Genomic DNA, 56,736 nt, shown 5'->3' with positions numbered 1-56,736 from the left:
GGCCGGTGCGCGGACCTCCTTGACGGCGACGTCGCGGGCCAGGACCTCGTCCCTGGCCCGCCAGACGGTGCCCATGCCCCCCTGGCCCAGGACGTCGAGGAGTCGGTACCGCCCCGCGATCACGGTCATGGCGTGTCCCCGTCCGTCGTCCACCGGTGGAACATTCCTGCCCCCGCCCCGGCCACTTCGAACACCGCGCCGCGAGCCCGGGGTGATCTTGGTGGTGGAGATCACACACCGTCAGATACCGAAGGCCGGCGGGCTTGCGTGCAGGATGGTTCGTGACGGTTCGGCAGGTGTTCGAGTGCTGTCCAACTCGCCCTGGAATCAGATGGATTCGGACAGTAACCGTCAACCCCCGTACGAGTGCGGTGAATCCTGCCGCCGGGATACACGAGTGTCACAGCGGGGCGATAGGGTTAACCTGCCCGGGCTGGGTGCCCTCGTTAGGGTGGGGAGTGACATGGAACAGATAGCAATGCGCAGCAGGCCGCGAGTGCCTGCCATCACATGCGGGAGCAGTGCGACCAGTTCGCGACTCGACCGTCATCTCGCGGTGCTCGGCGGCCCCGTCGTGCCACAGCGTGACGCGGCCGAGGCGACGCTGCTGATGCGGGAGCTGACGTCGCGTGACGTCTCGCACAGCCGTCGCAGCAAGAGCGCGCGCGTCTCGCTCTTCGCCCCGCTGCGCCGCCTGCGGCGCTCCCTCTTCGGCAGCCGCGGCTAGCCGGCGTTCCTCCGGGGTCGTGGGCATCTGATCCGCAGGGCCGGGATCCCCCTGGGGGCACCTCCCGGGCGAAGCTCCGGGGGAGAAGCCCCGGGGGCAGGTGGGCACACCCCCGACGGCGCCGGCTGCCCCACCCCGCTCACCCCCGCGGCCCCGTCACGCCACGACACCGTCCCCTCGTAGCGTCTCCAGCTCCGCCGGCCCCACCCCGAGCTCACTGAGCACCGCATCCGTGTCCTCCCCCAACGTCGGGATGCGACCCATCCGGGCTTCGGGTCCGTCCGGGAACGTGACCGGCGGCAGCAGGGTCCGCAGCGGCCCGGCCGCCGAGTCCGTGAACCGCCACCGGTCGCGCGCCGCCAGCTGCGGATGCGCCGCCAGATCCGCGACCGTGTTCAGCCGCGCACACGCGACCCCCGCGGCGTCCAGCCGTGCCAGCGCCTCCGCGGCCGTCAGCGGTGCCAGTGCGTCGGCCACCACCGCGTCCGTCTTCGCCCGGCCGGCCACCCGGGCCGTGTTCGTCGCGAAGGCCGGATCGTCCGCCAGATCCGGCCGCTCCAGGACCTGTTCGGCCAGCCGCCGCCACTCACGGTCGTTCTGGACCGACAGCAGGACCATGCCCCCGTCGGCCGTGGGATAGGCGTCGTACGGCGCGATGACGGCGTGCGCCAGGCCCGTGCGCGCCGGTGCCGTGCCCCCGTGCATCCCGTGGTGCAGCGGATGCCCCATCCACTCGGCCAGCGAGTCGAGCAGCGACACCTCCACAGGGCCGCCCCGCCCGGTCGTCCCCCGTCGCACCAGCGCCGCGAGGACACCCGTGCAGGCGTACATCCCCGCCGCGATGTCGGCTGCCGGAATCCCCGACTTGACCGGCTGTTCCTCGGTCCCGGTCACCGAGACCAGACCCGCCTCGCACTGCACGAGCATGTCGTAGGCCCGCTTGTGCGCGTACGGTCCGCCCGGCCCGTACCCCGAGACGTCCACCGCGATCAGCCGCGGATGCGCGGCGCAGAGCGTGGCCGCGTCCAGGCCGAGCCGGGCCGCCGCGCCCTGCGCGAGGTTCTGTACGAAGACGTCGGCGCCGGCCACCAGCCGGCGGACCAGGTCGAGCCCCCGGGCGTCCTTGAGGTCGACGGCCACCGACTCCTTGCCGCGGTTGCACCACACGAAGTGCGAGGCCAGGCCCCGCGCCGCCGTGTCGTAGCCCCGGGCGAAGTCCCCGCCGTCCGGACGCTCGATCTTGACGACGCGGGCGCCCAGGTCCGCGAGCTGGCGGGTGGCGAAGGGGGCGGCGACGGCCTGCTCGACCGCGACGACCGTGATCCCCTCCAGGGGGAGTGGCTGAGTGCTCATGACAGCCCTGCCTACCCTGCGGGCGGCGCCTTGTCACCGTCGCCCTCGTCACCGTGGTCCCCGGGTGGTGTCACCCGCGGGCGTAGCGCCGCACCGCGAGCGGGGCGAAGACCGCGATCAGCGCCAGCGACCAGAGCAGCGCCCCGGCCACCGGGTGCGCCACCGGCCAGGCGGCGTCCACCGGTACGGTCGCGTTGCCGAAGAGCTCCCGTACGGCCGTCGTCACCGCCGAGATCGGGTTCCACTCGGCGATCGTCCGGAGCCAGCCGGCCATGTTCTCCGTGGGGATGTACGCGTTCGAGAGCAGCGGCAGCATGAACGTGGCGCTGCCCAACTGGCCGGCCGCCTCCTCGCTCTTCGAGGCGAGGCCCAGCAGGATGCCCACCCAGGTCGTCGCGAGGCGGAAGAGCAGCAGCAGACCGAAGGCGCCCAGCGCCTCCAGGGCGGTGCCCTCGATCCGCCAGCCCATGGCGAGCCCGACCAGGATCATCGGGACCATGCCGACCGCGCTCGTCACCAGGTCGGCGAGCGCCTGCCCCAGCGGGACGGCGCCCCGGCTCATGGGCATGGTCCGGAAGCGGTCCGTCACGCCCCGGTGCGCGTCCTGGGCGGCCTGGAACATCCCCGTCATGAGCCCGCCCGCCGCCGTCGCGACGAGCAGGCCGGGTACCAGATACGCCCGGTACTCGGTGCCCGGCATCGCGAGCGCGCTGCCGAAGACGTACCCGAAGAACAGCAGGAAGACGATCGGCATCGTCTGTGTCATCACGACGATCGCAGGCGCCCGGCGGACCTTCTGCAGATGGCGGCCCAGTACCGCGGTTCCGTCATGGACCAGCGCGCTCATGCCGCGAGCTCCTTCCGGTCGGTGAGGCGCAGGAACACCTCGTCGAGGGTGGGCGGACGCAGGGAGGCGTCGACGATGTGGACCCCGGCCGCGTCGATCTCGCGGACGATCCGGGGGAGGGTGAGCGTGCTGTCCGTGGTCACGGCGCCGACCGTGCGCCGCTCGGCGTCCAGCGCCGGGGCGGAGCCGGTCAGCTGGTCCAGGACGGCGGCCGCCGCGCCGAGCAGCGCCGGATCGGCGACGACGACCTCCGCCCAACTGCCGATCATCGCCTTGAGCTCGGCCGGGGTGCCGCGGTGCGCGGCCCGGCCCTCGTCGATCAGCACGATGTCGTCGGCGAGCTGATCCGCCTCCTCCAGGTACTGCGTGGTCAACAGCACGGTCGTGCCCTGCGACGCCAACCCCCGTACGGCGTCCCAGATCCCGTTCCGGCTGTGCGGGTCGAGCCCGGTCGTCGGCTCGTCGAGGAAGAGGATCCGCGGCGGGACGAGCAGGCTCGCCGCGAGATCCAGCCGGCGGCGCATCCCGCCCGAGTACGTCCGGGCGGGCCTGTCGGCCGCCTCCGTCAGGCCGAACTGCTCCAGGAGTTCGTCGGCTCGGGCGCGCGGGGCGCGCAGCAGCCGGGCGAAGAGCCGCAGGTTCTCGGCGCCGGAGAGGTCGCCGTCGACCGAGGCGTACTGGCCGGTGACCGCGATCCGCTTCCGCACCCCCGCCGGGTCGCGCACCACGTCGTGCCCGGCGACCCGGGCGCTGCCCGCGTCCGGGGCGACCAGCGTGGTCAGGACCCGGACGGCGGTCGTCTTGCCCGCGCCGTTGGGGCCGAGGACACCGCAGACCGTGCCCTCGGGGACGGCCAGATCGAGCCCGCGCAGCGCGTGGACGTCGCCGTAGCGCTTCCTCAGACCCTCACTAAGTACAGCGTACGTAGTAGTCATGGCTCGACCATACCCCACTACGTACGCTGTACGTAACTACGATGGTGGGGAGGTGATGATCGATGGCGGGCCGAGCGGCCGAACCGGAAGTGATCTGGGCGCGCCCCGAGCGCACGGGCCGCGGCCCGAAACCGGCGTACAGCAGGGCCGACATCGTGGCCGCCGCGGTCCGTATCGCCGACGCCGACGGGATCGACGCGCTCTCGATGCGCCGGATCGCGGCGGACATCGGCTGCGGCACGATGTCGCTCTACAACTACGTCCCGCGCAAGGAGGATCTGTACGAGCTGATGGTCGACGCCGTCAGCGGCGAGTACGACCTCCCCGATCCTCCCCGTCGCCCCGGCGGTGACTGGCGCGCGGACATGCTCCATGTGGCGCGCGAGGCCCGGGGCATCCTGCGCCGTCACCCGTGGGTGATCAGGCTGATGACGACCGGGTACGCCTACGGTCCCAACGCGCTGCGCTTCCTCGAAGGGTGTCTGGCCTGCCTGGACGGTCTCGACCTGCCCGGCGGCACCAAGATGGAGCTGATCGCGACGGTCAACGGCACCGTGATGACGATCGTCGCCAATGAACTCGCCATCGCCGAGCGCGCCCGCGGACTGCCCTGGTCGGAGGAGCAGGAGCAGGCGGTGCGCGGGGCCTATCTGAGGGAGCGGCTCGCGGACGGCGCCTACCCCCGACTGGCCGCGGTGTTCGCTGCGTCCGGGGTCGGACCCCTCGATCCCGACGAGATCTTCGACCGGACGCTGGAGCGGGTCCTCGACTCCTTCGTCCCGGGCTAGAGCAGCGCGAACTGGCCCTCCGGGCCCTCCTCTTGATGATCCAGTACGGAGGCGGGGCGGCGGGCCGCGTCCGGCACCGGCAGCACTCCGGCCTCCCGCAGCGCGTCCCGGGTCAGCGGCGTGCCTTGCGTGAGCGCCTCCCGCTCCGGCTCCTGCTGGGAGAGGAGGGCGAGGACGGTGATCAGCTCCAGGAGCTCCGAGGTCCACTCCTGCGGCCAGGCCGCCGGGCCGATCGCCTCGAGACCGCCGGGCTCGGCGGGCACGGTCCGATGCGAGAACCACTGTTCGAGCATCCGTACGCCGCCGACACGGAACTCCCACGCCTCGGCCGGGACGGGCGAGATCCGGCCGTCGTCGAGGGTCAGCGTCTCCTCCTCCGGCTCGTACGCAAGCACGGTCGGCCGGGCGGGGATCGGCGCCCGCACATAGGGCCGGCGGCCGCCGGGCAGCCGGGGCCGCTCGCCGCCACGGCCGCCCCGCAGCTGGATGTCGGTGAGCCGCCTGCCCAGCGCCACGCCCGCGGCCCAGAGGTCCGGGTCCGCCGGGAGCGGGACGCGACAGCCGGCGGCGGAGGGGCGGGTGGCCGCTAGGGCCCAGGCCAGGACGGACCGCGGGTCGACCGGCCGTCCGTACCGCTCGCTCAGCAGCGGGAGCAGACCGGGCGCGAGGTTCGGTTCCTCGCCCCCGGGGCGGCGGAAGAGCGGCCGGATCCGCCCCGGTCGCCCCGCGGGGGAGCGCCCGTCGGGCAGCGCCGAGGTCACCAGCAGCGCGGGACCGGCCGCCCCCGGCACGTGTCCCTGCTCCACCGCGAACAGCTGGTGGTCGTCGGCGACGCGCCACAGCTCCGGGCGCGCGGTGTCGATGAGCCGGTGATCGGGGAGCAGCCACTGCTCGTCGAACGGGCCGTGGGCCAGCCGTACCGGCTCCGGGCACGGCCCCGACTCACGAGCGAACCGGACGGTGCCGGTCCGCTGCCCGGGCAGCGCGGCCACCGAACTCGACGGGGTACGCGCCCGGCTGGGCCGGAACAGCTCCTCGCGCTCGGTCCCCTCCGCCCCGACGAGACGGTCCCAGCGTGCCCGCAGGGTACGGACGTCGGGCGCCACGATCCAGGAACGGCCGAGCCGCAACGGCGCGACGGACCACGGCATCAGCTCGTCCAGGAGGGGCGCGTCGTCCAGCGGTACGTCTTCGGTCACGCCCCGGATGCTAGCGAGCGGGCTCAGTGCGCCTCCACCGTCACGGTGAACGAGAACCGGTCGCCCCGGTAGCGGATCCGGGCCACGTCGACCACCCGGCCGTCGTCGTCGTAGGTCACGCCGGTGTAGTGGAGGATCGGCGAGAGCAGCGGCACTTCGAGGAGCGCGGCCGTCTCCGGGTCGGCGAGGCGGGCCTCCACGGTGTCCGTGATCCGGCTGATCCGGACCCCCATCACGTCCCGCAGCACCTTCGTCATCGGCCAGCGCTCCAGATCGGCCGGGTCGAGATCGGCCGCGATCTCCGGCCGTACCGCGTTCTGCGCCCAGTTGGTCGGCTCGCCGGTCTCCCCGTCGCGCCGCAGCCGCCGGTACGCGACGACCTCCGTCACATCGGGGAAGTACTCGGCCAGCTCGCCCGGCACCGGCTCGCTGCCGTGACCGAGGACGGTGGTCCGCTCGCCGGACTGCTGGGCCACGATCGCGTCGATCGAGCCGAGCAGCCGGCGCGGGCTGGAGCGCCGGGCGCCCGGTTCGATGAAGGTGCCGCGCCGCCGGTGCCTGCTGATCAGGCCCTCCTCCTCCAGCTCCTTGAGGGCCTGGCGCATGGTCAGCACGCTCACGCCGTAGTGCGCGGCGAGCTGCTCCTCGGTGGGCAGCCGCAGCGAGGCGTCGGGCGTGCGGCCCAGTATGGAGGCGCGCAACGACTGCGAGACCTGATACCACAGCGGCAGCTTGCGGTTCAGGACCAGCGAGTCGGGAGCGAAGGCGGTCACGGCGTTCTCCGTACGACGACTACGACTACGACGAGACTCGACGGCTACGAGACTCTACGGCCGGAAGTGGCGCTCCAGACCCTGCCACACGTCGTCGTACCCCTTCTGCAGATGGTCGGCGTTCGCGGCCTGGCCGGTGGCGGTGACGGGCCAGCGGGTCTCGAACATGAAGGCAAGACCGTCGTCGATCCGCTGCGGCTTCAGCTCGGCCGCGCTGGCCTTGTCGAAGGTCTCCCGGTCCGGGCCGTGCGCGGACATCATGTTGTGCAGCGAGCCGCCGCCGGGAACGAAGCCCTCGGCCTTGGCGTCGTAGGCGCCCTCGATCAGGCCCATGTACTCGCTCATCACATTGCGGTGGAAGTACGGCGGGCGGAAGGTGTCCTCGCCGACCAGCCAGCGCGGCGCGAAGACCACGAAGTCGACGCCCGCGAGGCCCGGGGTGTCCGACGGCGAGGTGAGGACCGTGAAGATCGACGGGTCCGGGTGGTCGTACGAGATCGTCCCGATGACGTTGAAGCGGTGCAGGTCGTAGACGTACGGGGTGTGGTTGCCGTGCCAGGCGACGACATCGAGCGGGGAGTGGCCGTACGTCGCCGACCAGAGGTTTCCGCAGTACTTGTTGACGACCTCGACGGGGCCCTCGACGTCCTCGTAGGCGGCGACGGGCGCGCGGAAGTCGCGGGCGTTGGCGAGGCCGTTGGCGCCGATCGGGCCGAGATCGGGGAGCTGGAAGGGCGCCCCGTAGTTCTCGCAGACGTACCCGCGGGCGCTCTCGTCCAGGAGCTCGACGCGGAAGCGGACGCCGCGCGGGATCAGCGCGACCTCGCCGGGGCGGGCGGCGAGCAGACCCAGCTCGGTGCGGAGCAGCAGCCCGCCGCGCTCGGGGACGATCAGCAGCTCGCCGTCGGCGTCGCTGAAGACCCGGTCCATGGAGTCGTTCGCGTGGTACAGGTGCACGGCCATGCCGGCGCGCTGGGTGGCGTCGCCGTTGCCGCCGAGCGTCCACAGGCCGGCGAGCCAGTCCGTGCCCGGCGCCGGGTCGGGCAGCGGGTTCCAGCGCAGCCGGTTGGGGTCGGGGACGGTCTCGGTGAAGGGCGCGGAACGCAACGCGCCGTTGTCGATCCGGGCGAACGGCGGGTGCGCGGCCGACGGCCGGATGCGGTAGAGCCACGAGCGGCGGTTGTGCGCGCGGGGCTCGGTGAAGGCGCTGCCGCTGAGCTGCTCGGCGTACAGGCCGAGGGGAGCGCGCTGCGGCGAGTTGCGGCCGTGCGGCAGCGCGCCGGGCACCGCCTCAGAGCTGTGCTCGTTGCCGAAGCCGGTGCTGTAGTCCAGCGCCTCGGCCACCTTCCTGGCCTGCTCCGTCGGCTGTTCCGTGGTCATCGCCCGCTCCTGTCCTGAGCCCGCAAGGGAATCCTATGGATGACCGTAGGATTCCGCGACCGCTCGCGTCAACGGGTCACGGTTCGACGTGATGCGTGCAGAAGGGGTTCCAAAAGGTGAACATTGCTCTACTCTCACGCGCATGTCGTGGACCCGTAGGCTCCTTGTCGCGCTCTCGGTCGTTCTCGCGGCGCTCGCCGCCGCCCTTGTCACCGCTCCCGTGGCCCAGGCACACGAGGAGCGGCCCGTCACCTTCCCCGACGGCTCGGGCAGTGTGCCGACGCTGCGCACCGGGGAACCCGATCTGCTCGTCTGCAAGACCGACCGGGCCGACTTCACCCGTCGCGTCTCCGGCTTCCCGGCCGAGGTGAAGGCCCGGAACCTGGCCCTGTTCGAGCGCTGTACGCGGACCGGCTACCGCCATCTCCAACAGGCCGTCGACGCCGTCGACCGACCCGGCATGACCATCGCCGTCCTGCCCGGCCTGTACGAGGAGGAGCCCTCGCAGCCCGCGCCGACCGGCGCCTGCGCCTCGCTCAAGGCGCCGAACTCCGCGCTCGGCTACCAGATCCTGTCGTACGAGCAGCAGCGGCAGTGCCCCCACAACCAGAACCTGGTCGCGATCCTCGGCAAGAAGAACCTCCAGATCGAGGGCACCGGCGCCTCGCGCCTCGACGTCGTCATCGACGCCAAGTACACCAAGCTCAACGCGATACGGGCCGACGAGTCCGACGGGATCTACTTCCGCAACTTCACTGCCCAGCGCACCACCTTCAACTCGCTGTACGTGCTCGCCGGCGACGGCTTCGTCATCGACGACGTACTGACCCGGTGGAACGACGAGTACGGCTTCCTGACCTTCGCCTCCGACCACGGCCTGTACAAGAACTGCGAGTCGTACGGCAACGGGGACTCCGGCATCTACCCCGGCTCGGCCTCCGACATCAACAACGGCCGGGGCTACGACGTCCCGCGCTACTCCATCGAGATCACCGGCTGCCGCAGCCACCACAACATGGTCGGCTACTCGGGCACGGCGGGGGACTCGGTCTACGTCCACGACAACGAGTTCGACCACAACATGGGCGGCGCGTCGATGGACTCCGCCTTCCCCGGCCACCCCGGACTCCCGCAGAACCACGCCCGCTTCGAGCGGAACCTGATCCACGACAACAACCAGAACTACTACCGCCACGTCGCCGACGGCACCTGCGCCAAGCCGCCCGTCGAGCGCGGCTACGAGCAGGGGGTCGTCTGCCCGCAGATCTCCATGCCGCCCGGCACCGGCATCATCACGGCGGGCGGCAACTGGAACCTGTACGAGAACAACTGGGTGTACGGGCATCAGCGCGCCGCCTTCTTCCTGAGCGCCGTCCCCGCCTTCATCCGCGGCGAGTCCGACTGGGGCAAGCAGACCGACACCTCCCACCACAACCGCTACGCCGGCAACCACCTGGGCGTCGACCGCTCCGGCGCCTCCCGCCCCAACCGCGCGGACGTGTGGTGGGACGGCCAGGGCGGCGGCAACTGCTGGCAGGCCGACGCCGGGGCTTCCAGCCCGGGCTCCCTGCCCGAGTGCGGGGCGCGGCGGGGCGACGTCTCGGGGAACACCGACCGGCTCGTCGGCGAACCGGCCAAGCTGGCCCACCTCCTCGTCTGCGCCGACTACAACGTCCAGGCGCGACGGCTGCCGGCCGGCTGCGACTGGTACGGGGCGCGGGGCGTCCAGCGCGTCGAGACCCAGCTCGCCCTGGCGGTCGCGGTCGTCCTCGCCCTGGTCGGCGGCGTCCTGTGGTGGCGCAGGCTCCGCGGCAGCCGGCTCGCGGGCGCGGCGACCCTCGTGGGCCTCGCGGGCCTGGCGCTGGACGTGGCCGGTTCGACCCTCGGTCTGTCCTCGGGCCCCGTTCCCGCCCTGGCGCTGCTCCTGATCGGCGCCTGGTGGACGGCGCTCGGCCTGGCCCTGCGGCCGTCCCGCCCCGCCTTCGCCTGGACCACCCTCGCCCTGGGCGCCCTCACTCTCCTCGACGCCTTCGACAAGGCCGTCCTGATGATCCCCTGGATCCCCCTGAGCCCGGCCTGGCTGCGCGGGCTGCTCGCGGTGGTGTGGGTGCTGTGGGCGGTGGTCGCGGCCGGCCGCCGCACCCCACCGACCCCTGCCGCCCCACCCGCACCGCAGGACGAGCCCGCCGACACGGCTGGAGGCCGGGCATGAGCGTCGAGCCCAAGACCGGCGCCCCCACGACACCCCAACCACCCGCCCCGCGCGGGGCGGCCCGGGGTGAGGCCGGCGGGGGTGGGGCCGCCCTGCCTGGCCCGGGCGGGCGGGGGACCGGCCCGCAGGGGAACGGGCGGGGAGCGACTGGCCGTGGAGAGGACAGCCAGGCAGGGGCCGCCTTGCGCGGCACGGGCCGGCGTGGGACCCGTCGGGATGGGGCTGGCCGGGGAGGAGGCGGCCTGCGCGGCACCGGCCCGTGGGGGAACGGGCGGCGGCGGGTCGGCGTCCTCGCCGGGGTCGTCCTCGTTGTCGTCCTGGCCGTCGCCGGGTGTGGAGGTCGGGCCAGCACCCATCACAAGCCCGGCACGAGCCACGAGGAGGCGACCGCGGGCAGCGGCACGCTGCTCGCGGCGAAGGACGAGGCCGGGCACCGGTTGCGGGAGGTGCCCGCCGCGGGCGCCCCCGCCGTACGGGCCGAGCAGCGGCCCGACACCGAGGGCGGCTGGAACGTCCACCTGACCGTGGAGAGGTTCCGCTTCACCCCCGAGAGCATCGGCGGCGCCGCGATCCCGGGCCGCGGACACGCCCGGCTCCTCGTCGACGGCAAGGAGACCGGCCGCGCCTACGGCCCCTGGCACCACATCCCGCCCGGCGCGCGCACCGTGACCGTCCGCCTCCACGCGGACGACCACACCGTCTGGGCCGTCGCGGGCAAGCCGATCGAGGTCACCGTCCCCCTGTCCGGCGCCCCCGTGGCCGGGACACCGACCGCCACCGCCCCCGGCCGGACCGTCGAGATCACCGTCACCGGCACCTCCGTGCAACCACCCCCCTCCCGCATCGAGTTGAAGAAGGGCGAGCGCGTCACCCTTCGCGTCACCAGCGACCGCTCGGACACCCTCCACGTCCACGGCTACGACCGCGAGCTGCCCCTCGCCCCCGGCAAGCCCACCTCCCTCACCCTGACCGCCGACCGCACCGGACTCTTCGAGGTCGAGACCCACGAGTCCGGACTCCTCCTGACCCAACTCGCCGTCCGGTGACGGCTCCCGCGCACCTCCTCGCCCACGGAGTCGGCTCCCAGCACGACCTCCCCCTCTCGCCCTTCTACGCCTACGCCGGCGCGTTCGCCGCGCTCTTCGTCTCCTTCCTCGCCCTCGGCCTGCTCTGGTCCTCGTCCCGCTTCCGCGGCGACGCGGCGGGCCGCCCCCTCCCCGCCGCCCTCCAGCGCCTCGCCGACGCCCCGGCCACCCGCACCGCGCTCCGCCTCATCGGCGCGGCCGCCGGCCTCGCCGTCCTGCTCCATCTCCTCCTCGGGCCCGACGACCCCGACCGGAACCCAGCCCCCGGCGCCGTCTACGTCCTGCTGTGGGTCGGGCTCGTCCCCGCCTCCCTCCTCCTCGGGCCCGTCTGGCGCCTCCTCAACCCCCTGCGCACGCTCCACGCCCTGCTCCCCGCGCCCCGGGCCCCTCGCCCCGTGCCCGCCGGTCTCGGCATCCGCCCGGCCGCCGCGGGACTCCTCCTCTTCGCCTGGCTCGAACTCGCCGCCCCCGACCCCGCGTCCACCACCACGCTCCTGAGCTTCCTCGCCGTCCTCACGGCCATCGGCCTCCTCGGCGCCGCCCGCCACGGCCCCGACTGGTTCGCCCACGCCGACCCCTTCGAGGTCTACTCCTCCCTCCTCGCCCGGCTCTCCCCGCTCGGCCGCCGCGCCGACGGCCGACTCGTGCTGCGCTCACCCTTCGACGGCCTCGACTCCACGCCCCAGACCCCCGGCCTCGTCGCCACCGTCTGCGTCCTCCTCGGCTCCACCGCCTACGACGGCATCTCCGACAACCCCCGCTGGATCACCACCCTCCAGACCTCCGCGCTCGGCCCGACCCTCACCGCCACCCTCGGCCTGCTCGCCGCCGTCGCGCTCGTCGCCGCCCTCTACGCCGTGTGCGCCGGCACCCTGCGCCTGATGTCCCGCACGCTCACCCACCCCCTCGCGTCCTTCGCCCACTCCCTCCTGCCGATCGCCCTCGGCTATCTCGTCGCCCACTACTTCACACTTTTCGTCACCGAAGGGCCACGTACAGTCATGATGGCAGCGGGCACTGACAATGCCCCCGCGCCCGCCCCGCCGCTGAGCCCGGGCGGCCTCGCCGCCCTCCAGGTCGCCGCGATCGTCACCGGTCACGTCCTCGGCGTCGTCGCCGCCCACGACCGCTCCGTGCGCCTCTTCCCGCCCGCCCGGGCGGTGGCCGGCCAACTCCCGCTGTTCGCGCTGATGATCGCGTACACCCTCGGCGGAATCGGCCTGCTCATCGCCTGACCCTGCCCGTCGCCGGACCCGCGCCTCTCCCGCGCCGCCCATCGCCAGGGCCCGCGCCTCTCCCGCCCCGCCCGTCGCCGGACCCGCGCGCGGCCCAGCCCGCATCGCGCCGCCGGCCCGGAAAGCGGCATCCGGCCGCCGGCCCGCGCAGCCTCCGGCCCCCGCATCTCCTGACCCGACCAGGAGCGGAGCGGCATCATGGACCCCGTGCCCCCGCCCTCACTCCGCCGCACCCCCGTCCAGCAGCGCAGCGCCGAGCGCCTCGCGCGGATCCTCGACGCCTGTGCGGAACTCCTCGACGAGACCGGTTACGAGCAGCTGAGCACCCGCGCCGTCGCCGTCCGCGCGGGCGTCCCCATCGGCTCCGTGTACCGCTTCTTCGGCAACAAGCGCGCCATGGCCGCGGCCCTCGCCCAGCGCAACCTCGACCGCTACGCCGAGCGGATCTCCGCCCGGCTCGCCGCGGCCGGCCATGTCGACGCGTACGGCGCGATCGACGGCGTCCTGGACGAGTACATCGCCATGAAGCGCACCGTCCCCGGCTTCGCCCTCGTCGACTTCGGCGTCCCGGCTCCGCCCACCGACGAAGGATCGGGCGAGGACCCCAACCTTCTCGTCGCCGACCGCCTCTGCGGGCTGCTCGTCGCCCATCTCGGCCGTACCACCGACGACGTCCTGCGCCGCAAGGTGCTGGTCGGCGTCGAGGCCGCCGACGCGCTGCTCCAGCTCGCCTTCCGTACGGACCCGTCAGGGGACCCCGAGCTCGTCGCCGAGACGCGTGAGCTTCTCTACGCCTATCTCGCGCCCTCACTGACATGACCCTCCCCACCGTGCGTACCGGTCGGTATGTTCGCTGGTGCCCGCGCGTCACAGCCGCCGCCCCAGGGAGCCCGCCATGTCCACCGCCCTGCGCATCTGCCCGCTCTGCGAAGCCACCTGCGGACTGACCCTCACCCTGGACGGCTCCCGTGTCACCGGCGCCCGCGGGGACCGAGACGACGTCTTCAGCCAGGGCTTCATCTGCCCCAAGGGCGCCTCCTTCGGCGAGGTCGACGCCGATCCCGACCGGCTCACCGGGCCCCTCGTCCGCAAGGACGGCGCCCTCCAGGAGGCCACCTGGGCCGAGGCGTTCGACACCATCGCGGCCCGCGTCCGGCCCCTGATCGAGGAGCACGGCCCGAACGCGGTGGGTGTCGTCCTCGGCAACCCGAACGTCCACACCATGGCCGGCGCGCTCTATCCGCCCCTGCTGCTCGGCGCCCTGCGCACGCGGAACCTCTTCACCGCCTCCACGCTCGACCAGATGCCCAAGCACGTCTCCAGCGGACTGCTCTTCGGCGACCCCTTCGCCATCCCCGTACCGGACCTGGACCGCACCGACCATCTGCTGATGCTCGGCGCCAACCCCCTGGACTCCAACGGGAGTCTCTGCACCGCCCCCGACTTCCCCGGCAAGCTCAAGGCGCTGCGCAGGCGCGGCGGCACCCTCACCGTCGTCGACCCGCGCCGCACGCGCACGGCCCGGCTCGCCGACCGCCATGTCGCCATCCGCCCCGGCGCCGACGCCCTCTTCCTCGCCGCGCTGGTCCACACCCTCTTCGCCGAGGACCTCACGGACCTCGGTGCGCTCGCCGAGCACGTCGAGGGAGTGGAGCAGGTACGGGAAGCGGTACGGGACTTCACGCCCGAGGCCGTCGCCTCCGCCTGCGACCTGGACGCCGCCACCATCCGTACCGTCGCCCGTGAACTGGCCGCCGCGCCCACGGCCGCCGTCTACGGCCGCATGGGCAGCTCCACCGTCGCGTACGGCACGCTCGCCAACTGGCTCGTCGACGTCCTCAACGTCCTCACCGGCAACCTCGACCGCCCCGGCGGCGCGCTCTTCCCGCTGGCCGCCACCGCCCCCGCGCCCCGCCCCGCGGGACCCGGCAAGGGCTTCGCCCTGGGCCGCTGGAGCAGCCGCGTCTCCGGTCACCCGGAGGCCAAGGGCGAGATCCCGATGGCCGCCCTCGCCGAGGAGATCGAGACGGAGGGGGAGGGGCGCATCCGCGTCGTGATCACCGTCGCCGCCAACCCCGTCCTGTCCGCACCCGACGGGACGCGCCTCGACGCCGCCCTCGGCACCGTGGACTTCATGGTCGCCGTCGACCCGTACCTCAACGAGACCACGCGGCACGCCGATGTCGTTCTGCCTCCGCCGCCGCCCTCGCAGAGCGCCCACTTCGACTTCGCCTTCAACAACTTCGCCGTCCGCAACCAGGCCCGCTTCACACCCGCCGCCGTCCCTCTGGAAGAGGGACGCATGGACGAGTGCGAGATCCACGCCCGGCTGATCCTCGCCGTCTCCGGGATGCACGGCGCACCGCCCTCGGCCGTCGACGACCTCGCCATCGACACCACCCTCGCCAAGGCCGTCGCACAGGAGCACTCGCCCGTCCACGGCGCCGACCCCAAGGCCGTCGCGGCACGGCTGAGCGGCGCGACCGGGCCCGAGCGGCGCCTCGACATGATGCTGCGCCTCGGCCCGTACGACCTGGTCCTCGAAGACCTCCGCCGGGCGCCCCACGGCATCGACCTCGGCCCGCTGCAGCCCCGCCTCCCCGGGCTCCTCAAGACCCGCAGCGGACGCGTCGAGCTGCTGCCCGCGCCGATCGTCGCCGATCTGCCCCGGCTGCGCGCCGCCCTCGACGCCGAACCGGGCGGCCTCGTCCTCGTCGGCCGGCGTCATCTGCGCTCCAACAACAGCTGGCTGCACAACGCGCCGTCCCTCAACAGTGGCTCGAACCGGTGCACCCTCCAGGTCCACCCGGACGACGCCGACCGGCTCGGCCTCGCCGACGGCAAGCCCGCCCGGATCGCGGCCGAGGGCGGCGCGCTGGAGGTCGAGGTGGAGATCACCGACGCCGTACGGAACGGGGTGGTGAGCCTCCCGCACGGCTGGGGCCACGACCGTCCGGGCACCCGGCTCGCGGTCGCCGCAGCCCGTCCCGGCGTGAACGTGAACCAGCTCCTCGACGGCACCCGGCTGGACCCGCTGTCCGGCACCGCGGTGCTCAACGGCTTCCCCGTGGAGCTGGCACCCCTGCCGTGACCTGGGGTTTTGCTCGTATTGCTCACGCGTCAACATCTTGTTAACCGCGGAAGGGGGCACCTAACGTCATCCGAACGCCGCACCGGTGGGAGCCGCCCCGGTGGGAGTTCAAGGGTGAACGTGAGGTGTCCTCCATGCTGACCGTCCTCGGCTTCGCCATGATCGCGACCTTCCTGGTCCTGATCATGATGAAGAAGATGTCGCCGATCGCGGCGCTCGTGCTGATCCCCGCGTTGTTCTGCGTCTTCGTCGGACAAGGAGCACAGCTCGGGGACTACGTCCTCGAAGGCGTGGGCAAGCTGGCGCCCACCGCGGCGATGCTGATGTTCGCCATCGTCTACTTCGGCGTGATGATCGACGTCGGTCTCTTCGACCCGATCGTCCGGGGCATCCTGCGCTTCTGCAAGGCCGACCCGGTCCGTGTCGTGGTCGGTACGGCGGCGCTGGCCGCGATCGTCTCGCTCGACGGCGACGGCTCCACCACCTTCATGATCACCGTCTCGGCGATGTATCCGCTCTACAAGCGGCTCGGGATGAGCCTGGTCGTCATGACCGGTGTCGCCGCCACCGCCAACGGCGTCATGAACACCCTGCCCTGGGGCGGCCCCACCGCCCGCGCCGCGACCGCGCTGAAGCTGGACGCGGCCGACATCTTCGTTCCGATGATCCCGGCGCTCGGCATGGGCCTGCTCTTCGTCTTCCTCCTCGCGTACGTCCTCGGCCGCCGCGAGCGCAGGCGCATCGGCTACCTCACCCTCGACGAGGTCCTCGAGCCGACGCAGACCGAGACCGTCCTCGTGAAGGCCGGGGGCGGTACGGACACCACGAGGACGTCCGGCGGCTCCGGCGGTGCCGGTGACGCCCTCGGCCGGCCCGGCGCCGCACCCGGGCAGCCCGAGGGGGCTTCCGAGGAGGGTTTCCCGGGCCTCGATCCCAACCGCCCGACCCTGCGGCCCAGGCTCTACTGGTTCAACGCCGGACTCACCGTCGCGCTGCTCACCGCGATGATCCTCGAACTGCTGCCGATCCCGGTCCTCTTCCTCCTCGGCGCCGCCCTCGCGCTCACCGTCAACTACCCGAACATGGCCGAGCAGAAGGCCCGGATCGCCGCCCACGCCGACAACGTCCTCAATGTCGCCGGCATGGTCTTCGCGGCCGCCGTCTTCACCGGGGTCCTCACCGGCACGGGCATGGTCAAGCACATGGCCGACTGGCTCGTGGGCGCGATCCCCGAGGGCATGGGCCCGCACATGGCCCTGGTCACGGGTGTGCTCAGCCTTCCGCTCACGTACTTCATGTCGAACGACGGCTTCTACTTCGGTGTCCTGCCGGTGCTCGCCGAGGCGGGCGCCGCCCACGGCGTGTCCCCGCTGGAGATCGCCCGCGCCTCGATCGCCGGCCAGGCCCTGCACATGTCGAGCCCGCTGGTTCCGGCCGTCTACGTCCTCGTCGGCATGGCGAAGGTGGAGTTCGGCGACCACACTCGGTTCACGGTGAAGTGGGCGGCGCTCACCTCGCTGGTGGTCCTCGCGGCCGGGATCCTCTTCGGCGTCATCTAGCGCGGTTGGCGGCGGGCGGGCTGGTTCCTCCGCCGGGGGAGTGAAAGTCGGAGGGTGGGCGGCGTTGCTGCCACCCTCCGTATTCATGTCATGACAGAAAGTCAGATTATCGGTTGATCATCTGATGTCTTCATGACTGGAGGAACCCAAGCATGACCGCTCTGGCTGTCCGTCCGCTTCTGTCCGCCGCGCTGGTCACCCTGGCTTTCGGCGGCGCCACCCTGGCCGGCGCGCCTGCGGCCGTCGCCGCCCCCGGCGACAGCGGCGACATCAAGGTCCACCATGCCGGGCGCTCGGGCCAGGAGGCCCGCACGGGCGAGAACAATCCGGTCAACAATCCCTCGGTCTGCACCTTCTACTTCGCCGCCTTCAACTTCGACGGGCTCCAGAGCGTCAACTGGGCCGTCACGCCGCAGCCGCCGGTGGACAGCGTGACGACGAGCGGCTCGATCACCATCGACGCCGCGGGGCACGGGATCAGCCCGGATCTGACGCTCGCCGACGGCAGGTACAAGGTCGAGTGGACCTGGGAGGGCCAGCAGGGCGCGGAGAAGAGCAAGATCTTCAGAGTCGACTGTGACGACAGCGCCGGCCCGCCGCCGACGAACGGGAACGGCGGCGCCGCGGCCAACAGTGGCAATGGTGGTACCGGGAACGGCAGCACCGCGGACAGCGGCAGTGGGAACGGCGGGACGACCAACGGCAGCAGCAGCTGGAACGGTGGGACCGGCAACGCCACCAGCGGGACCAGCAGCTGGAATGGCGGGACCGGTAACCCCACCAGCGGGACCGGCAACGCCACCAGCGGGACCGGCAGCTGGAACGGCGGCACCGGCAACGCCACCAGCGGGACCGGCAATGCCACCAGCGGGACCAGCAGCTGGAACGGCGGCACCGGCAACGGCGCGAGCCCGTCCAGCACCAGCAGCCCGAACGGCTGGAGCGGTGGCAATGGCGCCACCAAGCCCCCGCAAGGCCCGGTCGGAGCGGGTGGTGGCGGCAGCGCCGACAGCACCGGGACGGACAGCTCCGTCTTCGGGGTCGGATCGGCCGTCGCCGCCGCCCTCGCGGGTACGGTCGCCCTGATCCTCGTCCGTCGGTCGCGCCGCCGCACCGATGGCGCCGCGTAGGTCCCGCTTCACGCGCAGGCAGCGGCGCCTCCTCCGGCTCACCCGGACGGTGGTGGTGACCCTGTCGCTGGTCGGCGGCGGCATCTGGTGGGCACAGGGCGAGGAACCGTCCGACCCGCCGATCGCCGCCCCGGCCGCGCACGGGGCGGGCGCGGAATCCCCTGCCGCCCCGGCCGGATCGGGGCGGCCCCCCGACCAGAAGCCCAAGGCCCAGCCGCAGCCCACGGCTTCGACCCCGCGCAAGGCGCAGCCCCGGCCCGGGCCTCCGGCCGCGCCCAAGGCCCGGCCCGCGCTCGATCCGCCGCCCGCGCCCCTGGCACGCTCGCGCCCCACCGGCATCGCCGTCCCGGCGATCACCATCGAGGCCCCGGTGCTCGGTCTGGGACTCGATTCCTCCGGACGGCTCGGCACACCGCCGGCCGACGACCCCCGGATCGTCGGCTGGTACAAGGACGGCCCGACCCCGGGTGAACGCGGCACGGCGATCGTCGTCGGCCACCGCGACACCCGTACCGGGCCGGCCATCTTCCTCGACCTCGACTCGCTCACCCCCGGGAACACCGTCCGTGTCGCCCGCGCCGACGGCCGGGTCGCCGTCTTCACGGTCGACAAGGTCCGCACCTACACGAAGGAGCAATTCCCCGACCGAGAGGTGTACGGCTCCACGGGTCGCCCCGAACTGAGGCTGCTCACCTGCGGCGGCGCGTTCGACCCGAAGAGGGGTTACGAGTCGAACATCGTCGTCTACGCCCACCTCACCGACATTGCCCGGGAGATCTGACCCGGGTAACCGGTCCGTTCCTGGGGAGTCATGAGCCACAGGAACCCCGGGCCGCCGGCCCCCGAGCCACCAAGGACGCGCACATGCCCCTCGGTCCGCTGACCACCCGTACCCGTGTCGCCGTCGCCACCGCCGGGCTGCTGATCGCGGCCGGCGCCCCCGCCGCGTACGCCACCCTCGGCGAGGGCGCGGCCTCCCCCGCCGCCGTCACGGCACAGGCACGCGGCAAGGCCTACGTCGAGACGCGGCTGTTCTTCGGGACGGAGCGCCCCGACGGCGGCCCGGACGTCACCGATCGGCAGTTCATGGCCTTCGTCGACAAGGAAGTCACGCCGGGGTTTCCGGCCGGCCTGACGGTCCAGGACGGGCGTGGACAGTGGCGTGACGCGAACGGCACCATCGAGCGGGAGCGTTCGTACGAAATGATCCTGTTCTACCCGGCGGCCGAGGCGCGGCTCCACGACCCGCGGATCGAGCGGGTCAGGGAGGCGTACAAGAAGACCTTCGGGCAGGAGTCCGTGGCCCGGCTCGACGAGCCGACCCGCGCCGACTTCTGAGCCGGCGCGGGCGGAGGGCACCGTACCAAGGGCGGCCCTGGCGCCAGAAAACTATCAGCGCTAGTTTGGGTCGCGGACGACGAACCGGCCGGTAGGCGCGGAACAGGTGCAGAGGAGACAGCGGATGAAGAGCCACGACGCGATGTACATCGGCGGGGAGTGGCGTCCCGCCGCCTCCACCGACACCATTCCGGTCGTCAACCCGGCGGACGAGCAGGTCATCGGCCATGTCCCCGCCGGTACCGCCGAGGACGTCGACGCCGCCGTCCACGCCGCGCGCGCCGCCTTCCCCGGCTGGGCCGCCATCCCGCCTGCGGAGCGCGCCAAGCTGATCGGCGCGCTCCGCGACGCCCTCGCGGCCCGCGCCGAGGAGATCGCCGCCACGGTCACCGCCGAGCTCGGCGCTCCGCCGCAGTTCGCCGCCGCGGTCCACGCCGGCCTGCCGATCGCCGTCGCCGGTACGTACGCCGAGCTCGCCGCCGCCCACCCCTTCGAGGAGAAGGTCGGCAACTCCACCGTCTACTCCGAGCCCGTCGGCGTCGTCGGCGCGATCACCCCGTGGAACTACCCGCTCCACCAGATCGTCGCCAAGGTCGCCCCCGCGCTGGCGGCCGGCTGCACCGTCGTCCTCAAGCCCGCCGAGGACACCCCGCTGACCGCCCAGCTCTTCGCCGAGGCGGTCCACGCGTCGGGCATCCCCGCCGGCGTCTTCAACCTCGTCACCGGCCTCGGCCCGGTCGCGGGCCAGGCGCTCGCCGAGCACGAGGGCGTCGACCTCGTCTCCTTCACCGGCTCGACCGCCGTCGGCAAGCGGATCGGGGCCCTCGCGGGCGGCGCCGTGAAGCGGGTCGCGCTGGAGCTGGGCGGCAAGTCCGCCAACGTCATCCTGCCGAGCGCCGACCTCGGCAAGGCCGTCGCCGTCGGCATCGCCAACGTCATGGCCAACTCCGGCCAGACGTGCAGCGCCTGGACCCGGATGCTCGTCCCCGCCGACCGTTACGACGAGGCGGTGGCACTGGCCGCCGAGGCCGTGAAGAAGTACGTCCCCGGCGACCGCGTCGGCCCGCTCGTCAACGCCAAGCAGCAGCAGCGGGTGCGCGGCTACATCGAGAAGGGCGTCGAGGAGGGCGCCCGGCTCGTCGCGGGCGGACCCGAGGCGCCGCGCGAGACCGGCTACTACGTCTCCCCGACCGTCTTCGCCGACGTCACCCCGGACATGACCATCGCCCAGGAGGAGATCTTCGGCCCGGTCGTCTCGATCCTGCGATACGAGGCCGAGGAGGACGCCCTCGCCATCGCCAACGGGACCGTGTACGGGCTCGCCGGCGCCGTCTGGGGCGAGCCGGAGGAGGCCGTCGCCTTCGCCCGCCGGATGGACACGGGGCAGGTCGACATCAACGGCGGCCGCTTCAACCCGCTGGCCCCCTTCGGCGGTTACAAGCAGTCGGGCGTGGGCCGCGAACTCGGCGCCCACGGCCTGTCCGAGTACCTCCAGACCAAGTCCCTCCAGTTCTGAGCCCGTTCCGAGCCTTCCGAGCCTGTTCCGAGTCCCTGAGGAGCAAGACGCGTCATGAGCGTGGTCCGCGCCGCCTTCCTGCCCGCCGTCGGCTCTCCGCTGGAGATAGCCGGCATCCGACTGCCCGAGCCCGGCCCCGGCCAGGTCAGGGTCCGCCTCGCCGCCGCCGGGGTCTGCCACTCCGATCTGTCCCTCTCCAACGGGACCATGCGGGTGCCCGTCCCCGCCGTCCTCGGGCACGAGGGCGCCGGCACGGTCGTCTCCGTCGGCGAGGGCGTCACCCACGTTGCCCCGGGCGACGGTGTCGTCCTCAACTGGGCGCCGTCCTGCGGCTCCTGCCACCCCTGCTCGCTCGGCGAGGTCTGGCTCTGCGCCGACGCGCTGACCGGCGCAGGGAGGGTGTACGCCGCGACCGAGGACGGCACCGACCTCCATCCCGGTCTCAACGTGGCCGCCTTCGCCGAGGAGACCGTGGTCGCGGCGAACTGCGTCCTGCCCGTACCGGACGGGGTCCCGCTCACGGACGCGGCCCTGCTCGGCTGCGCCGTCCTCACCGGCTGGGGCGCGATCCACCACTCGGCGCGGGTACGGCAGGGGGAGTCGGTCGTCGTCTTCGGCGTCGGGGGCGTGGGCCTCGCCACCCTCCAGGCCGCCCGGATCGCCGGTGCCTCGCCGATCATCGCGGTCGACGTGTCGCCCGAGAAAGAGGCCCTGGCACGGGCCGCCGGAGCGACGGAGTACGTCGTCGCCTCCGAGACCACCGCGAAGGAGATCCGCCGGCTGACGGGCGGCCATGGCGCCGACGTGGCCGTCGAGTGCGTCGGCCGCGCCGCCACGATCCGTACCGCCTGGGACTCCACCCGGCGCGGCGGCCGCACCACCGTCGTCGGCATCGGCGGCAAGGACCAGCAGGTCACCTTCAACGCCCTGGAGCTCTTCCACTGGGGCCGGACGCTGTCCGGGTGTGTGTACGGGAACTCCGACCCGGCCGCGGACCTGCCCGTCCTCGCCGGACACATCCGGGCCGGCCGCCTCGACCTGAGCGCCCTGGTAACCGAGCGGATCACCCTGGACGGCATCCCGGGCGCCTTCGACAACATGCTCGCGGGCAAGGGCGGCCGGGCGCTGGTCGTCTTCTAGGGAGCCTTGCCGGTCCCGACGCTGTCGGCCGGAGTCCTGGACGGGGGCTTCGGCCGGGAGCGGGAGACCGCCACGCCCGCCAGACACAGCGCCCCGCCCGCCAGCGTGAGCAGCCCCGGGAGCTCGCCGAGGAGCACCCACGCCATGGCGACGACGAGTGCGGGCACGGCGTACGTCGTCGCGCCCATCCGGCCCGCGGTCGTACGGGCCAGGGCGTAGGCCCAGGTGGTGAAGGCGAGGGCGGTCGGGAACACCCCGAGGTACACCATGTTCAGCGTCGCGGAGAGCGGCGCCCGGCTCGCCTCGTCGACGAGCTGCCGGCCGAAGGGAAGACAGGCCACCGCCCCGACCAGGCACCCGAAGGTCGTGATCTGCAGCGCGCTGCCGTGGGCCAGGGCGGGCTTCTGCGCCACGACACCGCCCGCGTACGCGACCGCCGCCAGCAGGCAGAGCACGACGCCGAGGACGGACGCGTGTCCCTCGCCGGACATCGAGAACCCGACGGCGATCGCGCCGGCGAAGGAGACCGCCATGCCCGCGATCAGCCGGGGCGGCAGCTTCTCGCCGAGGAACCGGGCGCCGAGCAGGGCGATCAGGATGGGCCCGATGTTCACGACCATCGCGGCCGTGCCGGCGTCGACCTCCTGTTCGCCCCAGTTGAGGGCCACCATGTACGCGCCGAACCAGAGGATTCCGGATACCGCGATCCCCGGCCAGGCGGCCCGCGGCGGAAGCCCCTCCCGCCGTATCAGCAGGACCGCTCCGAGGACGAGAGCGCCGGCGAGGAGCCGGCCGAGGGCGAGCGCGCCGGGGGAGTAGGCGGCCCCGGCGCTGCGGATCGAGACGAAGGCGGAGGCCCACAGGACGACGGTGACACCGGCGGCGGCGAGCGCCAGGCGGGAGGTGGCGGGGGAGGCGGGTGAGTCGGTCATGGGGCGACCGTAGGCCCTGGACCCTTCGGCGCTCACCGAATTGTTCCCGGCTCGATGCCCAGGGCCAGCCGAAGGGCCTGCTCGCCCCGCGGAGTCACCTTCACCGCCCGCTCGGACCCGATCCGTACGCACCAGCCCGCGTCGAGCGCATGCCGGCAGAGCGCCGCGCCCGCCACCCCCGCCAGATGGGGCTTCCGCTCGGTCCAGTCGAGGCAGCCGCGGGCGACAGGCCGCCGCCCCTGGGCCGAGAGGGCGATCCCCAGCTCCCCGAACCACTCCACACCCGCGTCCGTGAGCGCGAACCCGGTGTCCTGGCGCAGCAGTCCGCGCACGGTCATCGCCTCGGTGATCGTGATCCCGAGCCGCCCGGCGAGATGGTCGTAACAGGTCCGCCCCCGCGCCATCGCCTGCCCGGCGCTCGCGGCCCGCAGCGAGCCCGGCGGGGGCCTGCGCGCCGGCTCGGAACGGGCGGCCAGATCCTCGACGAGGTGGGCGATCCCGGGGTCGGCGAGGCGCACGTACCGGTGCCGCCCCTGGCGCTCCTCGACGAGCACCCCGCCCGCGACGAGCTTCCCGAGGTGCTCACTGGTGGTGGAGGGCGCCACGCGCGCGTGGCGCGCCAACTCCCCTGCGGTCCAGGCCCGCCCGTCGAGGAGGGCGAGGAGGAAGGCGGCGCGGGTCTCGTCGGCGAGGAGCGCCGCGAGGGCGGCGAGGTCTTTTGCGGCCATGGCGCCAGGGTGCCGCACTCACGGTTCGGCGTCCGCCGAACCGTCCCGGTGGCGCGACCGGTAGGCGTCGAGAGCGAGCAGGCGGTGGTCCTCGGCGAGCCAGTGCGCCTCCCATGGGAGCCGTCCTACCCGCTCGTACGCGTCCTCGGTGCGCGGATCGTCGCGCAGGGCGAGCCCGTACGCGGCTTCCAGGCGCACCAGTTGCTCGTCCTCGTCGAGCAGCCGCCACAGCATGTCGGCGACGGCGGGGGAGCGGTCCGGGCCCGTGGCGAATGTCGCCGCGGTGCCGCCCCGGACGCCGGGATCGGGATCCCGGGCCAGGGCGAGCAGTGCTTCCGCGAACTCGGCGGCCTCGGCCGGCTCCCCGGCTTCGGTGAGCAGCTGCTGCCAGTGGCTCAGGGTCTGGGAGGTGGACGCGCGCACGGTTGGATGCGGATCCCGTGTGAGCGCGAACAGCGTGCGGCGGGCCTCCGCGCCCAGGGGTGCGCCCTCGTCACCGCCGAGGGTGAGGTGGACCGACGCGCGGATGTAGGGGTCGGCATGGCCGGCGAGCCGGAGGCCGATCGCCTCCTCCTCGGGGTGGCCGAGGCCGATGTAGGCGTCGAGGATCTCCCACAGAACCTTCGGGTCGCTCTCGTCGGCCGTCCAGGAGGCGAGGAGGGCGGCCGGCTCCTTGCGGTCGAAGCGGCGCTCGCCCAGGAGACCGAGCACGTCGGCGTACCGGAGTACCTGGAGCGCGAACAGCCTGCGGTCGCGCTCCGAGGGGTGGCGGGCGGAGAGGACCGCCGACCAGGACTCCCGGTCGAGCCGCAGGCCCAGCGGGTGGAGGACGGCCGACCGGTCCGCGTGCTCCGGGTCCGGGTCCGCGAGCGCCCGCTCCATCAGCACCTCCGCCGGTGTCAGGACGCCGAAATACCGCTCGAGCGAGGTCAGGATCGCTCCGTGCCCGGCACGGACGGTCAGCCCGCCGAGCGACACCTGGTCGACGGTGCCGGACTCGCCGTCCCGGATCCGGACCGTCTGCGCCGGCCCCGAGGCGCCTGTCCTGCGCCGCAGTTCGGCCTCCGCGCCGGTCTCGTACCAGGAGCGGGCGATTCCGAGCAGCCGTTCCTGCTGAGCCTTCGGCAGCCGTGTCCCGGGGTCGCGCTCCAGGACGGCGTCGAAGACGGCGGGGGAGCCGCCCTCGACCGCCCGCGACAGAGGGGTCGTGCCGTCCGGCAGCACCCGGTCCGGGTCCGCCCGGCCCTCCACCAGGACCTCGGCGACGCCCGCGTCGTACGCGGCGACCGCCAGACACAGCACCGGCAGCCCGTCCTCCGCCACCGTGTCCGGGTCGGCGCCCGCGCCGAGAAGACGCTCGACCTCCTCCGCGTCCCCCGCCCGCACCGCCGCTACGAGCCGCTCGTCGTCTCCTGCTTGGCCCACGCCCCCCGTACCCCCGTCTCGTACTGCATCGCCAGCCCGTCGAGAAGCGCCCGCAGCCCCGTCTCAAAAGCGCCCTCGTCCACCTTCTGGCGGTGTTCCGCCAGGAGGTGCGCCTGGCCCAGGTGAGGGTAGTCCGCCGGGTCGTAGGCCGTCTCGTCGTCGACGAAGCCGCGGGCGAAGGAGCCCAGCGCCGAGCCGGTGACGAAGTACCGCATCAGCGCGCCGATGTACGTCGCCTGGGCGGGCGGCCAGCCCGCGCGGACCATCGCGCCGAAGACCGCGTCGGCGACCTTCAGGCCCGCCGGCCGGCGGCCGGGGCCCTGTGCCAGGACCGGGACGATGTTCGGGTGGTCGGCGAGGGCCGCGCGGTAGGAGGCCGCCCAGTCGTGCAGGGCCGTGCGCCAGTCGCGGGCGTCGTCCTCCTCGAACATCGACAGATCGACCTTCGCGCTGACGGCGTCGGCGACCGCGTCGAGGATCTCGTCCTTCGTGCGGAAGTGGTTGTAGAGCGACGGCCCGCTGACCCCCAGCTCCGCGGCGAGCCGCCGGGTGGAGACGGCGGCGAGGCCCTCCGCGTCCACGAGCGCGCTCGCCGTGTCGACGATCCGGTCTCGGCTGAGGAGGGGCTTGCGCGGTCGGGCCATGGCGCACATAGTAGGCCTGCCCGAAGGAAACTAGCAGTGCTAATTAAAGTCTTCATGAAGGTCGGTGGCGCAGTGAACCTGGAGCTCAGCGAGGAACAGGAAGCCGTACGGCAGCTCGCCCGGGACTTCGTCGCTCGCGAGGTCACCCCGCACGTCGTCGAGTGGGACCGCGCGGAGGACGTCGACCGGTCGATCGTCAAGAAGCTCGGCCCCGTCGGCTTCCTCGGCCTCACGATCCCCGAGGAGTACGGCGGCTCGGGCGGCGACCACCTCGCCTACTGCCTCGTCACCGAGGAGCTCGGGCGCGGCGACTCCTCCGTGCGCGGCATCGTCTCCGTCTCGCTCGGTCTCGTCGCCAAGACCATCGCGGCCTGGGGCGACGAGGAGCAGAAGGCCGGCTGGTTGCCCCGGCTCGCCTCGGGCGAGGCCCTCGGCTGCTTCGGTCTCACGGAGCCGGACACCGGATCCGACGCCGGCAACCTCGCCACCAAGGCCGTCCGCGACGGGGACGCGTATGTCGTCAACGGCTCGAAGACGTTCATCACCAACGGGACCTGGGCCGACGTCGTCCTGCTCTTCGCCCGCACCAACGACACGCCCGGCCACAAGGGCGTCTCCGCCTTCCTCGTGCCCACCGACACCCCCGGCCTCACCCGCCGCACCATCCACGGCAAGCTCGGTCTGCGCGGTCAGGCGACCGCCGAACTGGTCCTGGAGGACGTCCGCGTCCCCGCCTCGGCGATGCTGGGCCCCGAGGGCAAGGGCTTCTCCATCGCCATGTCCGCCCTGGCCAAGGGGCGGATGTCGGTCGCGGCCGGCTGTGTCGGCATCGCGCAGGCGGCGCTCGACGCGGCCGTCCGCTACGCGGGGGAGCGCGAGCAGTTCGGCAAGCCCATCGCCTCGTACCAGCTGGTGCAGGAGCTGATCAGCGACATCGCCGTCGACGTGGACGCCTCCCGGCTGCTGACCTGGCGGGTCGCCGATCTGATCGACCGCGGCCAGGAGTTCGCCACCGCCGCGTCGAAGGCCAAGCTGTACGCCTCCGAGGCCGCCGTCCGCGCAGCGAACAACGCCCTCCAGGTCTTCGGCGGCTACGGCTACATCGACGAGTACCCGGTCGGAAAGCTGCTGCGGGACGCCCGTGTGATGACGCTGTACGAGGGCACGAGCCAGATCCAGAAGCTCATCATCGGGCGGGCGCTCACGGGCGTGTCGGCGTTCTGAGTACCTCGCGGTGCGCCCCTGAGTATCCGGGCGGATGTGGCGGGCGCCACATCCGCCCGATGCTTCGTCCATGAGCGACACACCCGTCAAGCAGCAGAACACCGCCGCCTACTACATGCAGGCCGTCCTCTCCTTCGGACTCGCACTCGCCGCCGTGGCGATCGGCATCTACCAGCTGGACGCCGACGCGTGGGTGCGCGCCTTCCTCGCCATCGCCGTCCTCTACCTGACCACCTCGGCCTTCACCCTCGCCAAGGTCGTCCGTGACCGCCAGGAGGCGGGCCAGATCGTCAGTCGGGTCGACCAGGCCCGCCTCGAGAAGCTCCTCGCCGAGCACGACCCCTTCCAGAAGCTCTAAGCGCTTGCTCAGCTTCGTTGTATGGTGTTCGTCCTGACAGCTGGAGTGAGGGGCGAGCGATGAGCGTGGCGGAGGAGACGCCCGGCGGCGAGGACATGCCGTGGGGCGAGGTCACGCCCGAGGCGGCGAGGCGGCTGCTCGTCGCGGCCGTCGAGGCGTTCGCCGAGCGCGGGTACCACGCCACGACGACCCGGGACATCGCGGGCCGGGCCGGCATGAGCCCGGCGGCGCTCTACATCCACTACAAGACCAAGGAAGAGCTGCTCCACCGGATCAGCCGCATCGGTCACGACAGGGCCCTGGAGATCCTCCGGGCGGCCGCCGACGGCGAGGGCAGTGCGGGGGAGCGGCTGGCCGACGCCGTGCGGTCCTTCGTGCGCTGGCATGCCGAGCGGCACACCACCGCGCGGGTCGTGCAGTACGAGCTCGACGCGCTCGCTCCCGAGCACCGCGCGGAGATCGTCGAGCTGCGCCGCGAGTCCGACGCGGCCGTGCGCCGGATCATCAACGAGGGCGTGACGGCAGGGGAGTTCGACGTGCCGGACGTGTCCGGCACCACCGTCGCGGTGCTCTCGCTCTGCATCGACGTGTCGCGCTGGTTCAACGTGCGGGGCCGCCGGACGCCGGACGAGGTCGGCGCGCTCTACGCCGACCTCGTCCTACGGATGGTCGGCGCTCAGAAGTAGTAGCGCGACACCGACTCGGCGACGCAGACCGGCTTGTCGCCGCCCTCGCGCTCCACGGTCACCGTCGCGGTGACCTGCACACCGCCGCCCGCCTCGACGACGTTCGTCAGCACGGCGGTGGCGCGCAGTCGTGAGCCGACGGGTACGGGGGAGGGGAAGCGCACCTTCTCGGTGCCGTAGTTGATGCCCATCTTCATGCCCTCGACGCGCATGATCTGCGGGACCAGCGTCGGCAGCAGCGACAGCGTCAGATAGCCGTGCGCGATCGTCTTCCCGAACGGCCCGGCGGCCGCGCGCTCCGCGTCCACGTGGATCCACTGGTGATCGCCGGTCGCGTCGGCGAACAGGTCGATCCGCTTCTGCTCGATCTCCAGCCAGTCGCTGTGCCCCAGCTGCTCGCCGACTCCGGCGCGCAGCTCCTCGGCGGAGGTGAAGATCCTCGGCTCGGCCATGTCCCTGCTCCCTGTCTCTCACCCGGCTTGACGCTCGTCGCTCGATGCTCATCTAAGCGACTGCTTAGTCTGGCTGGGTGGTGAGGGCTCTGTCAACGGGTCGGAAGGGTCGAGCAGTAGGGTTCGAGGAGTGCCGCAGATTCCAGAGAAGATCCACGAACTCACCGTCGGCCAGCTGTCCGCGCGCAGCGGCGCCGCCGTGTCCGCCCTGCACTTCTACGAGTCCAAGGGCCTGATCAGCAGCCGCCGTACCAGCGGCAACCAGCGCCGCTTCGGTCGCGACATCCTGCGCCGCGTCGCCTTCATCCGGGCCGCGCAGCGAGTCGGGATCCCACTCGCGACCATCCGCAACGCGCTCGCCGAACTCCCCGAGGAGCGCACTCCGACCAACGAGGACTGGGCGCGGCTCTCGGCGGCCTGGCGCACGGAGCTGGACGAGCGGATCAAGCAGCTCGGACGGCTGCGCGACCATCTGACGGACTGCATCGGGTGCGGATGCCTGTCGCTGGAGAACTGCGTGCTGTCCAACCCCGACGACGTCATCGGCGAGCAGATCGCGGGCTCGCGACTGCTGCCCGAACGCCGGGAGGATTAGGTCCACCCCGGGGCCGGCGAGCTCATCGGCGCCGGAGCGTCCTTCTCGGCGCCCGAGCGCCGGACCGTCCTTGAAGGGCGCCCCGTCCCGACGAGACGGCCGGCGGGCCGCGCGTACGGAGAGGGGGCCCGCCACCCCCGTGGACGGGCCCCCTCGGTTCCGGCGGGGCGGGTCACTCGTACTCGGTGCCGCCCTTGCGGGTCAGATAGGCCGGGCTGACCGCCTTGGCGATGGCGCGGCCGCCGACCACCGGGCTGTACCGCTCCGTCACCGGGCGGATCACGACGCCCTCCCGCAGATGCAGCTCCCGCCCGGAGACGGTCTCCCGGCCGCTCGCCACCTCCAGCACCCGCTCCAGGGCGTACGGCCCGGTGTACAGCCTTGGTACGAGCGGCAGTTCGCCGGGCTCCAGCACCTCGGCCGGGTCCAGCCAGCGCACCTGGCCGTCGATCTCGGCCGACACGTCGAAGACGGCGTAACCGACGCCTTCGCTGCGGGCGTTCGCGCCGTAGCCGAGGTCCTGCACCCCGGCCCCGTACACCTCGCCGAACAGCCCGACCCGGCTCGCGCCGAGGCGCTCGGCGAGCCGCGCCGCGACCTCCTTCACGCCATGGCCGTGGACCGCGCGCCAGTACAGATTGCGCGGGTCCTCCTGGAGGGCCAGACCCTTGGCGCCGAAGCCCTTCGAGGAGACCCGCAGCCGGTCGTCCTCGACGATGTAGGTCGCCAGGCACGCCGTACCGTGCAGCTTCTCCGTCAGGACCACCGGCTCGCCGGGCTCGAAGATGTCCGGATAACGCTGCAGGTTCTCGATGTCGACCCACGGCAGCAGATCCGGCGCGGACTCGACGTCCCCGCTCATCGTCGGCGGGATCGGCGGCACCCACTTGGTGATGCCGAGGAGCTCGGCGAAGTCGGTTCCGTCGGTGGCCGCCGCGGCCAGGTCGACATCCGCGAGCGCCTTGGGCCGGCACACGATCCCCTGCGACAACTCGCCACGCAGCCGCACCGCCTTGACCCGGTCCGACGCCCTTCCGGCCAGCCGTCCGGTCAGCCCCAGCTCGTCCACGAGCGCGACGGGCAGCACGGCCTGCTCCGGGATGTAGAGCGCGACCTCACCCGTGCGGTACGCGCCCTTGGCGACGACGGCTCGGTAGAGGCCGACCTGGGCCAGTTCGAGGGCGTCGGCGTTGGGATGGTCATGGACGGTCAGGGTCTCGGCGGTGACGCGCAGTGTCGACATGTCGGTTCTCCGGCAGCTCAGGGATAGTCGCGTGGCGTTCTCATCGCCGGACACTGTGCCCGTGCGAATACCCCCTGGGCCAGCGGTTTTTGTCCTGGTAACCTCGCGCTCCCCGCGGACGGCGTTACTCCTGCGAGAGCGCGGCCGAGACCAGTCGGGCATTGTCCCGCGCGAGGCTTCCGTCCGGCAGGAACAGCGTGTCCTCCAGACCGACACGCGACGCCAGACCGAGGCGGCGGGCCAGGCGCAGGACCGGCCACGCGCCGGCGTCCGTGCCGTGGAGGAGGATCGGGAGGCCGTGGGCCTCGCCCACCTCCGCGAGCAGCGCACGGGCGGCCGTGACCGGGTCAGGGCCGTCGGCCTCCGCCAGGATGCGCAACACTCGGGGAGCCAGGGGCGAACCGAGGAAGCGCTCAGGACCGTCCGTACCCTGCCGAAGCCTCGCCTCCACACCGACGCCCCGCTCCAGAAGCGCGGCCGCCAGCTCCTCCGCGCCCGGCTCGTGCCAGTGGACCGAAGCGTGGTCGGGGAGGACCGTCCAGGCGCGGACGCGCTCCACCCGCCGTACCGGATCGGGCTCCTCCGCCACGCCGGTCGTCACCCCCACCGGAACGTCCACGGCAGCGCGGATCGCCGTCAGGGTCTGCGCCAGCACCCGGGGCGAGAGCGTCTCCCCGCCGCACGGAGTCCTGGGGTGCACGTGAACGTCCGACGCCCCGGCCGCGACCGCCCGTGCCGCCGCTTCCGCCATCGCGGCCGGCGACATCGGCACGGCCGCCGAATCCCCCGGACCGCGGCCCCCGTTCAGACACACCTGCATCACGCCACGGACGCCAGCCGTGGAACCGTCTCCCGCGCCCGTGCCAGCGCGCCCGCCGTCAGCACCGCCCGCGGCACCACGACCCCGCAGTCACCGCACACCGGACCGAACCACGGCTCGTCGTCCAGATCCGGCCGCCACTCGATCCGCGGCCCCGCGCACACCGGGCAGCGCTCCCCGGGCGCGGACTGCAGGGCGGTGATCAGCCGCCGCAGCACCTCGGCCAGCGGCTCCGACGGATGCAGCGCCGGGTCGTCGCACCGCGCCACCCCGTTGCCGCCCCAGGTCCGCCGATGCCAGTCGTCCAGCGCGCCGGGCCGCCGCAGCCCGCCGTGCTTCTCGCGCCGCCGCCGCGCCGCGAACTCCTCCTCGTACGCGAGCCACACCGCCCGCGCCTCCTCCAACTCCTCCAGAGCGGCCACCAGCCGCCCAGGATCGAGCTCCCGGTCCTCGGGCCCGAACCTGTGCCTGCGGCACAGATGGTCCCAGGTCGCGCGGTGCCCGTACGGGGCGAACCGCTCCAGGCACTTGCGCAGCGAGTACCTCCGCAGCGCCGTGTCACTCCCGGGATCGCGCACCTGTCTCGCAAGACTCCGGAAACCCGCCATCGCTCGCACCTCCGTCGGTGGTACTTCGGCGTCAAGGACGTCATGGAATGGACGAACGACTACCCGTTCGTGTTCCATCGAAAATTCGATGGGGGCCATCAGAGGCGCGCGGGGGAGCGCTGTTGCGGGACGTCGTCCTGGGGCTCGCGGAGAATCCGGCGCTGCCGGAGCGGCTGCCCCGTGACGATCCTCACTTCTCGGTCGCGGTCCAAGGGAGGGACGACGCCGGTCGGTCCCATGGCGCCGGACGTCGTCGAGCAGGCCGATGAAGGACGTCCGCGGAGCCGACTACCGCCTCCCGATCCGGCCTGCCGACGCCACAAGACGGGCCAGCTCCGCGTGGCAGATGTCGCTGTGCTCCCCGACCACCTCGGCCGCGTCGACGCTCACGCATCCCGTCGTGGGGATTCCGTCGCGCAGTGCCTTCGCAAGGGGCAGCGAGGGGGTGCCCGGGACCGCCTGGACGCCGTCGTGGCCGATCGCCCACCAGCGCTTGTCGCTGCCGAGCAGCGAGTCGGCGTCGCGGGCCAGCCGGGAGGCCAGGGGGTAGATCACGCGCAGCGCGGTGTCGTGGCGGGAGTAGCAGGCGACCACGGGGCCGTCGACCCGGCGCTGGAGATCGCGCAGCGCACCGCCCCTGCCCGGGTCGTGCGGGAGGCGGGCCGCGAACGCGTAGTGGGAGAAGGCCCCTTGGAGGAGCGTCACCGAGGCCACGTTGCGGACATCGGCGGGCAGGCCGCGCAGGGCGAACGAGACGAGCCGGGCGCCCATGCTGTGGCCGACGAGATGGATCCGCAGCCCGGGGGAGGAGCGGGCGAGTTCGCCGAGCAGGGGGCCGAGCCCCCGCTCGCCGACCGTGCCGGAGCGGCGCTTCATCGTGTAGTACGTGGCCTGCCGCAGGGCCTCCCGCGCGCCCTTCCAGTACCGCGTCAGTCTGCCCCCGAACGCCTCGCGCGGGGTCGGCAGGCTCCCCGGCCCCGCCGCCTCCTCCAGCGCGTCGGCGAACATCGCGCAGACGGCCACCGGGTCCGCGAGCAGGAAGTCGGGCACCTCCGGGTCGTCCCTCGTGAAGCCCTGAGAGCCGTTCGTGTCGGTCAACTGCCGCAGCAGCTCGCCGAATTCGGTCAGCGCCGCCTCGTCGTCCGGCTGCTCCCGCAGGAGCGTGGCCAGCCGGTCCACCACCGACTCCTTGCCCGGGTGCACGGCCGCCACGGACTCGAAGTCGGGGATCGGCTCGTCCGAGAACATCATCGACGGCCACACCACCCCCACGTACCCCATCCGCACCTCCTGCCTCAGGGTTTCCGGGAACGGGGCGAAGAACGCCGCGTACAGACGGGTGGCCACGGACCGGGTGTTGTTCCACCCGTGGGCGAACATCACCAGATCCGTGACCCCTTGGGCGGCCAGTGCCGCGAGCGACTCGTGCTGCCGGGACGCCCCGTCGCCGTCCTTGTCGAAGGTGATCTCCCGGTACGGCTCCACACTCATTCCGGCCATGCTCTGCCCGTCCCTCCGCGTCGAGGAAGTGCTGAGGAAGTTCCTGAGGAAACTGCTGGGGATGTTCTTCCCGCGACAGCATCCTGCGCGCACGGAGGGACGGCCAGGTTTTCAGCGCAGACGCGCCGCGGAGACCTCGGGGAAGTGGACGAGCAGGTCGTACGCCGTGGTCAGCCGGACCGGCGCGTGGTTGCCCGCCCACGGGTACGCCGTGCCGATCAGCCACGCCGGGCGGTGCACGCCCAGCCAGTCGCGGGCGGCGGGCGTCGCGGCGCGCAGGTCCAGGTAGAAGGGGCGCGGCGACACCCGGTCCAGGGTCTCGGCGCTGCTGTCCGGGCCCGGCCGGCCCACCGTGAACGTACGGATCGGCTCGCCCGGCGCCTCGGTGTCATGGGCGTTGAACGAGCCCCGCCCGAAGGAGGCCCCCATGCTCACGTAGTCCCTGCCGAGCGCGTCCCGCAGGAAGGCCCCCTGGAGGCGCGGGTACTGGTCCGGCTTGGTCGTCTCGTAGCCGACGTGGCCGTTGTGCGCGGACAGCACGATCCGGTCGCCGGTCGCCCGCTGCCACCACACGGTGTTCTCGGCCATGATCCGGTCCCGGTAGAGCATCGCGTCGGCGACGCCCGCGGGATCGGTCACGTCGTGCGCCATCTCCGTGCCGACCTGCGCGATCGCCCGGGCGTGCTGGACCGTCCAGAGGTACTCCTCACGGTCCCGGCCGGGCTTCCGGCGCTCCAGGAGCGCGAGGGCGCGGTTCACGTCCGCGGCCATCCGCCGGCGTTCCTCGATCGGCCTGGCGAGATAGGCGTTCATCCAGCTGTCGACGTCACCCGTGGGCCGCGAGGCCCGGTACAGCTCCTGGAAGCGCGGCAGCAGCCGCGGGTGTGTGCGGGCCGCGTAGCCCGTGACCTTGTCGAAGAGCTCCGGGCCCGCGTAGCCCAGGTCGTTGCCCATGAACCGCACCTGGTGGCCGGGATGACGCAGATTGTGCCGCCGCATCCAGGTGATCAGGTCGAGGTACTCCTCGGTGTTCCAGAACCGGTAGGCGTGTCGGAACTCGTCCTTCAGGATCTGCCGCGGGTCGCCCTTGCCGAAGCGTACGTAGTCGTCGATCAGCAGCCCGGTCGACCAGTTGGCCTCCAGGGCGAAGGTGGTGAAGCCCTTCTTCTCCACCAGGTGCTCGAAGATCCGGTGCTTGGTCTCGAAGAACTCGGCCGAGCTGTGGGTCGCCTCGCCGATCCCGAGGACCTTGGCCGAACCGATCATCCGGTCCAGCGGCCGCAGGTCGTCCAAAGGACGCGCGGTGCGGGCGAGTTCACGGGCGGGGTCCGGTGACGCCGTGGTGTCCGCGCTCGCGGCGGGGGCGAGGGCGGCGAGGCAGAGTGCCACGACCGCCCCCACCAGCGGTAACCGATGTCGTGTCAACGTCTTCATGGATCAAGCTTGTCGACGGCGGACCTTCGGTGGCCAACCTGCCCGCACCCGTGATCACGCGGGGGTTTGCCCCACCTGTCACCGGTAGAGCAGGTACTCCTTCCGCACGGCACGGAACGCGGCCAGGTCCGCGGCCCACGCACCCACCACCTCGTCCGTGTCCGCGCCCGCGTCGATCAGGGTCCGTACGCGGGTCGAGCCCGTCAGCTTGTCGATCCAGTTGTCCGGCCGCCAGGCGAAGCCGCTCCACGAACGCTTCGCGCTGATCAGCAGCCCGATCCCGGTCCGTACGGGGTCGAAGGACGCCCGGTCGTGCACCTGCACCTGGACCCCGCCGACCGTCTTCCCCTGGAACTTGGAGAAGGTCGGCGCGAAGTACGCCTCGCGGAAGCGCACTCCGGGCAGCTCCAGGGCGTTCGCCGCCTCCGCCCATCGCCGGTCGACTCCCTCCGCGCCGAGCAGCTCGAAGGGGCGGGTGGTGCCGCGTCCCTCGGAGAGGTTGGTGCCCTCGAAGAGGCAGGTGCCGGAGTACACGAGCGCGGTGTCGGGCGTGGGCATGTTGGGGCTCGGCGGCACCCACGGCAGCCCGGTGGCGTCGAAGAAGTCGCGCCGCTTCCAGCCCGACATCTGTACGGTCTCCAGCTCCACCGGCTTCGTCAGGAACTGCCCGTTGAACAGCCGGGCCAGCTCCGACACCGTCATCCCGTGCGCCTGCGCGATCGGTTCACGCCCCACGAAGGTGGCGAAGGCGCGGTCGAGGACGGGGCCGAGGGCCGCCCGCCCGGTGACCGGATTCGGCCGGTCCAGGACGACGAACCGTTTCCCCGCCAGCGCGGCCGCCGCCATGCAGTCGTAGAGCGTCCAGATGTACGTGTAGAAGCGCGCGCCCGCGTCCTGGATGTCGAAGACGACGGTGTCCACGCCCGAGGCGGTGAAGACGTCCGCCAGCGGCTGTCCGCTCTTGAGGTACGTGTCGTAGACGGGAAGCCCGGTCGCCGGGTCGTCGTAGCGGCCCTCGGAGCCGCCCGCCTGCGCCGTGCCCCGGAAGCCGTGCTCGGGGCCGAAGACGGCCACCAGGTCGACGCGGTCGTCCGCGTGCATGACGTCGACGATGTGGCGCACGTCCGAGGTGATCCCGGTCGGGTTGGTGACGACACCGACCTTCTGCCCGGCGAGCGGGGCGTACCCGTCGGCGGCCAGCCGCTCGAAACCGGTGCGGACCCGGTGGCCGCCCCCCGGGGCCGCCGGCCCCCGGGCGGCCGCGGCCCCCCCCCCCACCGCCCCCCCCGGGGGGGGGGTGTCCCGGGGGGGGGCCTCCTAAAACCTCTTGGGGGCGGGCCCCCCCCCAAACCACCGCCCCCCCCCCGCTCCGGGTTGACGCTGGTCAGGCAGCGCGAGCCGCTCAGACCTCCACGACGACCGGGAGGATCATCGGACGTCGGCGGTACGTGTCCGAGACCCACTTGCCGACCGAACGGCGGATCAGCTGCTGGAGCTGGTGGGGCTCGACCACACCGTCCTGGGCCGACTTGTTCAGGGCCTGCTCGACCTTCGGAATCACGGCGTCGAACGCCGAGTCCTCGATGCCGGAGCCGCGGGCGTGGATGTTCGGGCCGCTCACGATCTTGCCCGTGGAGGAGTCGACCACCACGAAGACCGAGATGATGCCCTCGTCGCCGAGGATGCGGCGGTCCTTCAGGGAGGCCTCGGTGACATCGCCGACCGAGAGGCCGTCGACGTACACATAGCCGGCCTGGACCTTGCCGACGATCCGCGCCTTGCCGTCGACCAGGTCGACGACGACGCCGTCCTCGGCGATGACGATGTGGTCCTTCGGGACACCCGTCATCGCGCCGAGCTCGGCGTTGGCGCGCAGGTGGCGCCATTCGCCGTGGACCGGCATCAGGTTCTTCGGCTTGCAGATGTTGTAGAAGTACAGCAGCTCGCCTGCCGAGGCGTGGCCCGAGACGTGGACCTTGGCGTTGCCCTTGTGGATGACGTTGGCACCCCAGCGGGTCAGGCCGTTGATCACGCGGTAGACCGCGTTCTCGTTGCCCGGGATGAGCGAGGACGCCAGGATCACGGTGTCGCCCTGGACGATCCGGATCTGGTGGTCGCGGTTGGCCATCCGGGACAGGGCGGCCATCGGCTCGCCCTGGGAACCCGTGCAGACCAGCACGACCTCGTCGTCCGGCAGGTCGTCGAGGGTCTTGACGTCCACGACGAGACCGGCCGGGACCCGGAGGTATCCGAGGTCACGGGCGATGCCCATGTTGCGGACCATCGAGCGGCCGACGAAGGCCACCCGGCGTCCGTACTCATGGGCGGCGTCGAGGATCTGCTGGATGCGGTGGACGTGGCTGGCGAAGCTGGCCACGATGATCCGCTTCTGGGCGTTCGCGAAGACGTTCCGCAGGACGTTGGAGATGTCCTTCTCCGGCGGGACGAAGCCCGGGACCTCGGCGTTCGTCGAGTCGGACAGCAGGAGGTCGATGCCCTCCTCGCTGAGCCGCGCGAACGCGTGCAGGTCGGTGAGCCGGCCGTCCATCGGGAGCTGGTCCATCTTGAAGTCGCCGGTGGCGACGGCCATGCCCGCGGGGGTGCGGATGGCGACCGCGAGCGCGTCCGGGATGGAGTGGTTGACCGCGATGAACTCGCAGTCGAAGGGGCCCAGGCCCTCCCGGTCGCCTTCCTTCACCTCAAGGGTGTAGGGGCGGATCCGGTGCTCCTGCAGCTTCGCCTCGATCAGGGCGAGGGTCAGCTTGGAGCCGATGAGCGGGATGTCCGGCTTGAGCCGGAGGAGGTACGGGACGCCACCGATGTGGTCCTCGTGGCCGTGCGTGAGCACGATGCCCTCGACGTCGTCGAGGCGGTCCCGGATGGTGGTGAAGTCGGGCAGGATCAGGTCGATGCCGGGCTGCTCCTCCTCGGGGAAGAGCACGCCGCAGTCGACGATCAGCAGCCGGCCTTCGAACTCGAAGACCGTCATGTTCCGGCCGATCTCACCGAGCCCGCCGAGCGGGGTGACGCGCAGGCCGCCCTTGGGCAGCTTCGGCGGGGCGCCGAGTTCAGGATGCGGATGACTCAAAAGACTCTCCTCACCACACGCGCCACGTACCGCTTGGGCACGTGGCGCGCATGACATTCGTGCACTTGCTGTTGTCAGTCGATCGTTCACCGATCGGATATTCAGTTATGAAGTCTGTTGTTACAGCTGTACCCCGCCGGCGGCGAGATCGAGCCTGAGCTGGGCGGTTTCCTCCGGGGAAAGCTCCACGAGGGGCAGGCGCAGCGGGCCGGCCGGGAGTCCCTGGAGGGCGAGGGCGGCCTTGGTGGTCATGACGCCCTGTGTGCGGAACATGCCCGTGTAGATCGGCAGGAGCCGCTGGTGGATCTCGGTGGCCTTCTGGACCTCGCCGTTCAGGTGGGCGTCCAGGAGGGCGCGCAGCTCGGGGGTCACGACGTGGCCGACGACGGAGACGAAGCCGCAGGCGCCCACGGAGAGCAGCGGCAGGTTGAGCATGTCGTCGCCGGAGTACCAGGCGAGGCCGGATCGGGCGATGGCCCAGCTGGCGCGGCCGAGGTCGCCCTTGGCGTCCTTGTTGGCGACGATCCGGGGGTGCTCGGCGAGGCGGACGATCGTCTCGGTGTCGATCGGGACGCCGCTGCGGCCGGGGATGTCGTAGAGCATCACCGGGAGCGCGGTGGCGTCGGCGATGGCCGAGAAGTGCCGGTACAGGCCCTCCTGCGGGGGCTTGTTGTAGTACGGCGTGACGGCGAGCAGGCCGTGCGCGCCGTCGCGTTCGGCGGTGCGGGCAAGCTCGATGGAGTGGTGGGTGTCGTTGGTGCCGATGCCGGCGACGACATGGGCGCGGTCGCCGACCGCGTCCAGTACGGCTCGTACCAGCTCCGATTTCTCCGCGTCGCTCGTGGTCGGGGACTCGCCGGTGGTGCCGTTGACGACAAGGCCGTCGTTGCCTGCGTCCACCAGATGGGCGGCGAGTCGCTGGGCACCGTCGAGGTCGAGTGCGCCGTCAGCCGTGAAGGGCGTGATCATGGCGGTGAGGACCCGCCCGAAGGGGGTCTGCGGAGTGGAGATCGGAGCCATGGGTAACACGCTACTCGCTGCTCAGCGCCCGGTGCCCCCTCGGGGGCGGTGTGAAAGGAGCCCGGCACTGCCTGCTCGGGGGTTCAAGCAGTGCCGGGTCCGTTTGATCAGCCTAGATGAACTTCGTGAAACGTCGCAATACGGACACTTCGCGTGACGGGATCGTACATCTGTGCTTTAAGGGGCCACACGGCCGTTCTTGTTGAACGCGGCATGGGTCAGCGGCATGAGCTGGGCCCAGTGCTGCTCCATCTTCTCGCCGACCATCTCGATCTCCCGCTGCGGGAAGGACGGCACCTTGGCGAGCTCGTGCTGGGTGCGCAGGCCGAGGAAGTGCATCAGCGAGCGCGCGTTGCACGTGGCGTACATCGAGGAGAAGAGGCCGACGGGGAGGACCGCGCGGGCGACCTCGCGGGCGACACCGGCGGCGAGCATCTCCTGATAGGCCGCGTACGCCTGGACGTACGAGTCCTCCATGACGCGGCCGGTCAGCTCCTGCTGGGCCTCGCTGCCCTCGACGAAGACGTACTTGCCCGGGCGGCCCTCCTGGACCAGCTTCCGCGAGGCGTCGGGAACGTAGAAGACCGGTTCCAGCTCCCTGTAACGACCCGATTCCTCGTTGTACGACCAGCCGACGCGGTGGCGCATGAACTCACGGAACACGAAGATCGGGGCGCTGATGAAGAAGGTCATCGAGTTGTGCTCGAAGGGGCTGCCGTGCCGGTCCCGCATCAGGTAGTTGACGAGCCCCTTGGACCGCTCGGGGTCCTTCTGCAGCTCGTCGAGCGACTGCTCCCCCGCCGTGGAGACGCGGGCCGCCCACAGCACGTCCGAGTCGGCGGCGCTGTGCTTCACCAGCTCGACGGTCACATCGCTGCGGAAGCTGGGCTTGAGGTCTGCTGCGGGGGTGTCGGTCACCGGCGGGGTCCTTCCAAAGTGCGTCGCTCGGGCGGCGCCCACTCTACGGGGAGGCACTGACAGCCGAGCCCCTCACCTGCCCCCACACCCACCCGGACCACTTTCTTTGGCCAATTCGGGGAAATCGGGCACCGAATGGTGACTTTGCTCGTCTGTCCCTGTGACACCGCACACCACAGAGCTCCAAGGAGAGTGGCCCCATGTTCCGCCGGCGAGAGGCCGTCCCGTTCGCGTTCGTCGCTGATGCCGACCGCTTCCGCAGTAACGTCACTCCGCCGCCGAGGGAGCGCCTCAGCGTCTCCGAGGTCGCGGGCCGTACGCTGGTCGGGCTGACCGTCGTGGCCGGTCTCGTCGGATCACTGCTCTTCGGAATCCCGTCGATGCAGTCGGGTGCGGCCGAGGGCCACCGGCAGCAGTCCGAGGCTTCCGACAGCCGTTGAGCAGTACGGCCCCCCTGGGGTGGCCCGGTCGAGACCACCTGGGTAGCCTCACCGGGCACAGCCCCTTCGAGCGTGCTTGTGAGTGAGGATCAGTCGTGCCCCTGCCTTTTCTGACGGCCGACCGCGCTTTTGACGCGACCGACGATGTCGCGCTGCCGTACGACGACCACGACGAGTGGCGTCGTCCCTACCGGCCGGGACCCTGGCGGGTCGGGGCGGCGGCGCTCGCTCTGCTGCTCGCGTCCTTCGTGCTCTTCGCCGCGGTGATCATCGCCGCGGCGTCGGCCCTGGGCGGCGCCCTCGCGACCTTCGGGCTCGCCGCGGCGATCATCGCCGGTGCGCTGCGCGCGCTGCGCGTGGGCACCTGGGTGAGCCGTCACGGTGTGCGCCGGGTCGGGTTCTTCTCGACGGCGACCGTGGCCTGGCCGCAGGTGACGGAGCTGCGCACGGTGCAGCAGCCCGTGCGCTGGCTGGGGCTGCCCCGTACCGTGCAGGGCCAGGCACTGGCTCTCGTACGGCAGGGCGGTGAGCAGATCACGCTGCTCACCGACCACAACGCCGACTTCCTCTCCCGCGTCGAGGCCTTCGACCGCGCCGCCGACACGGTCGAGGTGTGGAACGCCGAGTACGGCGCCCACGCCTCGCGTTGACCTGACCGACCCCGCTACGCGCTGACCGTACGGCCCTCGTGGAGGGCGATCGCGCGCTGCATCGCCTTGCGGGCGCGCGGGGTGTCGCGGGCGTCGTGATAGGCGACCGCGAGCCGGAACCAGCAACGCCAGTCGTCCGGGGAGTCCTCGGTCTCGGCGCGCCGCCGCGCGAAGACCTCGTCGGCCGAGTCCCGGTCGATCCGGCCGCCGACGGTGCGCTTCAACTCGTCCACGGGCAGGCCGCCTTCGGCCTCCAGCTCGCGGGCGAGCCGCTGCGCGTTCCGCGCGAAGGCGGTGTTCTTCCAGAGGAACCAGCCGCCCACGAAGGGCAGCAGGAACGCGACCGCACCCATGCCCATGGCGGCCGGTTCGCCGGTCAGCAGGAGCAGGACGCCCTCCATCGCCACCACGCCGAAGACGAGGACGAGGACGGTGGCGAGGAAGACGTACGTGATCTTTCCGCCCATGACCGTCAGCCCAGGTCCAGGAAGTGCTCCAGGCCGAAGGTAAGGCCGGGAGTGGTGACCACGCGGCGGGCGCCCAGGAGGATGCCCGGCATGAAGCTGGAGTGGTGCAGCGAGTCGTGACGGATCGTCAGGGTCTCGCCCTCACCGCCGAGCAGCACCTCCTGGTGGGCCAGCAGGCCCCGCAGGCGTACGGCGTGCACCGGAACGCCGTCGACGTCGGCGCCGCGCGCTCCCTCCAGGGCGGTCGCGGTCGCGTCCGGCTGGGCGCCGAGGCCGGCCTCGGCACGGGCCGCGGCGATCAGCTGGGCGGTGCGGGTGGCGGTGCCGCTGGGGGCGTCGACCTTGTTGGGGTGGTGCAGCTCCACGACTTCGACGGACTCGAAGTAGGGAGCGGCGATCTGGGCGAACTTCATCGTCAGGACGGCGCCGATGGAGAAGTTCGGGGCGATCAGGACGCCGGTCTCCGGAGAGGCGGCGAGCCAGGTGTTCAGCTGCGCGAGGCGCTCCTCGGTCCAGCCGGTGGTGCCCACGACCGCGTGGATGCCGTGGCTCACGCAGTAGTCGAGGTTGTCCATCACCGAGGCCGGGGTGGTCAGTTCGACCGCGACCTGGGCGCCCGCGTCGGCGAGCGTCTCCAGCTTGTCGCCGCGGCCGAGCGCCGCGACCAGTTCCATGTCCTCGGCGGCCTCGACGGCCCGTACCGCCTCGGAGCCGATACGGCCCTGGGCTCCGAGGACCGCCACGCGCAGCTTGCTCATTGCTCTCTGAACTCTCTCTAGGAGACGGATTCGTGCAGGCGTGCCGCCTGCTTGTCCTTCAGCGGCCCTATGACGGACAGCGAGGGGCGCTGTCCGAGCACATCACGGGCGACCTCGCGGACCTCGTCCGGGGTGACCGCGGCGATCCGGGCGAGCATGTCGTCGACGGACATCTGGGTGCCCCAGCACAGCTCGCTCTTGCCGATGCGGTTCATCAGGGCGCCGGTGTCCTCCAGGCCGAGGACGGTCGAGCCGGAGAGCTGGCCGATGGCGCGGGCGATCTCGTCGTCGGTCAGTCCGTCGGAGGCGACCTTGTCGAGCTCGTCCCGGCAGATCCTCAGCACGTCGTGGACCTGGTTGGGGCGGCAGCCCGCGTACACGCCGAAGAGGCCGCAGTCGGCGAAGCCCGAGGTGTACGAGTACACGCTGTAGGCCAGGCCGCGCTTCTCGCGGACCTCCTGGAAGAGGCGGGAGGACATACCGCCGCCGAGGGCCGTGTTCAGCACGCCGAGCGCCCAGCGGCGCTCGTCGGTGCGGGCCAGACCCGGCATGCCGAGGACCACGTGTGCCTGCTCGGTCTTGCGGCTCAGGTGCTCGACGCGGCCCGCCGTGCGGATCGTGCGGTGGCCGTCGCGGGGGGCGACCGGGCCGGCGTCCGTACGGGTGAGGGCACCGGCCTTCTCGAAGGCGCGGCGGACCTGGCGTACGACCGTGGCGTGGTCGATGTTGCCCGCGGCGGCGACGACCAGGTGGGTCGGGTCGTAGTGCTTCTTGTAGAAGCGGGCGATCCGGCCCCGGTCGAGGGCGTTGATCGTGTCGACCGTGCCGAGGACCGGGCGGCCCAGCGGGGTGTCGCCGAACATGGTCTGCGCGAACAGGTCGTGCACGACGTCGCCCGGGTCGTCCTCGGTCATCGCGATCTCTTCGAGGATGACGCCGCGCTCGGCGTCCACGTCCTCCTCGAGGATCAGCGAGCCGGTGAGCATGTCGCAGACGACGTCGATCGCGAGCGGCAGGTCGGTGTCGAGGACCCGCGCGTAGTAGCAGGTGTACTCCTTCGCCGTGAAGGCGTTCATCTCGCCGCCGACCGCGTCGAGCGCGGCGGAGATGTCGAGGGCGCTGCGTCGCTTGGTGCCCTTGAAGAGGAGGTGCTCCAGATAGTGCGTGGCGCCGTTGAGCGTGGGCGTCTCGTCGCGGGAGCCGACGTTCGCCCAGATGCCGAAGGTGGCGGAGCGTACGGACGGCAGGGTCTCGGTGACGATCCGCAGGCCGCCGGGGAGGGTGGTGCGGCGGACCGTGCCGATGCCGTCCTTGCCCGGGAGAAGCGTTTGGGTACGGGCGACGGCCCGCCCCTCCGAAGAGGGGCGGGCCGTCACACGGGAACTACGGGACGTCACTGGTCGGTGTCGTCCTTCTTGTCCTCGGCGGCGTTCTCTTCGTCCGCCATGACGGGGACGAGGGAGAGCTTGCCGCGCTGGTCGATCTCGGCGATCTCGACCTGGACCTTGGCGCCGACCGCGAGCACGTCCTCGACGTTCTCCACGCGCTTGCCACCGGCGAGCTTGCGGATCTGCGAGATGTGCAGCAGACCGTCCTTGCCGGGCATGAGGGAGACGAAGGCACCGAAGGTGGTGGTCTTGACGACCGTACCCAGGTAGCGCTCGCCGACCTCCGGCATGGTCGGGTTGGCGATGCCGTTGATCGTGGCGCGGGCGGCCTCGGCCTGCGAGCCCTGGGCGGCACCGATGTAGATGGTGCCGTCGTCCTCGATCGTGATGTCGGCGCCGGTGTCCTCCTGGATCTGGTTGATCATCTTGCCCTTGGGGCCGATGACCTCACCGATCTTGTCCACCGGGATCTTGACGGTGATGATGCGCGGCGCGTTCGGGGACATCTCGTCCGGAACGTCGATCGCCTCGTTCATCACGTCGAGGATGTGCAGACGCGCGTCACGGGCCTGCTTCAGCGCGGCGGCCAGGACCGAGGCGGGGATGCCGTCGAGCTTGGTGTCGAGCTGGAGCGCGGTGACGAAGGTCTTCGTACCGGCGACCTTGAAGTCCATGTCGCCGAAGGCGTCCTCCGCACCGAGGATGTCGGTGAGGGCGACGTAGTGGGTCTTGCCGTCGATCTCCTCGGAGATCAGACCCATGGCGATACCGGCGACGGGGGCCTTCAGCGGCACACCGGCGTTCAGCAGCGACATGGTGGAGGCGCAGACCGAACCCATGGACGTCGAGCCGTTGGAGCCGAGGGCCTCGGACACCTGACGGATCGCGTACGGGAACTCCTCGCGCGTCGGCAGCACCGGCACGATGGCGCGCTCGGCGAGCGCGCCGTGGCCGATCTCGCGGCGCTTGGGCGAGCCCACGCGGCCGGTCTCACCGACGGAGTACGGCGGGAAGTTGTAGTTGTGCATGTAGCGCTTGCGGGTCACCGGGGAAAGGGTGTCCAGCTGCTGCTCCATACGGAGCATGTTGAGGGTGGTGACGCCCAGGATCTGGGTCTCGCCACGCTCGAAGAGCGCCGAGCCGTGCACGCGCGGGATGGCCTCGACCTCGGCGGCGAGCGTACGGATGTCCGTGATGCCGCGACCGTCGATGCGGACCTTGTCCTTGATGATCCGCTCGCGGACCAGCTTCTTGGTCAGCGCGCGGTAGGCGCCGGAGATCTCCTTCTCGCGGCCTTCGAAGGCCGGGAGGAGCTTCTCGGCGGCGAGCTCCTTGACGCGGTCGAGCTCGGCTTCGCGCTCCTGCTTGCCGGCGATGGTGAGCGCCTGGGCGAGCTCGCTCTTGACCGCGGCGGTGAGCGCCTCCAGGACGTCGTCCTGGTAGTCGAGGTAGACCGGGAACTCGCCGGTGGGCTTGGCGGCCTTGGCGGCGAGGTCGGCCTGCGCCTTGCAGAGGACCTTGATGAAGGGCTTCGCGGCCTCGAGACCGGCGGCGACGACCTCCTCGGTCGGCGCCTCGGCGCCGCCCTTGACGAGCTCGATCGTCTTCTCGGTGGCCTCGGCCTCGACCATCATGATCGCGACGTCGCCGTCCTCCAGGACGCGACCGGCGACGACCATGTCGAAGACGGCGTCCTCGAGCTCGGTGTGCGTCGGGAACGCGACCCACTGGCCCTTGATCAGCGCGACACGGGTGCCGCCGATCGGGCCGGAGAAGGGCAGGCCGGCCAGCTGCGTGGAGCAGGAGGCGGCGTTGATGGCGACCACGTCGTAGAGGTGGTCGGGGTTGAGCGCCATGATCGTCTCGACGATCTGGATCTCGTTGCGCAGGCCCTTCTTGAAGGAGGGGCGCAGCGGGCGGTCGATCAGGCGACAGGTGAGGATCGCGTCCTCGGAGGGGCGGCCCTCCCGGCGGAAGAAGGAGCCGGGGATCTTGCCGGCCGCGTACATCCGCTCCTCGACGTCCACCGTCAGGGGGAAGAAGTCGAGCTGGTCCTTGGGCTTCTTGGACGCGGTGGTGGCCGAAAGGACCATCGTGTCGTCGTCCAGGTACGCGACGGCGGAGCCGGCGGCCTGCTTGGCCAGGCGGCCCGTCTCGAAGCGGATGGTGCGGGTGCCGAAGGTGCCGTTGTCGATGACGGCCTCGGCGTAGTGGGTCTCGTTCTCCACTAGCGGTTTCTCCTACGTGTTCGTCTTTTCGTCCTTCGGCCCGTGTGGCCGGGGACGGTGGTGGAGGAGAAGCGCGCCTTCGGGTGCGGGCCGGTCTTCGATCGAAGCACCCGGGGATTGAGGGGTCCGGGGGCCACTACCGAGGACCGGCGGCGTGCCGGCGGCCTCTCGCTCGTGATGTGGCGTTGTCCGACCAGACTAAGTGCCGGTCGGTACATCGCGCACGTACAGCAAAGGGAGCGGCCCCCTAAACGTGGGAACCGCTCCCTTCACGGCGTCCTTACTTGGCGCCGCCGGCCGCACCGCGGCGGATGCCGAGGCGGTCGACCAGGGCACGGAAGCGCTGGATGTCCTTCTTGGCCAGGTACTGCAGCAGGCGGCGACGCTGGCCGACCAGGATCAGCAGACCACGACGGGAGTGGTGGTCGTGCTTGTGCTGCTTGAGGTGCTCGGTGAGGTCCGAGATGCGGCGGGAGAGCATCGCGACCTGAACCTCGGGGGAGCCGGTGTCGCCCTCCTTCTGGCCGAACTCGGCGAAAATCTGCTTCTTCGTAGCGGCGTCGAGAGACACTCGGTACTCCTCTTGGTGTTCGATGCGCCCACGAGTGCCCCTGGTCTCGTTCTCAGGGGAGCTTCCGTGACTCGGAGGCGAAGGACCGATGAGCGCTGCTTCCAGAGAGATCCGGGAGCGCGTACACAGACGGCCGTCACACAGCGTACCAGCTGTCCGGAGTGCCCCTTACTTACTGGTGAGGGAGCGGGCCGCCATGAAGACGTCCAGGACCGCCAGGCAGAGCGGGACGAGGGAGAGCAGGACGAAGCCCTCGGTCAGGTCGAGCAGGCGGCCCCAGAAGGGCGAGAGGCCCTTCCTCGGGATGATCAGGCCGATGGCGGTGACCAGGGCGGCGCCCGCGGCGACGGCGGCGGTGAGCCAGATCGTACGGATGTCCAGGCCGCCGCGGTCCCCGTAGATCAGCAGGTCCTTGACCAGGTCGGCCGGCGGGTTCAGGGAGAGGCCGAGGATCAGCAGGGCGATCGCGGCGATGCCGGCCACCAGGACGCAGGCGACCTGCGAGGTGTAGCGGAAGAGCCGGGCGCGCAGCAGCATCGCGAGGCCGGAGGCGAGGGCGAGGAGCTGGCCCCAGACGTTTCCGGCGAATCCGAGGACCGCGGCGGAGCCGACGACGACGGCGGCGCAGCCGCCGACGAGGCCGAGGAGCATCTCGTGGCCGCGCCGTGCCTGGAGGGCGATGCGCTCGCCGTCGACGGGCTGGGCCTCGTCGGGGGTCTGGTTCGGGTCGGCGTGGAACTCGTCGTCGGTGGCGCTGCGCGGGGAGGCGTAGCCGATGGGCAGCCGGGCGAAGCGGGCGGAGAGGCCGGGCAGGAAGGCGACCAGGCCGACGGCGACCGGGGCGCAGACCGCGGCGGTCTCGGTGGCCGAGGACTCGGAGAGGATCGCCAGGAAGGTGGCGAGGGTGCCGACGGCGGCCAGGAAGGTCGCCGCGACGAAGGGCGCGTCGCCGCTGGGAGTGAGCGCGACCAGGGTGACGGAGGCGACCAGGACGGTCACGCAGCCGAGCAGGAACTGCAGCTGCCCGGGGCCGTGGCCGGCGTCGGGTCCGACGATGCCGGAGCCGGCGATGAGCAGCAGCGGAAGGGCGCCGAGACCGAGGGCGACGGCGGTGGCACGGTCGCCGTAGACCCTGGCCCGCACGCCGGCGAAGGCGGTCAGCAGGACGCCCGCCGCGCCGGCGACGACGCCGGGCAGGCTGTGCATGTCGTGGCGTACGGGATCGGCGAACCAGAGCACGAAGCCCATGAGGACCAGCAGCAGCACTCCGCCGACGAGCCCGGCGCCCCGCAGCAGGTCGTCGCTCCACAGGTGCCGGTCACGGGTGACGGCGGAGGCGACGGCGTCGGAGACGTCGTCGAAGACGGCGGGCGGCAGCGACTGCGCGAACGGGCGCAGCGAGAGGACCTCGCCGTCGAGGACCTGCTGGGCGGCGAGGGTGCGTGCCCCGTCCAGGACCGAGCCGTCGCGCCGGACGAGGTGGTACCCGGTCGGAGTGCCGGCGGTCTGGGTCTGGCCGGTGAGCCGCAGGATCTCCGGATAGACGTCGGCGACGGCGATGTCCTCCGGGAGCGCGACGTCGATACGACTGTCCGGCGCCACGACGGTGACGCGGCAGAAGCCGGTCGCTGCGGTCGTACTCACGTGTCTGGACCCCCTGATTCGCGGTTGCGCACAATGCGCGCGCCACCCTACCGGGGACGGGCACAGGTGGCTGCAAGTAGGATCGCCGTCTCATGGGGGAGGCCGTCGCTCACGGGGGCGCCGGTGCGGAACTCCCGCACGAAGTCCGCCCGTAACGAGGGATTGATGCGCCGGTGAGCCAGATCGTCGTCAAGCGCCCGCCGAGGTCGCTTCCTCCGGAAGTACCCAGTGAGGAACTGGTCCTGGAGTCCCCGCCCGAACTGCCGCGCGGGCAGCAGGAGGGCATGCTGATGCAACTCCTGCCGATGCTCGGCATGGGCTCCTCGGTGGTGTTCTTCTTCATGCCTGGGGCGCATCCGTTCATGCGCATCATGGGCATCCTGATGCTCGTCTCGACCGTCGCGATGGTCATCGCGCAGCTCGTGCGGTTCCGGAAGGGTACGCAGGGGCAAATTGCCGATGTCCGGCGCGACTATCTCAAATACCTCGCGCAGACCCGGCGTACGGTCCGGCGCACCGCGCGCAAGCAGCGCGACGCGCAGCTGTATCTGCACCCCGCCCCCGAGCAGTTGTGGTCGGTGGTGGCCGAGGGCTCGCGCGTGTGGGAACGCCGCGTGGGCGACAAGGACTTCGGGCAGGTACGGATGGGGCTCGGCGCCCAGCAGTTGGCGACGCCCCTGGTCGCGCCGGACACGGCGCCGGTGGACGAGCTGGAGCCGCTGTGCGCCGGTGCGATGCAGCAGTTCCTGGCCGTGCACGGTTCGCTGGACGGGCTGCCGATGGCGGTCTCGATGCGCGCCTTCTACCACGTGACGGTCTCCGGTGAGCCGGAGGCGGCGCAGGCCGCGGCGCGCGGCATGGTCTCCCAGCTGGTGACGCTGCACTCCCCCGACGATCTGCTGCTGGCCGTGGTCGCGGCCCGGGGCGCGCAGGAGCGCTGGGACTGGACGAAGTGGCTGCCGCACACGCAGGTGGCGGGGCAGGTCGACGGGGCGGGCAGCAAGCGGCTGTTCGGCGACGATCTCGGTGAGCTGGAGTCGATGATCCGCTCGCGGCTCGACGGCCGGCCGCGGTTCAGCCGCGACAACCAGCCGGTCATGGACCAGCCGCATGTCGTGGTGGTCCTCGACGGCGGGATGGTGCCGCCGGACTCGCTGTTCGCGGCGCCCGAGGGTCTGCAGGGCGTGACCATCGTCGAGGTGGTCTCGGGTGAGCTCGACGAGCCGCGCGGTGGCCTCTCCGTGGTCGTACGGCCGGGGCGGCTGCGCCTGGAGTCGGGCGGCGGGTTCGCGTACGAGGGTGCGCCGGACGGGATCTCGCTGCCGGCCGCCGAGGCGCTGGCGCGGCAGCTCGCGCCGCTGCGGATGGGCGGCGGGGACGACGACGAACCGCTGCTCGCCAACCTGGACTTCACGGATCTGCTGAACCTGGGCGATGCCGCGTCGGTGGACGTGGCGCGGACCTGGCGGCCCCGGTCGGTGGCGGAGCGGCTGCGCGTGCCGATCGGTGTCGGCGAGGACGGCCAGCCGGTCATGCTGGACCTCAAGGAGGCCGCGCAGGAGGGCATGGGCCCGCACGGTCTGTGCGTGGGTGCGACCGGTTCCGGAAAGTCGGAGCTGCTGCGCACGCTCGTCCTCGGTCTCGCGGTGACGCACTCCTCGGAGACGCTGAACTTCGTCCTCGCGGACTTCAAGGGCGGTGCGACCTTCGCGGGCATGTCCCAGATGCCGCACGTCGCTGCCGTGATCACCAACCTCTCCGACGACCTCACGCTCGTCGACCGCATGGGCGACGCGATCCGCGGTGAGCTGCAGCGCCGTCAGGAGCTGCTGCGCTCGGCGGGCAACTACGCCAACATCCACGACTACGAGAAGGCGCGGGCGGCGGGTGCTCCGCTGGAGCCGCTGGCCTCGCTGGTCCTGGTCATCGACGAGTTCTCCGAGCTGCTGACGGCGAAGCCGGACTTCATCGACATGTTCATCCAGATCGGCCGCATCGGCCGCTCCCTGGGTGTGCACCTGCTGCTGGCCTCGCAGCGACTGGAGGAGGGCAAGCTCCGCGGTCTGGACACGTACCTGTCGTACCGGATCGGTCTGCGGACGTTCTCGGCGGCCGAGTCGCGCACGGCGATCGGTGTGCCGGACGCGTACCACCTGCCGTCGGTGCCGGGTTCGGGCTATCTGAAGTTCGGTACCGACGAGATGACCCGCTTCAAGGCGGCGTACGTCTCCGGTACGTACCGCACGGGCGGGCCGCGGCTGACGGCCGGGCAGATGCCGATCGAGCGGCGTCCCGCGGTCTTCACCGCCTCGCCGGTGCCGGTCGTGTACGCGGCGCCCGACCCGGCGTATCTGACGGCGCAGCGCGAGGAGGAGGATGAGGCGCTCGCGGACACCGTCCTCGACGTGATCGTGCGCCGGCTGGAGGGGCAGGGCGTGCCCGCCCACCAGGTGTGGCTGCCGCCGCTGGACCAGGCTCCGTCGCTCGACCAGCTCCTTCCGGGGCTGGCGCCGACCGGGGACCGGGGTCTGACGGCGACCGAGTACACCCGTCCCGGCGGTCTGACCGTGCCGCTCGGCCTCATCGACAAGCCCTTCGAGCAGCGGCGCGAGGTGCTGTACCGGGACTTCTCCGGTGCGGCGGGCCACATGATGGTCATCGGCGGTCCGCAGTCCGGCAAGTCGACGCTGATGCGGACGCTGATCTCGTCGTTCGCGCTCACCCACACCCCCGCCGAAGTGCAGTTCTACGCGCTGGACTTCGGTGGTGGCGGCCTGGTGTCGCTGGCCGACCTGCCGCACGTCGGCGGGGTCGCGTCCCGGCTGGACCCCGAGCGGGTGCGGCGTACGGTCGCGGAGGTGCTCGGCGTGCTGAACCGGCGCGAGGAGTTCTTCCGCTCGCACTCGATCGACTCGATCGCCACCTACCGGCGCAAGCGCGCCGCGGGTGAACTGCCCGGCGAGGCCTGGGGCGACGTCTTCCTGGTCGTCGACGGCTGGGGCGGTTTCCGCAACGAGTACGACGGGCTGGAGCCGGTCGTTTCGGACATCGCGGCGCGCGGTCTGGGCTACGGCATCCACGTGGTCATCACCGCGGCCCGGTACATGGAGGTGCGGGCCGCGCTGAAGGACCAGATGCTGGGGCGTCTGGAGCTGCGGCTCGGCGATGTCATGGACTCCGAGTTCGACCGCAAGGTCGCGGCGAACGTCCCGCCGGGCGTGCCGGGTCGTGGCCAGGTGCCGGAGAAGCTGCACTTCATGGGCGCGCTGCCGCGGATCGACGGGTCGAGCTCGTCGGTGGACCTGTCGGAGGGCACGGCCGCGTTCGTGCAGGCCGTGAAGAGCAGCTGGGCGGGCGCGCCCGCTCCGGCGGTGCGGCTGCTGCCGCGCAGGCTGCCGGCGGAGCAGCTGCCGAAGGGCTTCGAGTACCCGCAGCACGGCATCGCGATCGGTATCGACGAGACGAACCTGGAGCCGGTGTTCGTCGACTTCGAGACGGACCCGTTCTTCCTGATCTTCGGCGAGAGCGAGACCGGAAAGACGGGCCTGCTGCGGCTCATCGCCAAGCAGCTGTGCGAGCGGTACACCCCGGAGCAGGCGCGGATCGTGGTCGGTGACTACCGGCGCACGATGCTGGAGGCGGTCGCGCCCTCGCACCTGCTCGAGTACGCGCCGATGGCGTCCGCCATGCAGATGCACATGGACGCGATCAACACGGTGATGACGAAGCGGGCGCCGAAGCCCGACATCACCCCGCAGCAGCTGCGGGACCGCAGCTGGTGGACGGGTCCGCAGCTGTACGTCCTGGTGGACGATTTCGAGCTGGTGGCGACGAACTCGGGCAACCCGCTCCAGGTGTTGGTGGAGAACCTGCCGTTCGCGCGGGACGTGGGCATCCGCTTCATCGTCGCGCGCAGCTCGGCGGGCGCGTCGAGGGCGATGTACGAGCCCTTCATGCAGCGCGCCAAGGAGCTGGGCGCCCAGGGCGTCATCCTCTCCGGCGACCCCGGCGAGGGTGACATCCTCGGCAACGTCCGCGCCCGTCCGATGCCTCCGGGCCGCGGCACCTTCGTCTCCCGCAAGCGCGGGACGCCGCTGGTCCAGCTGGGATGGCTGCCGGAACAGCACTAGGGAGCACTGATGAGTTTCGACGAGCTGTGGGGACAGGTGCGGGGCGAGTCCACCGAGCGGGTGCTCAAGGGCTCGGCGGGAACGTCGCCTCCCGGCCACCCGGCGCCGGGTCCCGCCGCCCCGGACGGAGCCGGCGGGGATGCGCCTGTCCCCGCGGCCTCGCCGGACCCCGCCGCCCCTGACGGGGCCGGTGGGGAGGTGCCCCTCGACGCCGCCGCGGCCGCGGCGGCCCGCGAGGCCGTCCTCGAACGGCTGGCGCACTTCCGCTCCTCGGCCGTCCTGGTGCCGATGGACACCGCGGGCGGCCTGTGGACCGCGGACTTCGGAGGGATCGCCTGGATCTGCGCGTTCTCCGACGAGGCCGCGCTCGCCCGGTTCGCGCAGGCGCGCGGCGAGGAGGCCGGGGAGTGGACGTACCGCCGGGTGCTGGGCTCCCGGCTGCTGGACGATGTGGTGCCCACCGTCGCCTCGCCGTGCGGGGTGGCGCTGGACGCCGGCAGTCCCGGCGGGTCGGTGTTCCCGCCGGTGCAGGGGATCGTGCCCGACGGGGCGGCGGTCGACGTGGACGGACAGGGAGGTCGTCGGTCGTGACGGATCCGGATCTCGCGGCGTCGCAGGAGGCGCTCGCCCAGATCACCAAGGGCATCACGGGCACTCTCTCGGAGCTCAAGGAGCTCGGGATGGTGGGCGAGGCCAGCATGGGGCGCGGGTTCTCCGATCTCCAGCTCTCGGGCATGGAGACGGGGCACGACGGGCTGACCGGCGCCATGAAGACGTACTGCGAGCGATGGGAGTGGGGTGTCCGCTCCCTGGTGCAGAAGGGCACCCTCTTCGCCGAGCTGACGGGGCTTTCGGCGGGTGTGTTCCACGAGCAGGAGCAGTACATCTCCGGCTCGTTCAAGGTGCTGACGAACTCCGCGATGGGCAACCCGTACGCCACCGAGGACGAGATCACCCAGAAGGGCTGGGGCGAGGTGCTGTCGAGCAACACGTTCACGCACATCCGGGACGCCGACTACAGCCAGGAGTCCTTCGACACGGCGCGGGAGAACAGCAAGCAGGCGTGGAAGGACACCGCCTGGGACGTGTCCACCTCCGGCATGGTGCCGACCAACGGGATCATCGACGCGGCCGGACTGCGTGACGAGATGAACGCCGGGATGCGCGAGACGTTCGGGCCGTCGCCGGAGGAGCGCGCCAAGGCCGCCGAGCAGCAGGGCGGGCAGCCCTGATGGTGGACTTCGGCGGATGGGTCAGCGGTGGCAAGAACCTTCTCGACAGCGGTCTCGAGGCCGTCGAGGACGGTGTGGAGGCCGGCAAGAAGGTCCTCGGCACCGGCATCGACAAGGGCACCGATCTGCTCGGCGAGGGCCTGGAGCGCATCGGCGCCGAGGGCATCGCCGACAAGGTCACGGACTGGGGCGACGACACGGCCTCCAGCCTCGGCGCCTCGGTCGGCGAGCAGCAGCTCGGCCAGACCCAGGAGGCCAACGAGCTGATCCACGGCAAGCCCGACAAGCTCCGGGAGGTGGCCGCCCATCTCAAGGACTTCCACCGGGCGTTCGACCAGGTGGGGCGCGGCATGCGCACGCTCGACTCGAACGGCTGGAAGGGCCAGTCGGGCAACGCCTTCCGCGCCAAGCTGGCGATGGAGCCCACCAAGTGGCTGCATGCCGCCGACGCCTGCGAGACGGCGGGCGGCGCGCTCACGCGGTACGCGGAGACCGTGGTCTGGGCCCAGGGGAAGGCCAAGGAAGCGATCGACCTGTACAAGCGGGGCGAGGAGACGTCGAAGAAGGCCGTCGACGCGTACAACGGCAAGGTCGACACCTACAACGCGGCCGTGAAGGAGGGCCGGGACCCCGGCCCGCGGCCCGAGCCCTTCACCGATCCGGGCAAGGCGGAGCGGGAGCAGGCGCAGGAGACCCTCAAGGAGGCCAGGCGCCAGCGCAACGAGGCCGCTTCGGCCGCGGAGAAGGCGGTGCGTACGGCGCTGGCGCACGCGCCCCAGGAGCCGCCGGCCTCGAATCGTCTCGCGTCGAACGCCATCGACGCCTACGGGGCGCTCAACATCGAGACCCTGCACGTCGCCGGCGGTGTGATCAAGGGGGCGGCGGGGATCGTCAACTTCGCCCGGGGCCTGAACCCCCTGGACCCGTACAACATCACGCACCCGGCGCAGTACATGCAGAACGTCAACATGACGCTGGCCGGTCTGGTGTCCACCGCGGCGCACCCGGAGCGCGTCCCCGGCGCCCTGATCGACTCGTTCAAGAAGGACCCGAGCGAGGGCCTCGGGCGGCTGCTTCCCGAAATCCTCGGCACGAAGGGCCTGGGCACCGTCCGTACCGGTATCCGGGTCGGCCTCAAGGAGGGCGCGGAGACCGCTCTGGAGAACGCGGCCCGCAAGGGGCTCGACGACATTCCGGCCCAGCGGGTCCCGGATCCGCCGAGCCACCCGCCCACGGTCCACGACAAGCTGCATGCGGCCGCCGACCGGTCCGTCGACGTCTCGAAGATCCCGGACCACGCACAGTGGCGTACGACGGACGAGCCGCTGTGGCGCAACGACGACCGGGCGCCGGACGAGATCTTCCGGGACGGCTTCAAGCCGTGGAACAACCACAACACGGATCTCGACGGCTACGTGCGCCACAACGACCACTCGGTCTACGTGGGCACCACCCGCGACCCGGATCTGGGCTGGGGGTCGCGCTACCGGTACGACATCGACGCTCCCGGCGGTATCGACGTCAACGCGTCCATTCCGGACAACATCTTCGCCAACGAGAAGGAGATCGCGTTCCCGGGCGGCGTGCGGACGGAGAACATCAAGGGCGCCTGGGAGAAACTTCCGGACGGAACGACGCAGTACACGCCCAATCCCCACTACAACCCCCATGCCGGGGCAGGCGGCTCGGCATCCCCGCCGCCCCCCGCACCCCCGAACAGTCTGCTACCCCCTGGATGGACGCAATGAGCGAGAGGCTGCTGGGCAGCCGCGACGACGCCACCGCCGTGCGCGGCACCGAGCAGGTGCGGTGCACCGTGCGGTGGTGGATCGACGACGCGCTGGCCATGCCGTACGGCGTCGAGGCGACCGGGCCGTGGGGTTCGGCGCTGGCGCGGGGCAGAGACCTGTCCGGGGCACTGCGGGACGTACGGCTCCGTCTGGAGGGCGGTGGCTGGCTGCTGGCCGTCAACGGGGCCCTGGCGGAGGTGCGGCAGAGTGGAATGCTGGCCGGCAGCGGGAGCGACCGGGCATATGTGCTGAAGCCCGGTGAGCCCGCCGATCCCGAGAACACGGTCGGTCTCTTCGACGACGCTCCGGTCGAGAGCGTGCTGAGCGTCGCGCAGCAGGAGGCCGCCTACCGAAGGCTGATGGACGAGTGGGACCGTCGGGCGGCGGAGCGGCGTGCGCAGGCCGAGGCCCGAGCCCAGGGGCAGGCGCCGGCACAGGCACAGGGGCAGGGCCAGCCCCAGCCGCAGGTTCCGCCGCAGCCCCAGCCCCAGCCCCAGGAGGCGGCGGGGCGGCCCGTGCCGGAGCTCACCGAGGAGCTGCGGGCGCAGGCGCGGCGGGCGCCGGGCACCTGGCTGTACTCCATCGACCCGATGTACGACCCGGCCGGGGAGGTGCCTCCCTTCGCCGTGATCGGGGCCTGGCAGGTGGACGCGCAGGGAGAGCCCGGGGCGTTCCGGCACAACCCGAACTACCGCCCCTCCCCCGTGAGTCTGGGCTGGCCGCGGCCGACCGACCCGGTGGACGCGTCCCTGCAGCTCGCGGCGAGCGGGCACGGGCCCGACGAGGCGGTTCCCGGGGCGCTCGCGGCGGCGACGGTGTACCTGCCGGACGAGGGCGCGGACATCGCCGTCTACACGGACGCCGACGGCCGGTTCGTCCCGGTGCTCACCCACCCGGACCACGCTCCGGCGACCGTGCCTCGGCTGCGTCCGGTGAACGGCGCGGAGTTGGCCCGGCTGCTCCCGCCGGATCTGGCGCTCAAGCTCAACCCCGGTGGCCGGGTCTCCGTGCGGGTTCCCGTCTCCGACGTACGGGCCGCGGCGGAGCGGCTCGGCCACTAGGCTGATCGACACGCTTGACCACAGCACGAGGCTCGTTCACAGCACAGATAAGGATCGCGCCGATGGCCGACGCCAGTGAGAAGGAACGACAGAAGGAAGAGCTCTACGCCCTCGACATCTCCGACGTCGAGTGGCAGGGCGCTCCCGGGACCTCTCCGGACGAGGAGCGCGTGGAGATCGCCCGTCTCCCCGAGGGAGCGGTGGCGATGCGGTCGTCGCTCGACAAGGGCACCGTGCTGCGGTACACGAAGGCCGAGTGGGACGCGTTCGTCCTGGGCGCGCGTGACGGGGAGTTCGATCTCCGCTAGGCAGCTGCGCATACGCGTGAGGGGGTGGCCCCCAGGGTACCGGCCACCCCCCCACCCCTATAAGGCCGGGCGCCACACAAAAAACG

General features: G+C 71.9%; 51 protein-coding genes and 1 pseudogene (1 of these 52 cut by a window edge). 25 read left to right on the top strand and 27 right to left on the bottom strand.

Annotated elements, in window-relative coordinates; genetic code table 11:
- Positions 1-129 (bottom strand): annotated as a pseudogene (locus ACFVZW_RS02125) (serine/threonine-protein kinase); its annotated part reaches 688 nt to the left of the window's first position; the annotation flags it as partial.
- A gap of 334 nt (positions 130-463) precedes the next feature.
- Between ACFVZW_RS02125 and ACFVZW_RS02120 the strand changes: the two are divergent.
- Positions 464-727 carry a hypothetical protein gene (locus ACFVZW_RS02120; RefSeq protein WP_384515356.1) on the top strand — a complete coding sequence of 88 codons (264 nt, stop codon included), beginning with the start codon at positions 464-466 and terminating at the stop codon, positions 725-727.
- A 156-nt stretch (positions 728-883) separates the two neighbouring features.
- Here ACFVZW_RS02120 and ACFVZW_RS02115 read toward each other — a convergent pair whose 3' ends face one another.
- The 3 genes from ACFVZW_RS02115 to ACFVZW_RS02105 form a co-directional block, all read right to left on the bottom strand.
- Positions 884-2,080 (bottom strand): CaiB/BaiF CoA transferase family protein, encoded by a 1,197-nt coding sequence (locus tag ACFVZW_RS02115; protein WP_384515352.1) that lies wholly within the window; start codon positions 2,078-2,080, stop codon positions 884-886.
- Positions 2,081-2,150: 70 nt separating this feature from the next.
- Positions 2,151-2,927 carry an ABC transporter permease gene (locus ACFVZW_RS02110; protein WP_384515349.1) on the bottom strand — a complete coding sequence of 259 codons (777 nt, stop codon included), beginning with the start codon at positions 2,925-2,927 and terminating at the stop codon, positions 2,151-2,153.
- The gene (locus tag ACFVZW_RS02105; protein ID WP_384515346.1) at positions 2,924-3,862 is read right to left on the bottom strand and encodes an ATP-binding cassette domain-containing protein; all 939 of its coding nucleotides are present in this window, start codon (positions 3,860-3,862) and stop codon (positions 2,924-2,926) included. Before ACFVZW_RS02105 ends, ACFVZW_RS02110 begins: the two co-directional genes overlap by 4 nt.
- 62 nt (positions 3,863-3,924) lie before the next feature.
- On the opposite strand from ACFVZW_RS02105, the gene ACFVZW_RS02100 reads away from it, so the two are divergent.
- Positions 3,925-4,650: a TetR/AcrR family transcriptional regulator gene (locus ACFVZW_RS02100; RefSeq protein WP_384515343.1), complete on the top strand. Its 726-nt coding sequence runs from the start codon at positions 3,925-3,927 to the stop codon at positions 4,648-4,650.
- On the opposite strand, the gene ACFVZW_RS02095 is transcribed toward ACFVZW_RS02100, so the two are convergent.
- Genes ACFVZW_RS02095 through hmgA form a run of 3 tightly spaced genes read right to left on the bottom strand, consistent with a single transcriptional unit; the run spans position 4,647 to position 8,002 of the window.
- Positions 4,647-5,858 carry a type ISP restriction/modification enzyme gene (locus ACFVZW_RS02095; RefSeq protein WP_384515585.1) on the bottom strand — a complete coding sequence of 404 codons (1,212 nt, stop codon included), beginning with the start codon at positions 5,856-5,858 and terminating at the stop codon, positions 4,647-4,649. The two genes, ACFVZW_RS02100 and ACFVZW_RS02095, sit on opposite strands and share 4 nt — an antisense overlap.
- Before the next feature lie 14 nt (positions 5,859-5,872).
- Positions 5,873-6,622 (bottom strand): GntR family transcriptional regulator, encoded by a 750-nt coding sequence (locus ACFVZW_RS02090; RefSeq protein WP_384515341.1) that lies wholly within the window; start codon positions 6,620-6,622, stop codon positions 5,873-5,875.
- Positions 6,623-6,676: 54 nt separating this feature from the next.
- Positions 6,677-8,002 carry a homogentisate 1,2-dioxygenase gene (gene hmgA, locus ACFVZW_RS02085; RefSeq protein WP_384515338.1) on the bottom strand — a complete coding sequence of 442 codons (1,326 nt, stop codon included), beginning with the start codon at positions 8,000-8,002 and terminating at the stop codon, positions 6,677-6,679.
- Positions 8,003-8,144: 142 nt separating this feature from the next.
- On the opposite strand from hmgA, the gene ACFVZW_RS02080 reads away from it, so the two are divergent.
- The 11 genes from ACFVZW_RS02080 (at position 8,145) to ACFVZW_RS02030 (ending at position 22,308) form a co-directional block, all read left to right on the top strand.
- Positions 8,145-10,214 carry a right-handed parallel beta-helix repeat-containing protein gene (locus tag ACFVZW_RS02080; protein ID WP_384515335.1) on the top strand — a complete coding sequence of 690 codons (2,070 nt, stop codon included), beginning with the start codon at positions 8,145-8,147 and terminating at the stop codon, positions 10,212-10,214.
- Between the two features lie 317 nt (positions 10,215-10,531).
- Positions 10,532-11,260, top strand: a complete 729-nt coding sequence (locus ACFVZW_RS02075) for a hypothetical protein (RefSeq protein ID WP_384515582.1) — start codon at positions 10,532-10,534, stop codon at positions 11,258-11,260.
- Positions 11,257-12,534, top strand: coding sequence for a hypothetical protein (locus ACFVZW_RS02070; protein ID WP_384515332.1), 1,278 nt, complete (start codon positions 11,257-11,259; stop codon positions 12,532-12,534). Before ACFVZW_RS02075 ends, ACFVZW_RS02070 begins: the two co-directional genes overlap by 4 nt.
- A gap of 198 nt (positions 12,535-12,732) precedes the next feature.
- A complete protein-coding gene (locus ACFVZW_RS02065) occupies positions 12,733-13,353 on the top strand; it encodes a TetR family transcriptional regulator (RefSeq protein WP_384515329.1) in 621 nt (206 codons plus the stop codon).
- Positions 13,354-13,429: 76 nt separating this feature from the next.
- Entirely contained in the window at positions 13,430-15,625 is a 2,196-nt protein-coding gene (locus tag ACFVZW_RS02060) for a molybdopterin oxidoreductase family protein (protein WP_384515326.1), read from the top strand.
- A gap of 134 nt (positions 15,626-15,759) precedes the next feature.
- The gene (locus ACFVZW_RS02055) at positions 15,760-17,184 is read left to right on the top strand and encodes a CitMHS family transporter (protein ID WP_384515579.1); all 1,425 of its coding nucleotides are present in this window, start codon (positions 15,760-15,762) and stop codon (positions 17,182-17,184) included.
- A 152-nt stretch (positions 17,185-17,336) separates the two neighbouring features.
- Entirely contained in the window at positions 17,337-18,314 is a 978-nt protein-coding gene (locus ACFVZW_RS02050; protein WP_384515323.1) for a hypothetical protein, read from the top strand.
- Positions 18,301-19,095, top strand: coding sequence for a class F sortase (locus ACFVZW_RS02045; RefSeq protein WP_384515320.1), 795 nt, complete (start codon positions 18,301-18,303; stop codon positions 19,093-19,095). The genes ACFVZW_RS02050 and ACFVZW_RS02045 overlap by 14 nt, the downstream gene beginning before the upstream one ends.
- Before the next feature lie 83 nt (positions 19,096-19,178).
- Positions 19,179-19,652 carry a DUF3574 domain-containing protein gene (locus ACFVZW_RS02040; RefSeq protein ID WP_384515318.1) on the top strand — a complete coding sequence of 158 codons (474 nt, stop codon included), beginning with the start codon at positions 19,179-19,181 and terminating at the stop codon, positions 19,650-19,652.
- A gap of 124 nt (positions 19,653-19,776) precedes the next feature.
- Positions 19,777-21,168 carry an aldehyde dehydrogenase family protein gene (locus ACFVZW_RS02035; protein ID WP_384515315.1) on the top strand — a complete coding sequence of 464 codons (1,392 nt, stop codon included), beginning with the start codon at positions 19,777-19,779 and terminating at the stop codon, positions 21,166-21,168.
- Between the two features lie 60 nt (positions 21,169-21,228).
- Entirely contained in the window at positions 21,229-22,308 is a 1,080-nt protein-coding gene (locus ACFVZW_RS02030) for a Zn-dependent alcohol dehydrogenase (RefSeq protein WP_384515577.1), read from the top strand.
- Here ACFVZW_RS02030 and ACFVZW_RS02025 read toward each other — a convergent pair.
- The 4 genes from ACFVZW_RS02025 to ACFVZW_RS02010 are packed head-to-tail and all read right to left on the bottom strand — an operon-like array spanning position 22,305 to position 26,037.
- The gene (locus ACFVZW_RS02025; protein WP_384515312.1) at positions 22,305-23,240 is read right to left on the bottom strand and encodes a DMT family transporter; all 936 of its coding nucleotides are present in this window, start codon (positions 23,238-23,240) and stop codon (positions 22,305-22,307) included. The genes ACFVZW_RS02030 and ACFVZW_RS02025 overlap by 4 nt on opposite strands.
- A 32-nt stretch (positions 23,241-23,272) precedes the next feature.
- Positions 23,273-23,968 (bottom strand): ArsR/SmtB family transcription factor, encoded by a 696-nt coding sequence (locus ACFVZW_RS02020; RefSeq protein ID WP_384515309.1) that lies wholly within the window; start codon positions 23,966-23,968, stop codon positions 23,273-23,275.
- 18 nt (positions 23,969-23,986) lie between these two features.
- A complete protein-coding gene (locus ACFVZW_RS02015; RefSeq protein WP_384515306.1) occupies positions 23,987-25,393 on the bottom strand; it encodes an ankyrin repeat domain-containing protein in 1,407 nt (468 codons plus the stop codon).
- Positions 25,360-26,037, bottom strand: coding sequence for a TetR/AcrR family transcriptional regulator (locus tag ACFVZW_RS02010; RefSeq protein ID WP_384515303.1), 678 nt, complete (start codon positions 26,035-26,037; stop codon positions 25,360-25,362). Before ACFVZW_RS02010 ends, ACFVZW_RS02015 begins: the two co-directional genes overlap by 34 nt.
- Positions 26,038-26,091: 54 nt before the next feature.
- Here ACFVZW_RS02010 and ACFVZW_RS02005 point away from each other — a divergent pair, with 54 nt between their 5' ends.
- The 3 genes from ACFVZW_RS02005 to ACFVZW_RS01995 all read left to right on the top strand — a co-directional run bounded on the left by ACFVZW_RS02005 (position 26,092) and on the right by ACFVZW_RS01995 (position 28,305).
- Positions 26,092-27,261 (top strand): acyl-CoA dehydrogenase family protein, encoded by a 1,170-nt coding sequence (locus ACFVZW_RS02005; protein WP_384515574.1) that lies wholly within the window; start codon positions 26,092-26,094, stop codon positions 27,259-27,261.
- Between the two features lie 70 nt (positions 27,262-27,331).
- Positions 27,332-27,619 (top strand): YiaA/YiaB family inner membrane protein, encoded by a 288-nt coding sequence (locus ACFVZW_RS02000; protein WP_384515300.1) that lies wholly within the window; start codon positions 27,332-27,334, stop codon positions 27,617-27,619.
- A 59-nt stretch (positions 27,620-27,678) separates the two neighbouring features.
- Complete coding sequence (locus ACFVZW_RS01995; RefSeq protein ID WP_384515298.1) at positions 27,679-28,305, top strand: TetR/AcrR family transcriptional regulator; 627 nt, start codon at positions 27,679-27,681, stop codon at positions 28,303-28,305.
- Here ACFVZW_RS01995 and ACFVZW_RS01990 read toward each other — a convergent pair.
- Entirely contained in the window at positions 28,296-28,757 is a 462-nt protein-coding gene (locus ACFVZW_RS01990) for a MaoC family dehydratase (protein WP_376434675.1), read from the bottom strand. The genes ACFVZW_RS01995 and ACFVZW_RS01990 overlap by 10 nt on opposite strands.
- Before the next feature lie 130 nt (positions 28,758-28,887).
- Here ACFVZW_RS01990 and soxR point away from each other — a divergent pair, with 130 nt between their 5' ends.
- On the top strand, positions 28,888-29,352 hold the full coding sequence (gene soxR, locus ACFVZW_RS01985; RefSeq protein WP_384515295.1) for a redox-sensitive transcriptional activator SoxR: 465 nt from the start codon (positions 28,888-28,890) through the stop codon (positions 29,350-29,352).
- 172 nt (positions 29,353-29,524) lie between these two features.
- Here the strand turns inward: soxR and ACFVZW_RS01980 are convergent, their stop codons facing one another.
- The 9 genes from ACFVZW_RS01980 to thyX all read right to left on the bottom strand — a co-directional run bounded on the left by ACFVZW_RS01980 (position 29,525) and on the right by thyX (position 39,983).
- Entirely contained in the window at positions 29,525-30,595 is a 1,071-nt protein-coding gene (locus ACFVZW_RS01980; protein ID WP_384515293.1) for an RNA ligase (ATP), read from the bottom strand.
- A gap of 124 nt (positions 30,596-30,719) precedes the next feature.
- Positions 30,720-31,418, bottom strand: a complete 699-nt coding sequence (locus tag ACFVZW_RS01975; protein ID WP_384515290.1) for a 3-keto-5-aminohexanoate cleavage protein — start codon at positions 31,416-31,418, stop codon at positions 30,720-30,722.
- Positions 31,415-32,023, bottom strand: coding sequence for a hypothetical protein (locus ACFVZW_RS01970; protein WP_384515287.1), 609 nt, complete (start codon positions 32,021-32,023; stop codon positions 31,415-31,417). The genes ACFVZW_RS01975 and ACFVZW_RS01970 overlap by 4 nt, the downstream gene beginning before the upstream one ends.
- Positions 32,024-32,311: 288 nt before the next feature.
- A complete protein-coding gene (locus ACFVZW_RS01965; RefSeq protein WP_384515284.1) occupies positions 32,312-33,514 on the bottom strand; it encodes an alpha/beta hydrolase in 1,203 nt (400 codons plus the stop codon).
- Positions 33,515-33,634: 120 nt separating this feature from the next.
- Complete coding sequence (locus tag ACFVZW_RS01960) at positions 33,635-34,957, bottom strand: erythromycin esterase family protein (RefSeq protein ID WP_384515280.1); 1,323 nt, start codon at positions 34,955-34,957, stop codon at positions 33,635-33,637.
- A gap of 78 nt (positions 34,958-35,035) precedes the next feature.
- Positions 35,036-36,235, bottom strand: a complete 1,200-nt coding sequence (locus tag ACFVZW_RS01955) for an exo-beta-N-acetylmuramidase NamZ domain-containing protein (protein ID WP_384515277.1) — start codon at positions 36,233-36,235, stop codon at positions 35,036-35,038.
- A gap of 124 nt (positions 36,236-36,359) precedes the next feature.
- Positions 36,360-38,045, bottom strand: a complete 1,686-nt coding sequence (locus ACFVZW_RS01950; RefSeq protein ID WP_384515274.1) for a ribonuclease J — start codon at positions 38,043-38,045, stop codon at positions 36,360-36,362.
- A 120-nt stretch (positions 38,046-38,165) separates the two neighbouring features.
- Entirely contained in the window at positions 38,166-39,065 is a 900-nt protein-coding gene (gene dapA, locus ACFVZW_RS01945; protein WP_384515272.1) for a 4-hydroxy-tetrahydrodipicolinate synthase, read from the bottom strand.
- A gap of 177 nt (positions 39,066-39,242) precedes the next feature.
- Positions 39,243-39,983, bottom strand: coding sequence for an FAD-dependent thymidylate synthase (gene thyX / locus ACFVZW_RS01940; RefSeq protein WP_384515269.1), 741 nt, complete (start codon positions 39,981-39,983; stop codon positions 39,243-39,245).
- A 200-nt stretch (positions 39,984-40,183) separates the two neighbouring features.
- Between thyX and ACFVZW_RS01935 the strand changes: the two genes are divergently transcribed.
- Positions 40,184-40,423: a hypothetical protein gene (locus tag ACFVZW_RS01935; RefSeq protein ID WP_384515266.1), complete on the top strand. Its 240-nt coding sequence runs from the start codon at positions 40,184-40,186 to the stop codon at positions 40,421-40,423.
- 95 nt (positions 40,424-40,518) lie between these two features.
- Complete coding sequence (locus ACFVZW_RS01930) at positions 40,519-41,073, top strand: hypothetical protein (protein WP_384515264.1); 555 nt, start codon at positions 40,519-40,521, stop codon at positions 41,071-41,073.
- A 14-nt stretch (positions 41,074-41,087) separates the two neighbouring features.
- On the opposite strand, the gene ACFVZW_RS01925 is transcribed toward ACFVZW_RS01930, so the two are convergent.
- The 6 genes from ACFVZW_RS01925 to eccD all read right to left on the bottom strand — a co-directional run bounded on the left by ACFVZW_RS01925 (position 41,088) and on the right by eccD (position 48,129).
- Entirely contained in the window at positions 41,088-41,540 is a 453-nt protein-coding gene (locus tag ACFVZW_RS01925; protein WP_384515261.1) for a hypothetical protein, read from the bottom strand.
- A 5-nt stretch (positions 41,541-41,545) separates the two neighbouring features.
- Positions 41,546-42,298, bottom strand: a complete 753-nt coding sequence (gene dapB / locus ACFVZW_RS01920; RefSeq protein WP_384515258.1) for a 4-hydroxy-tetrahydrodipicolinate reductase — start codon at positions 42,296-42,298, stop codon at positions 41,546-41,548.
- A 17-nt stretch (positions 42,299-42,315) separates the two neighbouring features.
- Positions 42,316-43,695: a M16 family metallopeptidase gene (locus tag ACFVZW_RS01915; protein ID WP_384515255.1), complete on the bottom strand. Its 1,380-nt coding sequence runs from the start codon at positions 43,693-43,695 to the stop codon at positions 42,316-42,318.
- A complete protein-coding gene (locus ACFVZW_RS01910; protein ID WP_384515253.1) occupies positions 43,692-45,914 on the bottom strand; it encodes a polyribonucleotide nucleotidyltransferase in 2,223 nt (740 codons plus the stop codon). The genes ACFVZW_RS01915 and ACFVZW_RS01910 overlap by 4 nt, the downstream gene beginning before the upstream one ends.
- A gap of 280 nt (positions 45,915-46,194) precedes the next feature.
- Positions 46,195-46,485, bottom strand: a complete 291-nt coding sequence (rpsO, locus tag ACFVZW_RS01905) for a 30S ribosomal protein S15 (protein ID WP_147979976.1) — start codon at positions 46,483-46,485, stop codon at positions 46,195-46,197.
- A gap of 168 nt (positions 46,486-46,653) precedes the next feature.
- Positions 46,654-48,129, bottom strand: coding sequence for a type VII secretion integral membrane protein EccD (eccD, locus tag ACFVZW_RS01900; protein WP_384515250.1), 1,476 nt, complete (start codon positions 48,127-48,129; stop codon positions 46,654-46,656).
- Positions 48,130-48,302: 173 nt separating this feature from the next.
- Here eccD and eccCa point away from each other — a divergent pair, with 173 nt between their 5' ends.
- The 6 genes from eccCa (at position 48,303) to ACFVZW_RS01870 (ending at position 56,650) form a co-directional block, all read left to right on the top strand.
- Entirely contained in the window at positions 48,303-52,259 is a 3,957-nt protein-coding gene (gene eccCa, locus ACFVZW_RS01895) for a type VII secretion protein EccCa (RefSeq protein ID WP_384515247.1), read from the top strand.
- Between the two features lie 9 nt (positions 52,260-52,268).
- A complete protein-coding gene (locus ACFVZW_RS01890; RefSeq protein ID WP_384515245.1) occupies positions 52,269-52,850 on the top strand; it encodes a hypothetical protein in 582 nt (193 codons plus the stop codon).
- Positions 52,847-53,491: a hypothetical protein gene (locus ACFVZW_RS01885; RefSeq protein ID WP_384515243.1), complete on the top strand. Its 645-nt coding sequence runs from the start codon at positions 52,847-52,849 to the stop codon at positions 53,489-53,491. Before ACFVZW_RS01890 ends, ACFVZW_RS01885 begins: the two co-directional genes overlap by 4 nt.
- Positions 53,491-55,239, top strand: a complete 1,749-nt coding sequence (locus tag ACFVZW_RS01880) for a putative T7SS-secreted protein (protein WP_384515240.1) — start codon at positions 53,491-53,493, stop codon at positions 55,237-55,239. Before ACFVZW_RS01885 ends, ACFVZW_RS01880 begins: the two co-directional genes overlap by 1 nt.
- On the top strand, positions 55,236-56,342 hold the full coding sequence (locus ACFVZW_RS01875) for a type VII secretion system-associated protein (RefSeq protein WP_384515237.1): 1,107 nt from the start codon (positions 55,236-55,238) through the stop codon (positions 56,340-56,342). The genes ACFVZW_RS01880 and ACFVZW_RS01875 overlap by 4 nt, the downstream gene beginning before the upstream one ends.
- A 62-nt stretch (positions 56,343-56,404) precedes the next feature.
- Positions 56,405-56,650, top strand: coding sequence for a DUF397 domain-containing protein (locus ACFVZW_RS01870; RefSeq protein WP_383552941.1), 246 nt, complete (start codon positions 56,405-56,407; stop codon positions 56,648-56,650).
- Positions 56,651-56,736: the final 86 nt, after the last annotated feature.

The sequence above is a fragment of the Streptomyces sp. NPDC059567 genome, from assembly GCF_042735655.1.
Lineage (GTDB): Bacteria > Actinomycetota > Actinomycetes > Streptomycetales > Streptomycetaceae > Streptomyces.
Note: the sequence above shows the minus strand (reverse complement) of the source record. Positions and strands in the feature narration are given on the sequence as shown.

Coding starts and splice junctions, on each gene's coding strand:
- ACFVZW_RS02120 (WP_384515356.1), top strand. CDS start 464: ATGGAACAGATAGCAATGCGCAGCAGGCCGCGAGTGCCTGCCATCACA.
- ACFVZW_RS02115 (WP_384515352.1), bottom strand. CDS start 2,080: ATGAGCACTCAGCCACTCCCCCTGGAGGGGATCACGGTCGTCGCGGTC.
- ACFVZW_RS02110 (WP_384515349.1), bottom strand. CDS start 2,927: ATGAGCGCGCTGGTCCATGACGGAACCGCGGTACTGGGCCGCCATCTG.
- ACFVZW_RS02105 (WP_384515346.1), bottom strand. CDS start 3,862: ATGACTACTACGTACGCTGTACTTAGTGAGGGTCTGAGGAAGCGCTAC.
- ACFVZW_RS02100 (WP_384515343.1), top strand. CDS start 3,925: ATGGCGGGCCGAGCGGCCGAACCGGAAGTGATCTGGGCGCGCCCCGAG.
- hmgA (WP_384515338.1), bottom strand. CDS start 8,002: ATGACCACGGAACAGCCGACGGAGCAGGCCAGGAAGGTGGCCGAGGCG.
- ACFVZW_RS02080 (WP_384515335.1), top strand. CDS start 8,145: ATGTCGTGGACCCGTAGGCTCCTTGTCGCGCTCTCGGTCGTTCTCGCG.
- ACFVZW_RS02065 (WP_384515329.1), top strand. CDS start 12,733: ATGGACCCCGTGCCCCCGCCCTCACTCCGCCGCACCCCCGTCCAGCAG.
- ACFVZW_RS02060 (WP_384515326.1), top strand. CDS start 13,430: ATGTCCACCGCCCTGCGCATCTGCCCGCTCTGCGAAGCCACCTGCGGA.
- ACFVZW_RS02055 (WP_384515579.1), top strand. CDS start 15,760: ATGCTGACCGTCCTCGGCTTCGCCATGATCGCGACCTTCCTGGTCCTG.
- ACFVZW_RS02050 (WP_384515323.1), top strand. CDS start 17,337: ATGACCGCTCTGGCTGTCCGTCCGCTTCTGTCCGCCGCGCTGGTCACC.
- ACFVZW_RS02045 (WP_384515320.1), top strand. CDS start 18,301: ATGGCGCCGCGTAGGTCCCGCTTCACGCGCAGGCAGCGGCGCCTCCTC.
- ACFVZW_RS02040 (WP_384515318.1), top strand. CDS start 19,179: ATGCCCCTCGGTCCGCTGACCACCCGTACCCGTGTCGCCGTCGCCACC.
- ACFVZW_RS02035 (WP_384515315.1), top strand. CDS start 19,777: ATGAAGAGCCACGACGCGATGTACATCGGCGGGGAGTGGCGTCCCGCC.
- ACFVZW_RS02025 (WP_384515312.1), bottom strand. CDS start 23,240: ATGACCGACTCACCCGCCTCCCCCGCCACCTCCCGCCTGGCGCTCGCC.
- ACFVZW_RS02020 (WP_384515309.1), bottom strand. CDS start 23,968: ATGGCCGCAAAAGACCTCGCCGCCCTCGCGGCGCTCCTCGCCGACGAG.
- ACFVZW_RS02010 (WP_384515303.1), bottom strand. CDS start 26,037: ATGGCCCGACCGCGCAAGCCCCTCCTCAGCCGAGACCGGATCGTCGAC.
- ACFVZW_RS02005 (WP_384515574.1), top strand. CDS start 26,092: ATGAAGGTCGGTGGCGCAGTGAACCTGGAGCTCAGCGAGGAACAGGAA.
- ACFVZW_RS02000 (WP_384515300.1), top strand. CDS start 27,332: ATGAGCGACACACCCGTCAAGCAGCAGAACACCGCCGCCTACTACATG.
- ACFVZW_RS01995 (WP_384515298.1), top strand. CDS start 27,679: ATGAGCGTGGCGGAGGAGACGCCCGGCGGCGAGGACATGCCGTGGGGC.
- ACFVZW_RS01990 (WP_376434675.1), bottom strand. CDS start 28,757: ATGGCCGAGCCGAGGATCTTCACCTCCGCCGAGGAGCTGCGCGCCGGA.
- ACFVZW_RS01980 (WP_384515293.1), bottom strand. CDS start 30,595: ATGTCGACACTGCGCGTCACCGCCGAGACCCTGACCGTCCATGACCAT.
- ACFVZW_RS01970 (WP_384515287.1), bottom strand. CDS start 32,023: ATGGCGGGTTTCCGGAGTCTTGCGAGACAGGTGCGCGATCCCGGGAGT.
- ACFVZW_RS01965 (WP_384515284.1), bottom strand. CDS start 33,514: ATGAGTGTGGAGCCGTACCGGGAGATCACCTTCGACAAGGACGGCGAC.
- ACFVZW_RS01960 (WP_384515280.1), bottom strand. CDS start 34,957: ATGAAGACGTTGACACGACATCGGTTACCGCTGGTGGGGGCGGTCGTG.
- dapA (WP_384515272.1), bottom strand. CDS start 39,065: ATGGCTCCGATCTCCACTCCGCAGACCCCCTTCGGGCGGGTCCTCACC.
- ACFVZW_RS01935 (WP_384515266.1), top strand. CDS start 40,184: ATGTTCCGCCGGCGAGAGGCCGTCCCGTTCGCGTTCGTCGCTGATGCC.
- ACFVZW_RS01925 (WP_384515261.1), bottom strand. CDS start 41,540: ATGGGCGGAAAGATCACGTACGTCTTCCTCGCCACCGTCCTCGTCCTC.
- dapB (WP_384515258.1), bottom strand. CDS start 42,298: ATGAGCAAGCTGCGCGTGGCGGTCCTCGGAGCCCAGGGCCGTATCGGC.
- ACFVZW_RS01890 (WP_384515245.1), top strand. CDS start 52,269: ATGAGTTTCGACGAGCTGTGGGGACAGGTGCGGGGCGAGTCCACCGAG.
- ACFVZW_RS01880 (WP_384515240.1), top strand. CDS start 53,491: ATGGTGGACTTCGGCGGATGGGTCAGCGGTGGCAAGAACCTTCTCGAC.
- ACFVZW_RS01875 (WP_384515237.1), top strand. CDS start 55,236: ATGAGCGAGAGGCTGCTGGGCAGCCGCGACGACGCCACCGCCGTGCGC.
- ACFVZW_RS01870 (WP_383552941.1), top strand. CDS start 56,405: ATGGCCGACGCCAGTGAGAAGGAACGACAGAAGGAAGAGCTCTACGCC.